The sequence below is a fragment of the Streptomyces griseus subsp. griseus genome, from assembly GCF_003610995.1.
Lineage (GTDB): Bacteria > Actinomycetota > Actinomycetes > Streptomycetales > Streptomycetaceae > Streptomyces.
In genome coordinates this window covers 5,036,304-5,093,974 of the sequence record NZ_CP032543.1, presented here as the reverse complement: position 1 = coordinate 5,093,974, position 57,671 = coordinate 5,036,304, and the positions used below count along the sequence as shown (strand labels likewise).

General features: G+C 72.5%; 45 protein-coding genes and 2 pseudogenes (2 of these 47 cut by a window edge). 16 read left to right on the top strand and 31 right to left on the bottom strand.

The features are described 5' to 3' along the window. Positions 1 to 2,946 carry the 5' portion of a UPF0182 family membrane protein gene (locus D6270_RS23100; RefSeq protein ID WP_109163705.1) on the bottom strand. It extends 15 nt beyond the left edge of the window, so the window shows 2,946 of its 2,961 coding nt (coding positions 1-2,946); its start codon is at positions 2,944 to 2,946; its stop codon lies beyond the left edge, outside the window. A gap of 136 nt (positions 2,947 to 3,082) precedes the next feature. Here D6270_RS23100 and D6270_RS23095 point away from each other — a divergent pair, with 136 nt between their 5' ends. Beyond that, on the top strand, positions 3,083 to 3,643 hold the full coding sequence (locus D6270_RS23095; protein ID WP_237491890.1) for a PPA1309 family protein: 561 nt from the start codon (positions 3,083 to 3,085) through the stop codon (positions 3,641 to 3,643). A 24-nt stretch (positions 3,644 to 3,667) separates the two neighbouring features. Here the strand turns inward: D6270_RS23095 and D6270_RS23090 are convergent, their stop codons facing one another. The 3 genes from D6270_RS23090 to D6270_RS23080 all read right to left on the bottom strand — a co-directional run bounded on the left by D6270_RS23090 (position 3,668) and on the right by D6270_RS23080 (position 6,905). After that, entirely contained in the window at positions 3,668 to 4,774 is a 1,107-nt protein-coding gene (locus D6270_RS23090; protein ID WP_109163707.1) for a YlbL family protein, read from the bottom strand. Between the two features lie 401 nt (positions 4,775 to 5,175). Then, complete coding sequence (locus D6270_RS23085; RefSeq protein WP_109163708.1) at positions 5,176 to 5,637, bottom strand: molybdenum cofactor biosynthesis protein MoaE; 462 nt, start codon at positions 5,635 to 5,637, stop codon at positions 5,176 to 5,178. A gap of 110 nt (positions 5,638 to 5,747) precedes the next feature. Beyond that, positions 5,748 to 6,905 (bottom strand): SDR family oxidoreductase, encoded by a 1,158-nt coding sequence (locus D6270_RS23080; RefSeq protein WP_109163709.1) that lies wholly within the window; start codon positions 6,903 to 6,905, stop codon positions 5,748 to 5,750. Between the two features lie 190 nt (positions 6,906 to 7,095). Between D6270_RS23080 and D6270_RS23075 the strand changes: the two genes are divergently transcribed. Further along, on the top strand, positions 7,096 to 8,535 hold the full coding sequence (locus D6270_RS23075; protein ID WP_109163710.1) for a zinc-dependent metalloprotease: 1,440 nt from the start codon (positions 7,096 to 7,098) through the stop codon (positions 8,533 to 8,535). Beyond that, positions 8,532 to 9,073: pseudogene (locus D6270_RS23070) on the top strand (NUDIX hydrolase). The gene D6270_RS23075 and the pseudogene D6270_RS23070 overlap by 4 nt, the downstream one beginning before the upstream one ends. A 61-nt stretch (positions 9,074 to 9,134) precedes the next feature. Here the strand turns inward: D6270_RS23070 and D6270_RS23065 are convergent. The 4 genes from D6270_RS23065 to D6270_RS23050 all read right to left on the bottom strand — a co-directional run bounded on the left by D6270_RS23065 (position 9,135) and on the right by D6270_RS23050 (position 12,946). Further along, complete coding sequence (locus D6270_RS23065) at positions 9,135 to 9,890, bottom strand: AIM24 family protein (protein WP_109163712.1); 756 nt, start codon at positions 9,888 to 9,890, stop codon at positions 9,135 to 9,137. 17 nt (positions 9,891 to 9,907) lie between these two features. Further along, entirely contained in the window at positions 9,908 to 10,588 is a 681-nt protein-coding gene (locus D6270_RS23060) for an AIM24 family protein (protein WP_109163713.1), read from the bottom strand. A 12-nt stretch (positions 10,589 to 10,600) separates the two neighbouring features. After that, on the bottom strand, positions 10,601 to 12,187 hold the full coding sequence (locus D6270_RS23055) for a TerD family protein (RefSeq protein ID WP_109163714.1): 1,587 nt from the start codon (positions 12,185 to 12,187) through the stop codon (positions 10,601 to 10,603). A 138-nt stretch (positions 12,188 to 12,325) separates the two neighbouring features. Further along, positions 12,326 to 12,946 carry a M48 metallopeptidase family protein gene (locus tag D6270_RS23050; RefSeq protein WP_109163715.1) on the bottom strand — a complete coding sequence of 207 codons (621 nt, stop codon included), beginning with the start codon at positions 12,944 to 12,946 and terminating at the stop codon, positions 12,326 to 12,328. A 224-nt stretch (positions 12,947 to 13,170) separates the two neighbouring features. On the opposite strand from D6270_RS23050, the gene D6270_RS23045 reads away from it, so the two are divergent. Both D6270_RS23045 and D6270_RS23040 read left to right on the top strand, forming a co-directional pair. Further along, positions 13,171 to 14,316, top strand: coding sequence for a ThiF family adenylyltransferase (locus D6270_RS23045; RefSeq protein WP_109167294.1), 1,146 nt, complete (start codon positions 13,171 to 13,173; stop codon positions 14,314 to 14,316). A 63-nt stretch (positions 14,317 to 14,379) separates the two neighbouring features. Then, complete coding sequence (locus tag D6270_RS23040) at positions 14,380 to 15,834, top strand: ABC1 kinase family protein (protein ID WP_109163716.1); 1,455 nt, start codon at positions 14,380 to 14,382, stop codon at positions 15,832 to 15,834. Between the two features lie 6 nt (positions 15,835 to 15,840). On the opposite strand, the gene D6270_RS23035 is transcribed toward D6270_RS23040, so the two are convergent. The 5 genes from D6270_RS23035 to D6270_RS23015 form a co-directional block, all read right to left on the bottom strand. Next, on the bottom strand, positions 15,841 to 16,044 hold the full coding sequence (locus D6270_RS23035; protein ID WP_109163717.1) for a hypothetical protein: 204 nt from the start codon (positions 16,042 to 16,044) through the stop codon (positions 15,841 to 15,843). Positions 16,045 to 16,252: 208 nt separating this feature from the next. After that, positions 16,253 to 16,612, bottom strand: coding sequence for a putative WhiB-interacting protein (locus tag D6270_RS23030; RefSeq protein ID WP_204117065.1), 360 nt, complete (start codon positions 16,610 to 16,612; stop codon positions 16,253 to 16,255). Further along, complete coding sequence (locus D6270_RS23025; protein ID WP_109163718.1) at positions 16,609 to 16,968, bottom strand: WhiB family transcriptional regulator; 360 nt, start codon at positions 16,966 to 16,968, stop codon at positions 16,609 to 16,611. Before D6270_RS23025 ends, D6270_RS23030 begins: the two co-directional genes overlap by 4 nt. A gap of 164 nt (positions 16,969 to 17,132) precedes the next feature. Beyond that, positions 17,133 to 17,462 (bottom strand): hypothetical protein, encoded by a 330-nt coding sequence (locus D6270_RS23020; protein ID WP_109163719.1) that lies wholly within the window; start codon positions 17,460 to 17,462, stop codon positions 17,133 to 17,135. A gap of 166 nt (positions 17,463 to 17,628) precedes the next feature. Further along, positions 17,629 to 19,848 (bottom strand): ATP-dependent DNA helicase UvrD2, encoded by a 2,220-nt coding sequence (locus D6270_RS23015; RefSeq protein WP_109163720.1) that lies wholly within the window; start codon positions 19,846 to 19,848, stop codon positions 17,629 to 17,631. A 237-nt stretch (positions 19,849 to 20,085) separates the two neighbouring features. On the opposite strand from D6270_RS23015, the gene D6270_RS23010 reads away from it, so the two are divergent. Further along, entirely contained in the window at positions 20,086 to 20,340 is a 255-nt protein-coding gene (locus D6270_RS23010) for a glutaredoxin domain-containing protein (protein ID WP_109163721.1), read from the top strand. A 97-nt stretch (positions 20,341 to 20,437) separates the two neighbouring features. Here D6270_RS23010 and nudC read toward each other — a convergent pair whose 3' ends face one another. The 5 genes from nudC to D6270_RS22985 all read right to left on the bottom strand — a co-directional run bounded on the left by nudC (position 20,438) and on the right by D6270_RS22985 (position 30,604). Then, a complete protein-coding gene (nudC, locus tag D6270_RS23005; protein WP_109163722.1) occupies positions 20,438 to 21,394 on the bottom strand; it encodes an NAD(+) diphosphatase in 957 nt (318 codons plus the stop codon). 67 nt (positions 21,395 to 21,461) lie between these two features. Further along, complete coding sequence (locus tag D6270_RS23000) at positions 21,462 to 22,859, bottom strand: dipeptidase (protein ID WP_109163723.1); 1,398 nt, start codon at positions 22,857 to 22,859, stop codon at positions 21,462 to 21,464. Between the two features lie 10 nt (positions 22,860 to 22,869). Then, a complete protein-coding gene (locus D6270_RS22995) occupies positions 22,870 to 26,454 on the bottom strand; it encodes an ATP-dependent helicase (RefSeq protein ID WP_109163724.1) in 3,585 nt (1,194 codons plus the stop codon). A gap of 50 nt (positions 26,455 to 26,504) precedes the next feature. After that, positions 26,505 to 29,972, bottom strand: a complete 3,468-nt coding sequence (locus tag D6270_RS22990) for an ATP-dependent helicase (protein WP_109163725.1) — start codon at positions 29,970 to 29,972, stop codon at positions 26,505 to 26,507. 224 nt (positions 29,973 to 30,196) lie between these two features. Then, positions 30,197 to 30,604 (bottom strand): MGMT family protein, encoded by a 408-nt coding sequence (locus tag D6270_RS22985; RefSeq protein WP_109167296.1) that lies wholly within the window; start codon positions 30,602 to 30,604, stop codon positions 30,197 to 30,199. A gap of 221 nt (positions 30,605 to 30,825) precedes the next feature. Between D6270_RS22985 and D6270_RS22980 the strand changes: the two genes are divergently transcribed. From D6270_RS22980 to D6270_RS22970, 3 genes are all read left to right on the top strand, one after another. Next, positions 30,826 to 33,819, top strand: a complete 2,994-nt coding sequence (locus D6270_RS22980) for a lysylphosphatidylglycerol synthase domain-containing protein (protein WP_204117066.1) — start codon at positions 30,826 to 30,828, stop codon at positions 33,817 to 33,819. Between the two features lie 99 nt (positions 33,820 to 33,918). Then, complete coding sequence (locus tag D6270_RS22975) at positions 33,919 to 35,520, top strand: alpha/beta hydrolase (protein WP_109163726.1); 1,602 nt, start codon at positions 33,919 to 33,921, stop codon at positions 35,518 to 35,520. A 118-nt stretch (positions 35,521 to 35,638) separates the two neighbouring features. Further along, positions 35,639 to 37,219 (top strand): alpha/beta hydrolase, encoded by a 1,581-nt coding sequence (locus D6270_RS22970; RefSeq protein ID WP_109163727.1) that lies wholly within the window; start codon positions 35,639 to 35,641, stop codon positions 37,217 to 37,219. Positions 37,220 to 37,314: 95 nt separating this feature from the next. On the opposite strand, the gene moeZ is transcribed toward D6270_RS22970, so the two are convergent. The 8 genes and pseudogenes from moeZ to D6270_RS22930 all read right to left on the bottom strand — a co-directional run bounded on the left by moeZ (position 37,315) and on the right by D6270_RS22930 (position 47,346). Further along, positions 37,315 to 38,493, bottom strand: a complete 1,179-nt coding sequence (gene moeZ, locus D6270_RS22965; protein WP_030561087.1) for an adenylyltransferase/sulfurtransferase MoeZ — start codon at positions 38,491 to 38,493, stop codon at positions 37,315 to 37,317. Positions 38,494 to 38,592: 99 nt separating this feature from the next. After that, a complete protein-coding gene (locus D6270_RS22960; protein ID WP_109163728.1) occupies positions 38,593 to 39,432 on the bottom strand; it encodes a spherulation-specific family 4 protein in 840 nt (279 codons plus the stop codon). Then, entirely contained in the window at positions 39,420 to 40,385 is a 966-nt protein-coding gene (locus D6270_RS22955; protein WP_109163729.1) for an NAD-dependent epimerase/dehydratase family protein, read from the bottom strand. The genes D6270_RS22960 and D6270_RS22955 overlap by 13 nt, the downstream gene beginning before the upstream one ends. Before the next feature lie 210 nt (positions 40,386 to 40,595). After that, positions 40,596 to 42,116, bottom strand: a complete 1,521-nt coding sequence (locus D6270_RS22950; protein WP_391039659.1) for a hypothetical protein — start codon at positions 42,114 to 42,116, stop codon at positions 40,596 to 40,598. Positions 42,117 to 42,294: 178 nt separating this feature from the next. Further along, positions 42,295 to 44,190 (bottom strand): DUF3492 domain-containing protein, encoded by a 1,896-nt coding sequence (locus tag D6270_RS22945; RefSeq protein ID WP_109163730.1) that lies wholly within the window; start codon positions 44,188 to 44,190, stop codon positions 42,295 to 42,297. Between the two features lie 190 nt (positions 44,191 to 44,380). Next, positions 44,381 to 44,901: pseudogene (locus tag D6270_RS22940) on the bottom strand (ATP-binding cassette domain-containing protein); the annotation flags it as partial. A gap of 79 nt (positions 44,902 to 44,980) precedes the next feature. Next, positions 44,981 to 46,372 (bottom strand): DUF3152 domain-containing protein, encoded by a 1,392-nt coding sequence (locus tag D6270_RS22935; protein WP_204117067.1) that lies wholly within the window; start codon positions 46,370 to 46,372, stop codon positions 44,981 to 44,983. 8 nt (positions 46,373 to 46,380) lie between these two features. Then, positions 46,381 to 47,346, bottom strand: coding sequence for an alpha/beta fold hydrolase (locus tag D6270_RS22930; protein WP_109163732.1), 966 nt, complete (start codon positions 47,344 to 47,346; stop codon positions 46,381 to 46,383). Between the two features lie 125 nt (positions 47,347 to 47,471). Between D6270_RS22930 and D6270_RS22925 the strand changes: the two genes are divergently transcribed. The 4 genes from D6270_RS22925 to D6270_RS22910 all read left to right on the top strand — a co-directional run bounded on the left by D6270_RS22925 (position 47,472) and on the right by D6270_RS22910 (position 49,396). Then, positions 47,472 to 47,687: an Rv3202a family protein gene (locus tag D6270_RS22925; protein ID WP_109163733.1), complete on the top strand. Its 216-nt coding sequence runs from the start codon at positions 47,472 to 47,474 to the stop codon at positions 47,685 to 47,687. A 167-nt stretch (positions 47,688 to 47,854) separates the two neighbouring features. After that, positions 47,855 to 48,496, top strand: a complete 642-nt coding sequence (locus D6270_RS22920; protein WP_093693230.1) for a TetR/AcrR family transcriptional regulator — start codon at positions 47,855 to 47,857, stop codon at positions 48,494 to 48,496. 208 nt (positions 48,497 to 48,704) lie between these two features. Beyond that, the gene (locus D6270_RS22915) at positions 48,705 to 48,932 is read left to right on the top strand and encodes a DUF3107 domain-containing protein (protein ID WP_093693231.1); all 228 of its coding nucleotides are present in this window, start codon (positions 48,705 to 48,707) and stop codon (positions 48,930 to 48,932) included. Between the two features lie 191 nt (positions 48,933 to 49,123). Next, positions 49,124 to 49,396: a hypothetical protein gene (locus D6270_RS22910; protein ID WP_073878600.1), complete on the top strand. Its 273-nt coding sequence runs from the start codon at positions 49,124 to 49,126 to the stop codon at positions 49,394 to 49,396. A gap of 14 nt (positions 49,397 to 49,410) precedes the next feature. Here D6270_RS22910 and D6270_RS22905 read toward each other — a convergent pair whose 3' ends face one another. Next, positions 49,411 to 50,157, bottom strand: coding sequence for a ferritin-like fold-containing protein (locus tag D6270_RS22905; RefSeq protein WP_109163734.1), 747 nt, complete (start codon positions 50,155 to 50,157; stop codon positions 49,411 to 49,413). Positions 50,158 to 50,608: 451 nt separating this feature from the next. Here D6270_RS22905 and D6270_RS22900 point away from each other — a divergent pair, with 451 nt between their 5' ends. Together D6270_RS22900 and D6270_RS22895 are read left to right on the top strand one after the other, a co-directional pair. After that, positions 50,609 to 52,801 carry a DEAD/DEAH box helicase gene (locus D6270_RS22900; RefSeq protein WP_109163735.1) on the top strand — a complete coding sequence of 731 codons (2,193 nt, stop codon included), beginning with the start codon at positions 50,609 to 50,611 and terminating at the stop codon, positions 52,799 to 52,801. A 343-nt stretch (positions 52,802 to 53,144) separates the two neighbouring features. Next, the gene (locus D6270_RS22895; RefSeq protein WP_109163736.1) at positions 53,145 to 53,999 is read left to right on the top strand and encodes an alpha/beta fold hydrolase; all 855 of its coding nucleotides are present in this window, start codon (positions 53,145 to 53,147) and stop codon (positions 53,997 to 53,999) included. 4 nt (positions 54,000 to 54,003) lie between these two features. Here the strand turns inward: D6270_RS22895 and D6270_RS22890 are convergent, their stop codons facing one another. Further along, the gene (locus tag D6270_RS22890; RefSeq protein ID WP_109163737.1) at positions 54,004 to 54,915 is read right to left on the bottom strand and encodes an NYN domain-containing protein; all 912 of its coding nucleotides are present in this window, start codon (positions 54,913 to 54,915) and stop codon (positions 54,004 to 54,006) included. Between the two features lie 219 nt (positions 54,916 to 55,134). Here D6270_RS22890 and D6270_RS33305 point away from each other — a divergent pair, with 219 nt between their 5' ends. Beyond that, positions 55,135 to 55,287, top strand: a complete 153-nt coding sequence (locus D6270_RS33305) for a DUF8834 family protein (protein WP_093692475.1) — start codon at positions 55,135 to 55,137, stop codon at positions 55,285 to 55,287. A gap of 118 nt (positions 55,288 to 55,405) precedes the next feature. Here the strand turns inward: D6270_RS33305 and D6270_RS22885 are convergent, their stop codons facing one another. The 3 genes from D6270_RS22885 to D6270_RS22875 form a co-directional block, all read right to left on the bottom strand. Beyond that, on the bottom strand, positions 55,406 to 56,011 hold the full coding sequence (locus D6270_RS22885; RefSeq protein WP_093692474.1) for a MarC family protein: 606 nt from the start codon (positions 56,009 to 56,011) through the stop codon (positions 55,406 to 55,408). Between the two features lie 129 nt (positions 56,012 to 56,140). Then, positions 56,141 to 57,007, bottom strand: coding sequence for a PHP domain-containing protein (locus tag D6270_RS22880; protein WP_109163738.1), 867 nt, complete (start codon positions 57,005 to 57,007; stop codon positions 56,141 to 56,143). A 99-nt stretch (positions 57,008 to 57,106) separates the two neighbouring features. Next, positions 57,107 to 57,671, bottom strand: partial view of a DUF6758 family protein gene (locus tag D6270_RS22875; protein WP_109163739.1) — the 3' portion only. It continues 113 nt past the right edge of the window; the window shows 565 of its 678 coding nt (coding positions 114-678); the start codon falls outside the window, past its right edge; the stop codon is at positions 57,107 to 57,109.

The window sequence follows — 57,671 nt, the reverse complement described above, 5'->3', positions numbered from 1 at the left end:
GCCCTCGTCGGGCTTCTCGTCGGGCTTCTTGGCCGGGTCGGCCGCGCCGTCCTTCTCAGGAGTGGCCGCCTTGTCGCCCTCGGCACCGCCCGTGGGCTGGGCCTTGGCCGCCCGCTCCAGAGCCTCCTGGAGCGCGTCCTGCGCCTTGCCGTAGGCAGGCCAGTCCTGCTCCTTCAGCGCCGTCTCACCGTCGGTGTACGCCTTCTGGGCGTCCGCGATGGCCTTCTTGAGCGCGTCGCTGCCGGTGGCCGGCGGCTTGGTGGTGTCTCCCGGCGGCTCACTCGGGTCCGGTGTGGTGTCCGAGTCGCCGTCGACCCCGAAGACCGCGTTGAGCGCGTCTCCCAGGTTGTTCTCGAAGACGATCTTCGAGCCGTACGAGGCGGCCACCTTGCGCAGCAGCGGATAGTTCTGGTTGCCACCGCGCGTGTAGACGGGCTCGATGTAGAGGAAGCCGCCTTCGAGCGGAACCGTCAGCAGGTTGCCGTAGTCGATGTCGGAGTCCGTGCCCTTGAGGTTCCGCACGAACTCGGCGACGTCGTCGTTACCGTTCAGCTCACTCTGTACCTGGCCCGGGCCCTTCACCGTGGAGGTGACCCGGAGCAGTCTCATCGTGCCGTAGTCCTTGCTGGCCGCGTCCGCGTTCACCGCCATGAAGGCGCCGAGGTTCGGCCGCCCCCTGGGGGTGAACGTGGTGGTCAGGGAGAACGCCTGCTGGTCCTGGCCCGGCATCTTCATGGACAGGTAGTAGGGCGGAACGGCGCCCGAATCCTTGGTGGTCGGGTCGGCCGGCACCTGCCACGCGTCGGAGCCGCTGTAGAACTGCGCGGGGTCCTGGACGTGGTAGCGGGTGAGCAGCTCGCGCTGGACCTTGAAGAGGTCCTGCGGGTAGCGCAGGTGGTCCATGAGCGTCTGCGAGATATCCGAACGGGCCTTCACCGTGCCCGGGAACGCCTTGCGCCAGGTCTTGAGGACCGGGTCCTTGGTGTCCCACTCGTAGAGCTTGACCTTGCCGTCGTACGCGTCGACGGTGGCCTTCACCGAGTTGCGGATGTAGTTGACCTGGTTCTGCTGGGCGACGACCGCGCGCTGGTTGGTGGTCAGCGAGTCGGCCGTGGTGTCGCCGAGCGTCGTCCGGGACGCGTACGGGTAGCCGTTCGTCGTGGTGTAGGCGTCGACGATCCACTGGATGCGGCCGTCGATGACCGCCGGGTAGGCGTCACCGTCGATGGTCAGCCACGGGGCGACCGCCTCGACGCGCTCCTTGGGCGTGCGGTTGTACAGGATGCGCGAGCCGTCACCGATGGCTCCCGAGTACATGATCTGCGGCTCGCTGAAGGCGACCGCGTACGCCGCGCGGTTGAAGGTGTTGGAGAGACTGACCCCGCTGTCACCCTTGTAGCTGGTGGTCTTCTCGCCGTCCTCCTCGTAGTCGAGCTCCTTCTGGGGCCCGCCGACGATGGAGTACTGCTCGGTCTTCTCGCCGTAGTAGATCCGCTGTTCGTACTTCCCGAACTCACCGGTGGACGGCAGACCCGACTCGGTGAAGTCCGGGGACCCCGTCGGGTTGGTGCCGGTGCTGGTACCGCGGGCGGCGATGGCGCCGTAGCCGTGGGTGTACGTGAAGTGGTCGTTGATCCAGTTCCGCTTGGGCAGGCCCTGGATGTTCAGCTCACGCAGACCGATGACCGTGTCCTGCTCCTTGCCGTCCTCGCCCTTGTAGCGGTCGACGTCGAGCGTCTTGGGGAACTGGTAGTAGTTCCTCCGCTGCTGGAGCTGCTGGAAGGCCGGGGAGACCACGTTGGGGTCCATCACGCGGTAGCTGGCGGCCGTGTTGGCGGCGGCACGCAGCTTGGTGTCGTCGGTCGTGGTGGCCTGGCCGGAGTAGTCCTCCATCACGGCGTCATCGATGTCGTACGCGTCGCGCGTCGCCTCGATGTTCTTCTGGATGAAGGGCGCTTCCTTGGCCTGCTCGTTCGGCTGGACCTGGAACTTCTGCACGATCGCCGGGTAGAGCCCGCCGATCAGGATCGCCGAGAGCACCATCAGACCGAAGCCGATGACCGGCAGCTGCCAGGTGCGGCGCCACAGCGTCGCGAAGAACAGCACGGCGCAGATCGCCGCGATGCAGAACAGGATGGTCTTCGCCGGGAGATAGGCGTTGGCGTCGACGTACCGCAGGCCCGTCCAGTTCTCCGCGGCCTTGAAGTCGCTGGACTTCACCGCGAGCCCGTAGCGGTCGAGCCAGTAGGCCACGGCCTTCAGGGAGACGAAGATGCCGAGCAGCACCGAGAGATGGCCGGTGGCCGCTCCGGTCGCGCGGGCGCCGGGGCTGGTGATGCGCAGCCCGCCGTACAGGTAGTGGGTCAGCGCGGCGGCGATCAGCGAGAGCACGGTCGCCGCGAAGCCGAAGCCCAGCAGGAAGCGGTAGAACGGCAGGTCGAAGGCGTAGAAGGAGACGTCCAGCTTGAACTGGGGGTCCTTCTGGCCGAACGGCACGCCGTTGATGTACATCAGCCACGTGCGCCACTGGCCGGAGGCGGAGGCTCCGGCGATCAGTCCGACGAGCGCGGTGACGGCGAGCAGCACCCACTTCTTGAAGGGGGCGACGCTCATCCGGTAGCGGTCCAGGCTCTGCTGCTCCAGCGACATCGCGCTCAGCGGCGGCCGGAGCCGGTGCGCGAGCCAGATGTTCACGCCGATGGCCAGGGCCATCAGCAGTCCGAAGACGAGGAACAGTCCGATCTTGGTCCACAGGGTGGTGGTGAATACGGAGGAGTACGCGACCGACCGGTACCAGAGCCAGTCCGTCCAGAACCCGGCGAACATGACGAAGACCATGGCGAGAACCGCCAGGACCCCCAAAGTCATGAGCAGGGTGCGGACCCGCCGGGACGGGCGGCCGACACTGATCCGTGGCCCGGTCGGGCCTCCGCCGCGGTCCGGCATCTGGAAAGCCAACGTGCGCACCTCGAAGTTCGCGGTCGTGTGGAACGGCCCCAGCGATCGTAGAGCCCACCTATGCAACTTACTGAAGCTTTACCTAGTTCCCGATACGGGGGCCGAAGGAGGCAGGATATTGCCCATGCCCAACGTTTCCCCCGCAGGACCCCCGATGGCCGCGAGCCCGCTCACCGTCGCCGTCCTCGAAATCGACGCCTACGCCTCCACCCTCGGCTGGGACCAGCCCGCCCGGCTGTTCGCCCTGGTCGACACCGCCCGGCTGCGGGTCCAGGAGCCCGCTCTCGCCTCGCAGCTCGGGCTGGACGACTCCGCTGCCACGACCGCTTCCCTCACCCCGATCGAGCAGGAGGAGCTGCCCGCCGGTACCGCCCTGGACGACTTCCTCGGCACCATCGCCTGGCCCGATGCCGTGGTCGGCTGTGCCATGACCGTGGAGCGGCTGATGCTGCCGCCGTCCGCCGAGGCCTCCGTACCGGAAGGGCTCAGCGACAAGAAGCTCACCCAGTGGGTGGCCAAGCACCCGGACCGGCAGGAGGTGCGGATGACGGTGGCCGTGCTGCGGGACGGGGCGCGCGAGTCCGCCGTACGGCTGCGCGAGAAGGACTCTCCCACCGAGGTGCTGACCGGGGCCGGCCTGGTCCCGGGGCTCGCCGAGGCCCTCGCGGCGACGTTCGAGTCCTGACACCGCCCGCTTCCCGACGCGCTGTCAGCCGGCCGAGCAGCTCGGCAGCGCGTCGGTCTTCCCCGCGCTGATCTTCTCCAGCGACTTCTTGGCGTCGTCGAGGGTCTTGACCCGGATCAGCGTCAGTCCGTCCGGCGTGTCGGCGGCGGCCGCGGCGCAGTTCTCGTCGGGCGTCAGGAAGTAGCGGGCGCCCGCGTCCCGGGCGCCGACCAGCTTCATCGTGATCCCGCCGATCGGGCCGACCTTGCCCGCGTCGTCGATGGTTCCGGTGCCCGCGATGAACTTGCCTCCGGTCAGATTGCCGGGGGTGAGCTTGTCGATGATGCCCAGGGAGAACATCAGCCCGGCGCTGGGGCCGCCGACGTCCGCGAGCTTGATGTCGATCTCGAACGGGAAGGTGTGGTCGATCCCGGCCTTGATGCCGACGATCGCCCGCTCCTTCCCGCCGCTCTCCTGCGAGGCCGGCGCAGCCTCGGTGGTGATGGTGACCTTCCGGCCGCCCTCGGGGGCCTGGCCGGCCTTCTCGGCGGCCGCCGCCTCCTTGGCCGGGATCACGGTGAACGTGACGTCCTCGCCGGGCTTGTGCTCGGTGACCAGCTCGGCCACGTCGCCCGGCTCCTTGACCTCGGTGCCGTCGACGGACCTGATCACATCGCCCGCGTGCAGCTTGCCCTCGGAGGGGCTGTCCTTGACCACGCTGGAGACGATGACCTGGGTGGCGACCGGGATGCCCAGCTCCTTCAGGGCGGCCACCTTGGCGCTCTCCTGGGACTGGCTGAACTCCTCGGCGTTCTCCTGGGTCGACTGCTCCTCGGTCTTGCCGTCCGGGTAGAGCGTGTCGTGCGGTACGACGATGCTGTCGTGCGCCAGCCAGCCGTAGACGGCCTGGCCCAGGTTCATCCGGTAGTCCGCTCCGGTGACCCGGACCGTGGTCATGTTGAGATTCCCGGTGGTCCCGTACGTCTTGCGGTCCACGATCCGCAGCACCGGCTCGCCGCGCGCCTCACCCAGGGTGTTCACCGTCGGTCCGGGAGACATCTCCGCATACGGCACTTTGATCAGCAGGCCTGCGCAGAGCAGCGCGATGAGGATGAGGGTGGAGGCGAGCATCGTCGCGGTGCGGCGTGGCATGGAACGACAGTACGGGAAAAGCCTGTCCGTCCACCGCCGGGGCCGGTCCGTACGAGGAGCGGCCAGGACGCGGCGGAAGGAGAGTCACGCGGCGTTCGGTGGCCTCAGAGAGCCTCGGAACCGGAGTGCGATTTCTCCATCGCGTCACGGAACCTGGCGTAGTCGGCGAGTTCGGTGACATCGCCGGTCGTGCGATTACGAGCAGCCCAGGATGCCCATATCGCACCGCCGACAGCAGCGAAAAGTGGAATCAACAGCCAAGCGAGAGCCGCCATCACGACCTCCCTACCCCGTGAGCGATCGAATGATCGATCTGCAGATTAACGATCCGGAAGACCAACGCTCACGGCAGGGGTGCGGTTACGCAAATCGGGGCTGATGCGCTCCGGTCCGGTTTGCGCTCAGCAGGCTCCGACCCACTCCTCCGTTCCGTCGGAGAAACGCTGGTGCTTCCAGATCGGAACCTCGTGCTTGAGGTCGTCGATGAGCTTGCGGCAGGCCGCGAAGGCCTCCGCGCGGTGCGGACAGGCGACGGCGACGACCACCGCCAGATCGCCCACCCGCAGTTCACCCACCCGGTGGACGGCGGCGAGGCCGCGGACCGGGAAGTCGGCGACGACCTTCTCCGCCACTCGGCGCAGCTCGTCCTCGGCGGAGGGGTGGCAGGAGTAGCCGAGCGCGCCGACGTCCTGTCCGCCGTCGTGGTTGCGCACGGTGCCGACGAAGAGGGCGATGCCGCCCGCGGCGTCGTCCCCGACGGCACGGAAGACCTCGTCGACGGAGAGTTCGCTGTCGCGGATCGCCAGCAGCCGGATGGGGTCCGAAGCCGCCTGCTCGCCGGGGTGGTCCTGAGTACGTGCCATGCCCCCATCGTGCCGTACGGCACCGACAACCCGGAATTGCCTGTTCGACCGGCGGACACCCGACCGCGTTGGAGCCTCCTACAGACGGCTGCCCGGACCCGGGGACGCGGTCAGATGCGGCGGCGGGCCTTGCGGGCGCGGCGGACGAGAGCGGCCGTACCCAGCAGGGCGACCGTGGCACCGGCGGCCGTGGCCGTCGCGGCGGTGGCGTCCTTGCGGCCGAGGCGGCGGCCGGCGAGCGTGTGGCGTCCCTCGACCTCTTCGAGGAGCGCTCCGAGGACCTCCTCGTTGGTCCACTTCGGCCGCCATCCCGCGTCGTGCAGCCGGCTCACGCTGACCACCCAGGGGTGCATCGTGTACGCCAGGTCGCCCGCCGGGGAGGGGGTGAGCCCGATGCGGTGCAGCCGGGCGGCGGCCCCCAGGGCGACGGCGGAGGGCAGCTCCATCCGGCGTACGCCGCTGAGCTCCTCGACCTCCTCCTGTTCGAGCCAGCCGTCGCAGCCGACCGCGAACTCCCCGTCGATCTTCTCCAGGGCGGCGTACTCCAGGGCGGTCACCAGGTCGTCCACGTGGCAGAACTGCCAGGTGGGCCGGGAACCGGCGACAACCAGGAGACGCGGTGACTCGAAGTAGCGGGTCAGCGCGGTGTCGGTGCCGCCGACCAGGACGGTGGGGCGTACGACGGTGACGTTGAGCCCGGGGTGGGCGCGGGGTGCCCGGCGGCCCAGCCGTTCGATCTCCAGGAGGTCGCCGACCCCGGTGGCCTCGGCGGTGGCCCGCAGCTCGGCGTCCTCGGAGAGCGGCACATCGTTGTCGGCGAGCGCCCCGTAGACCATCGCGGAGGTGCACAGCACGACCCGGTGGACCCCGGCGGCGGCCGCGGCGGTGAGCACGGTCTGGGTGCCCCGTACGTTGTACGCGGTGCGGGCGGCGGGGTCGGTCTCCAGGTCGAGGTCGAGGGCCAGGTGCACGACGACGTCCGCGCCGCGCAGCTTCTCGGCGATGGCCGGGTCCCGTACGTCCAGGATGTGCCAGGTCGCCTCGGAGACCTCTCCCCGGCGTTCGTCGATCGCGATGACCTGCTTGACCTCGTCGGATGCGGCGAGATGGGCGGTCAGCAGCTCACCGACCCCGGTCGCGGCACCGGTGACCGCGACCACGGGGCCCCGGTTCCTGGGGGTCCTGGGGCGTTTCTTCTCGGGTGTGCTCTCGGGCGGCGGGTCGGTCAGGTTTCGCGCTGCGCGAACCTGCGGATCTGGGGAACTCACCGGGCGTCTCCAGCGGTTGTCTTCAGTACGTACCCGAATGACGCGTACGTACCAGGTGGCGTCCATCCTGCCGCAGGCCGGGAGTCGGCGGAGCACTGAGGCCCGAAGCGGGCGTGGTGTCTACGCTGGATGGTGATGTCGGGCAGTCGCCGTCGGTTCGAGCCGGCGGCCCTACGAGCCGAGGAAACCCGTGAGTGACACCCCATTCGGATTCGGCCTTCCGCCGGAGGAGCCGGAGAACGGCGACGAGGGCAAGAAGAAGGACCCCACCGAGGGTGGGCAGAGCGCGGGCGGGCCGGGAAACCCGTTCGGATTCGGGCCGGGGGCGGGCGGGGACAACCCGTTCGCCGCGATGTTCGGCTCCATGAACCCGAACGATCTCGGTGCGGCCTTCCAGCAGCTCGGGCAGATGCTGAGCTACGAGGGCGGTCCCGTGAACTGGGACATGGCCAAGCAGATCGCCCGCCAGACCGTCTCGCAGGGGACGGCCGACGGCACCAAGGACGCGAGCGTGGGCCCCTCCGAGCGGACGGCGGTCGACGAGGCGCTGCGGCTGGCCGATCTCTGGCTGGACGGTGTGACGTCGATGCCCTCCGGTTCGGTCTCCACCGTGGCGTGGAGCCGTGCGGAGTGGGTCGAGGCGTCGCTGCCGGCCTGGCAGCAGCTGGTCGACCCGGTGGCCGCGCGGGTGGGCCTGGCGATGGGCGATGTGCTGCCCGAGGAGATGCAGGCCATGGCGGGCCCGCTGATCGGCATGATGCGGTCGATGGGCGGCGCCATGTTCGGCCAGCAGATCGGTCAGGCCGTGGGCACGCTGGCCGGCGAGGTGGTCGGTTCCACCGACATCGGGCTGCCGCTCGGTCCGGCGGGCAAGGCCGCGCTGCTCCCGTTGAACGTGGCACAGTTCGGCAAGGACCTCAGCGTCCCGCAGGACGAGGTGCGGCTCTATCTGGCCCTGCGCGAGACCGCCCACCAGCGGCTCTTCGCCCATGTGCCGTGGCTGCGCTCGCACCTGTTCGGCGCGGTCGAGTCGTACGCGCGCGGCATCAAGGTCGACACGAGCAAGTTGGAGGACGTCGTCGGCCAGTTCGACCCCTCCAACCCCGAGCAGTTGCAGGACGCCCTTCAGCAGGGCATGTTCCAGCCGGAGGACACACCCGGGCAGAAGGCCTCCCTGGCCCGTCTGGAGACGGCTCTGGCGCTCGTGGAGGGCTGGGTGGACGCGGTGGTCCATGAGGCCGCGAAGTCCCGGCTGACCTCCTCGGACGCGCTGCGCGAGACGATGCGCAGGCGCCGTGCCTCCGGTGGTCCGGCCGAGCAGACGTTCGCCACGCTCATCGGTCTCCAGCTGCGCCCGCGCCGGCTGCGGGACGCCTCGCGGCTGTGGGCCTCGCTCACCGACGCCCGGGGTCTTGAGGGCCGCGACGCACTGTGGGCACACCCGGACATGCTGCCGACCGCCCACGACCTGGACGACCCGGACGGCTTCGTCCACCACGAGCAGGCCGACTTCTCCGAGCTGGACAAGATGCTCGGCGAGGCCGCGCAGGGCCCGCGGAAGCCCTCCGTAAGCGATGAGGACAAGGGCGAGGACGGCAAGGAAGACGGCAAGGACGGCCGCGACCAGTGACCCTGCGCGACGACGCCACCCTCGTACTGAAGGGTTACGCCCCCGGGGGCGAGGAGGGCAGCGACCAGGCGGAGCTGCGCCGGGCCTACCTGGACCACCTGGCGGGCCACGACGACGCGATGTGGAAGGCGTGCGGGGCCGGGCATCTGACGGCCAGCGCCCTGGTGATCGATCCGGAGCGGAAGAAGGTGCTGCTCACCCTGCACCGCAAGCTCCGGATGTGGCTGCAGATGGGCGGGCACTGCGAGGAGCGGGACGCCACTCTGGAGGCGGCGGCGCTCCGGGAGGCGACGGAGGAGTCCGGAATCACGGGACTCACCCTGCTGCCCGGCGGCCCGGTCCGGCTGGACCGGCACCCCATCCCGGCCCCTGCAACTGGCACCTCGACGTGCAGTACGCGGCGCTGGCCCCGGCCGGAGCGGCGGAGCGGATCAGCGAGGAGTCGCTGGAGCTGCGCTGGTTCGGCTACGAGGACGTGGCCGAGGTGGCCGACGCCTCCGTCGTACGGCTGCTGAAGGCGACGCGCTCCCGGCTCTAGCGAGCAGCGCCCTGTGGGTAAGGGGCGGCCTCTGTGGAGGCCGCCCCTTACCGCTGACCGGTCAGTTCCAGGCGTTGTTCTGGTTCTGGCCGTAGGCACCCTGCTGGCCCATGCCGAACTGGGCACGGGCGCCCTGGCCGATCTGGGCGTTCTGCGGGGGCATGACCTCGCTCGGCTGGACCAGCGCGAAGCCCTGTCCGAGGAAGCTGAGCTCCCAGCCCTCGCCGGTGTTGCCCCGGCGCCTGAAGACACCGCTGGAGTGCGTCTGAGCCTGCATCTGGACCCGCAGGGCGCTGGACCAGGCGACGATGGCGTCGGCGTCCACATTGACGTACTTCTCGGGCGTGACCTGCATCATCAGGGGCTGGCCCGAGGTCATGAGGGCGACCTTGCCGGTGCCGGTGATGTTGAGCTGGTACTTGCCGCTGCCGGAGATCCCGTACTGGCTGTCCACCGCGATGACCTCGGTGTGCAGCGAGGAGTCGAGGGCGAGGACGTAGGCGCTGTCCACGGTCATCCCCTCGCGGTCGACGTCCACGACGTGGATGTGCTGGGCGAGGTTGGCGAAGAAGACCGTGCCCTGGCCGGACACCCGCATCAGGTCGAGGCCCTCACCGGTGTGTGCGCGGGCGCGCCGCTGGCCCTGCGACTGGTATTCGCCGTCGAAGTCCATCAAGCCCTGGTAGGCGACCATCGCGCCCTTGCGGGCGAGGATGTCGTCCTGTCCGGTCAGCGAGACCCGCAGGAGCTGCGGGTTCTGGATGGTGTACCGGTCCTGGGACTGCTGCTCGGTGTGGCTGAAAAGCGGACTCTGCATGGTGGGTTCCCCTCCCCTCAGTTCCGGATCCGCAGGCGGTCCGTACTGTCCTCGCTCGGCTGGACGACGACGATGCCCTCCCCGGAGAAGGCCATCTGGTACGCCTCCCCGCTGCCGCGGCCGATCAGCGCCCCGGCCTTGAAGCTGCGTTTGCCCTTCACCTTGAGGTTGGTGGACCAGGCGACCAGGGCGTCCGGGTCGACGTACGTCTCGTCGTCACCGCGTCCGCAGTCGACGACGATCGGGGTGCCCCGGGAGGTGATGGCGACCCATCCGGTGCCCTGGACGACGACGTTCCACAGCCCCTGTCCGGCGAACTTGGCCATCCCCTTGACCCTCTCGACGCTCCAGGTGAGGTGTGCGTCGTAGGCGAGGAGGTTGGTGCCGTTGACCGAGATGGACTCGTTGTTCAGGTTGATGACGACCACGTCGGCGCCGTAGTCGGCGAGGTAGAGCAGTCCGTCGCCGGAGCACTTCATGACGGGTGCGCCCTCGCCGGTGATCCACTGGGAGGCGATCTGCCGGACGGCGGGCGGGTTGGGCTCGTACTGGATGAACCCTTCGTACGCCACCATCGATCCGGTGCGCGCGTAGAGGTCCTGTCCGGAGGCCATGGCGACCTTGAGCATGGCCGAGCCGTGGTTCTCCATGCGGGCCGTGACGGCGGTCGGGGCGAAGCCCGCGAGTTGCTGGTTCATGACGGGCTCCCTCTAGACCTCGTAGGGCTGGACGACGATGAAGTTGCCGGGGGCTCCCCGGAACTGGAGGTTCACGGTCTCGCCGCTGTGTCCCGGGTACGCGTTGCGGCGCAGCCGGACCTGGCTGGAGACGATCACCTGGGAGGCGGCCGACCAGGCGACCACCGCGTTGCAGTCGGCGAACGTGGTGGGGGTGACGGGCAGGACGACCGGGGTGCCGTGGGTCTTGATGACCACGGTGCCGGTGCCCTGGAACTGCATGGTGAACAGGGCGCCGCCGGGGATGCCGTGCCCCTCGACCCGGCGGATCTCGTACTGGAGGGACTCGTCGAAGGCGAGGACGCTCTCCGCGGAGACACAGATGGCGTCGCCCTGGAGCTCGATCGGGTGGAGGTAGGAACCCTCCTCGGCGAGGAAGACCTGGCCGCGGCCGGTGCAGCGCATCAGCTGCATCTCCTGGCCGGTGGCGTTGCCGACGACCCGTCCGACGAACCCGGCGCCCTTGTAGCCGAAGTCGACCTTGCCCTGGTACATCACCATGCTGCCCTGGCGGGCCAGCACCCCGGCGCCGCCGATGGTCAGGTCGACCCGCATGAGCTGCTGGTTCTGCGGGGTCCAGCGCTGTCCGGTGGGGGTCTCCTTGTACATCTGGAGGGCCGCCTTGAGCCCGGCGCCGGCCGCCGGAACGCCCTGCGGCACACCGGAGGGCTGCTGCCCGAAGGGAGGCGGGGCGCTCTGCCCGTACGGTGCCGGGGCCGGCTGGCCGTAGGGCGCGGGCGGGACGCCCTGGCCGGGGATCTGGCCGAACTGCGGGGGCGGGGGCGGCGGGGGCTGGTGCCCGGGCCGGCCGTACGGGGACGGGGGCGCCTGCGGGGTGAGCGGCGCCGCGATCGTGGGCGCGGCGTGCATCGGCTGCTGCGGCGCGGGGGCGGGCGCCGGCGGGGCGCCGAAGGACGGGGCCGGCTGCGGGGCCTGGGGGGCGGGCGGGGCCGCGAAGGCCGGGGGTGCGGTGGCCTGGGCCGGCGGGGCGAACCCGGGGGCTGCCTGCGGGGCGGCCGGCGCCTCTTCCTCCTCGGCGACCTCGCCGCCGAAGTTCTTCAGGAGCGCTTCGAGACCGCCGTCGAAGCCCTGGCCGACGGCGGCGAAGCGCCAGACGTCCTTCAGGTAGAAGTCACCGAGCATCACCGCGCGCTCGGTGGTGAACTCCGAACCGGTGAAGGCGTATCTGACCACTTCTTCGCCGCCCGCGACGATCCGGATGTACCCGGGGCCGACCTGCGACATCTGGCCGGCACCGTCGAGGGTCGCGGTGAAGGAGAGCTTGTGGATGGTGGCCGGGATGCGGTCGAGTGTGACGCGGAAGGACTCGGTGTCGCCGGACTGCGGACCGAGGAGCTGAATGGCCTCCTCGGGCGATTTCGGCTGGTTGAAGAAGATGAAATACCGGTCGTCCGAGAGCTGTTCGTCGGCGTCCAGGCCGAAGCAGCTGATGTCGAAGGTCAGTCCAGGGGCGGCAATCTGCACACCTACGTACAGATCTGTCCCCGGTGTGAGATCACTGAGCTTGGCCTTGTGGCCTCGTTGGAATTCCCTGGCCATACGTAACGACCGTCCCCCATCCCGAAGGTGAATGCGTCGCGTCAGGCTAACCGCAAACCGCGACATCCGGCCAAGCCGGTACAGACCCGGTACAGAATCGCCGAACGCGGCTCATCGGGAGCGCCGCGTGCGGCGGCCTCACTCCTGCGCGCCGGGCGGAGGGGGCGACTGTTCCGCCGCCGCCACTCCCTCGAGGTAGCCACGGGCCCGCTCGGTACGGGGATACGCCTCCAGCAGCCGCCAGAACTCCGGTCCGTGGCCGGGGACGAGCAGATGGGCCAGCTCATGGAGGAATACGTAGTCGACGACGTACTCCGGCATGCCCTGGAGCCGGTGCGAGAGCCGGATGCTGCCTTCGGCGGGGGTGCACGAGCCCCAGCGGGTGTTCTGGTTGGTCACCCAGCGAACGGACGCCGGGCGGGCCCTGCCGTCGAAGAACTGGGCGGACAGCCGCTCGGCCCGCTCCGTGAGCTCGGTGTCCCCGAGGACCCGCTTGCTCTCCTGGGCCGCGAGCTTGTCCAGCATCACGCCCACCCAGCGCCGCTCCTCCGCCTCGGACATCCGGGCGGGGATGAGCACGATCGTGCGGCCGCCCTCCCGGTAGGCGGAGACCGATTTCCTGCGCCGGGTGCTCCTGCGGACCTCGACCGCGCTCGTCGCCGAGGCGCGGGGCGTACGGGCGGCCGGGCCGGGCTGCTGGCTCGCGGCGCTGCGCGCGGGGATCTCCCCGGCGACGCCGGGTGACGGGTCTGCGGGCACGCCTCGACGTTACCCGCTGTACGTGGGGGAAGTCCCGCCTCCGGATCCGTTCACCACCGATGAACGGCACTATTGAATGACTGATCCCCTTTCCTGTGGATAACTCCGAGCACGCTTCGCGGCGGGCGCGCATTCTGGCAATGCACCGACGCGGCCGGGAACCCTCCCGAGCACGCGGTCACGACAGCGATCGGGGGAAAGCCGTGCGTCTCGGGGGAGAAGTCCTGCATCCGATGTTGAAGCCCGCGCTGCGCCGGGCATGGCGCGGACGGGACACCGTCCAATTCGGGGTGACACCGGCGCACGCCGTGACGCTGGGCCCGGTGGACATCGCGACGGGGAGCTTTCTGGAGCTGCTCGACGGAACGCGCGGCCTGCCACTGCTGCGTGAGGAGGCGCGGGCACTGGATCTGTCGGAGCGTCATGTGGACGTGCTGGTGCGGCGGCTGGCGGAGGCGGGCCTGCTCGACGATCCGCGGTCCGCCGGCTCGCAGGGGGATCTCCTGCGCCACCGGGCCGAGGTGATGGAGCGTCAACGCCCTGACGTGGCCTCGCTCTCCGTCGTCCATCCCGGGCCGGGCGAGGGGCTGCGCCGGATGGCGGCCAGGCGGGGGATGCGGGTCCAGGTGCGGGGTGCGGGCCGGGTCGGCGCGTCGATCGCCGCGGTGCTGTCCGGCTCGGGGGTGGGCCATGTGGAGGTGCTGGACGGGGGCCGGGCCGAACCGGGGGACGTGGCGCCCGCCGGGCTGCCGCCGGCGGCCGTGGGGGAACGGCGCGATGTGGCGGCCCGCCGACTCGTCCGTGGGGCGGCTGCCGGTCCCACGCCCCGGTCGACGGGGGCGGAGCGGGGCGCTGACGGCGGGCAGCCCGGGCTTTCGCTCATCGTCGTCGCGCCCCGGGACGGTCTCTCCGTATACGCGCCGGTGCCGGACAGCGCGGCTTGCTGGATCGCTTCGGGCACCCCTCATCTCTATGCGGGGGTGATCGAGGCCACGGGGGTGGTGGGGCCGCTCGTGCTGCCGGGCGGCACCGGGTGTGCGGGGTGTCTGGAGCTGCACCGCGCGGACCGGGATTCACAGTGGCCGCGGATGCTGGCGCAGTGGCGTTCGGGGCGGCGGGGCGCGGTGCCCGCCTGCGATCTGGGGCTGGCCACCTCGGTCGCCGGGCTCGCCGCGGCACACGCCCTGTCCTTCCTGGACGGGGAGCTGCCGGCCAGTACCGGAACGCGCTGGGAGGCCGCGCTGCCCTTGCTGGACTGGCGGCGCGAGCGGATCGGCCCGCATGCCGACTGCTCCTGCGGAGCGGCCGAGCGCATGGAGGGGGCGGGGGCCTCCGGCTCCGTCGCGGCGCACGACACAATGGCTGGGTGACCGCCGCCGACGGGTGACACCGGAGGTCCGAGCGGCACGGCAGTCTGGGAACTGGAGGGGCACATGTCTGATCTTCCCCGGAAGGCGGTTACGCGTACGGCCAAGCTGGCCGCGCTCCCGCTCGGCTTCGCCGGCCGTGCCACCTGGGGTCTGGGCAAGCGGATCGGCGGCAGATCCGCCGAGCTGGTCGCCCGGGAGGTGCAGCAGCGCACGGCGGACCAGCTGTTCAAGACGCTGGGCGAGCTGAAGGGCGGGGCCATGAAGCTGGGCCAGGCCCTCTCCGTCTTCGAGTCGGCGCTGCCCGAGGAGGTCGCGGGCCCCTACCGGGCCGCGCTGACCAAGCTCCAGGAGGCCGCCCCGCCCTTGCCCGCCGCCACGGTCCACGCGGTGCTGGCCGAACGGATCGGCGAGGAGTGGCGCGAGTATTTCCTGGAGTTCGAGGACAGGCCGTCGGCCGCCGCCTCGATCGGGCAGGTGCACCGGGGGGTCTGGCACGACGGCCGGGAGGTCGCCGTGAAGGTGCAGTACCCCGGTGCGGGCGAGGCGCTGCTCTCGGATCTCACCCAGCTCAGCCGCTTCGCCCGGCTGCTGGGCCCCCTGGTCCCGGGGATGGACATCAAGCCGCTCATCAAGGAGATGCGCGACCGGGTGTCGGAGGAGCTGGACTACGAGCTGGAGGCACAGGCCCAGCAGGTCCACGCGGAGGAGTTCGCGGACGACCCCGATGTGGTGATCCCGGGAGTGGTGCACCAGTCCGACCAGGTGCTGGTCACGGAGTGGATGGACGGGATCCCGCTGGCGGACGTGATCGCCGCCGGTACGGCGGAGCAGCGGGACCGGGCCGGGCAGCTGCTGGCGCGCTTCCTCTTCTCCGGCCCGGCACGGACCGGCCTGCTCCACGCCGACCCGCATCCGGGCAACTTCCGGCTGCTGCCCCCGGAGGAAGGGGTTGCTGAGGCGGATGGGGCGGATGTCGTGGATGAGGCAGGCGGACCGGAGCCTGTGGCGTGGCGGCTGGGGGTGCTGGACTTCGGCACGGTGGACCGGCTTCCGGGCGGGCTGCCGGGGACCATCGGCGACTCCCTGCGGATGACGCTGGAGGGTGATGCGGCCGGGGTGTACGGGCGGCTGCGCGACGAGGGGTTCGTGAAGGAGTCGATCGACCTGGAGCCGGACGAGGTCCTCGACTACCTGCTCCCGATCATCGAACCGGCGCTGGTGGAGGAGTTCACCTTTTCCCGTGGCTGGCTGCGGGACCAGGCGGCCCGGATAGCCGACCCCCGCTCCCCCGCGCACCAGCTCGGCAGGCAGCTCAACCTCCCGCCGTCCTACCTCCTGATCCACCGGGTCACGCTCAGCACGATCGGGGTGCTGTGCCAGCTCGGCGCGGCGGTCCGGTTGCGGGACGAGCTCGAAGCGTGGCTGCCGGGGTTCGTCGCGGAGGGCGAGGAGGCCGAGGTCCCGGAGTTCACGGCGGAGAGCGGGGAGCCGGAGCTGGTCGCGGAGGACGACGCGTAGGGCGGGTCACCACCAGACGGAGTCGAGGCGGCTCTCGATCGCTCTGATGTGGAGGCGGGCGCAGGTCTCGCAGAAGTGCAGGCGGCGGCCGTCCTCCACGGAGGAGAGCCAGGTCAGCGGGGGCGTCCCGCCTTCGGCGGCGGTGCCGCAGCGGGCACAGACCACCGGTCCGGCGGCCGGTTCTTCGGGGGGATGCGTCTCCTCGTCCACCTCGTGACGATATCTTCGCCGCCGGGACCCGGCAGCTCAACGCACCGCGGGGCCGTCCTCCGTTCGGACGGCCCCGCGGTCGGGTGGCAGCTCCTCACCGGCCAGAGCGGTTGCCCGGTGAGGAGTGCTGGTGCTCCGGCCTCAAGGAGCGTCGGCTCCGGCAGTGGAGCACTGGTGCTCCGGCAGTGGAGCGGAGAGGTGGGGCCTCTCAGTGCATGACTGCCATGGCCAGCGCGCGGCGGGCGCGCAGCGAGGCGCGCTCCGCCCGGCGCTGCATCCGGCGGGCGGCGACGAGGCGCACCGCCTGGCGCTCCACCTCGACCTCCCGCAGGCGGTCGTGCATATGCGCACGAGCCAGGGCTTCTGGGATGAGTTGCATCTCGCGGGTCCTGTTCTGACGCGAGTCGTTCGCGCCGATGATGGTGACGTCGGGGGTCGCGGAGCCGACGGGCTCCTTCGTGGGGGTGATCATTGGTGCCTGATTCCGGGGGTCATGGGTCTGCGGACGGTCGATGGTTCCCAGGCGCAGCCACCGCGTGGGGGCGGGGGCGCCGCAGTCGGCGGTCACGCTGCGACCGGGTTCTTGCGCGGACGGCCACGCGGCCGCTTGCGGGCCACGACGACACCCTGGACGAAGAGCTCGCCACCCCAGACGCCCCACGGCTCGCGCCGCTCCTTGGCCCCGGCGAGGCAGGCCTCGACGAGCGGGCAGGTACGGCAGAGGGACTTGGCGTACTCGACGTCGGCCGGGGACTCGGCGAAGAAGACCTCCGGGTCGTACGAGCGGCAGGGGACGGGTACGCCGAGGTTCTCGATGGCGTCGTCGAGCGCGGTGAGGGGGAGCAAGGCGGAGTCCTCCGTGGAGCCGGGCGGGGAGATCGAGTCGGACTGCGGTACTGACGGGGCGTGCGCTTCGAGTTGCACGGTGGGTGTTGTCCTCGTCTGGTCGTGCCGGCCTGTTGGCCGATTGGCGGCTGGTACTGCTGGTCCGAGGCGCCTTCGGGGTGTCCCGTCCGTTCGGACAAAACAAAAGGGCCGCGGATCCCGAGTGGGGTTCCGCGGCCCTGAGGCGCCGGCCTGATGCTGGATCAGGCTGGATCGCTCCAGGGTTCAGGCCCACGGAAGGCCCACATCGTGTGGTGCTGCTGCGTCTGCTTCTTGGCTCCGGCACCGGCTGCCGCAAAGGCATAGGCCTGAGCCTGTGCATCCTTCGCTACTGCTGCCGCCGGTGCCTCGATCGGTCGCTCATTGCGCTCCCGCATCACGGGGACGTTCGCCAGGGACAGCGGGCTGACGGCGGAGATGCCGGACAGACCGGTGGCGCGGAGCGAAACAGCCGAGGAGCGGGCGAGGCCGAGCGAGCAGGCGGAGACGACCGAAAGACCGGTCATTTTCTGGGTTTCGATGATGCTGATCACTTCAATCGCCTCCTCTCGGCGTCTAGGGTGACCGGCCGGAGCCGGTCGCGCGTATTCGGATAAGTACAGCACGGATTCAGGGCTTCAGAGAAGTCGCTGTTCCCGTGGTTAAGAACCTATGGTGACGACTGGTGCGCGCGCAAACTATTTTCTGGACGAGTTTTCCTCAGTCCTCGCCGCCACCCTCCTCGGGCCCCTCACCGGCCGTCTCACCTGCGCAGATGGCCAGTACGTCGGCTCCGAAACGGGTCAGCTTCCGGTTCCCGACACCGGCGATGACGACCAGCTCGCCCTCGGTGGACGGCACGGCCTCGGCGATGGCCATCAGCGTCTTCTCGGTGAAGACGCAGTAGTCGGGCTGGCTCAGCCGGGCCGCCTGGCCGGCCCGCCACTCCAGCAGCCGGCCGTACAGCGCCTCGTCCATGTCGGACGGGCACTCCTCGCACCGCATCAGCTTCATCTCGCCCGCGTCGGTGAGGGGGCGGCGGCAGACCCGGCACCGCGCCGTCTGCCGGGGCCTGCTCTCGACGGCCTCGGCCCGCTCGGTCCGCGCGGCCCGGCCGGTGCCCCGATCGATCCCGCCGCCGCCTCCGGCCCCGCCCCGGGCGCCGAGCGCCGTGGAGCCCGGACGCAGCCCGTTCAGGAACCGGGTGGGCCTGCGGCTGGCCCGTCCGCCGGGGGAACGCGCCAGGGACCAGGAGAGCGAGAGGTGGAGCCGGGCGCGGGTGACGCCGACGTACAGCAGGCGCCGCTCCTCCTCGACCTGCTCGTCGGTCTTGGCGTAAGCGATCGGCATCATGCCCTCGGTGAGGCCGACCAGGAAGACCGCGTCCCACTCCAGGCCCTTCGCCGAGTGGAGGGAGGCCAGCGTGACGCCCTGGACCGTCGGGGCGTGCTGGGCGGCCGCCCGTTCGTCCAGCTCCCGGACCAGGTCGGACAGGGTCACGCCCGGCCTGGCCGCCTCGAAGTCCTCCGCCAGCCGCACCAGCGCGGCCAGCGACTCCCAGCGGTCGCGCACCGCCCCCGACCCGGCGGGCGGGCGGGTGGTCCAGCCCTTGGTGGAGAGCACCGCCCGCACCTGGGACGGCAGTCCTTCCGCCCCGTCCAGCAGGGAGTCGTTGCGTCCGGCGCGGGCGGCGCCGCGCAGGGCGGTGCCCGCCTCGCGGACCTCCGCCCGCTCGAAGAAGCGCTCGGCACCGCGCAGCTGGTAGGCGACCCCCGCGTCCGCGAGGGCCTGCTCGTAGACCTCGGACTGGGAGTTGACCCGGTAGAGCACGGCGATCTCCCCGGCCGGGACGCCCGCCGCGATCAGGTCGCGGATGCGCCGGGCGGTCGCCTCTGCCTCGTGGGGCTCGTCGGGATACTCCGCGTAGACCGGCTCGGGTCCTTTGTCCCGCTGCGAGACCAGCTCCAGGCGGTGGTCTGCCGCCCTGCCCCGGGCCTGGCTCAGCAGACCGTTGGCGAGGTGGACGACCTGGGGGGTGGAGCGGTAGTCCCGCACCAGCTTGACCACCGTCGCCCCGGGGTGGCGGGTGCGGAAGTTCAGCAGGTGGTCGGGGGTGGCCCCGGTGAAGGAGTAGATCGTCTGGCTGGCGTCGCCGACGACGCAGAGGTTGTCCCGGTCGCCGACCCACAGGTCCAGCAGGCGCTGCTGGAGCGGGCTCACGTCCTGGTACTCGTCGACCACGAAGTGCTGGTACTGGCCGCGCACATGGTCGGCGATGTCCTGCCGGTCCTGGAGGATGCCGACGGTGAGCAGCAGCACGTCCTCGAAGTCGATCACCGAGCGGTCGCGCTTGAGCTGTTCGTACGTGGAGTAGATCTGGGCGAGCACCGCCGGATCGCGGGGGGCGTCCCGCTGGGTCTTGGCGACGGCGGCCGGATAGTCGGCGGGGACGGTCTGGGTGACCTTGGCCCACTCGATCTCGCCGGTGACGTCCCGCAGCTCGTTGCGGTCGAGGCGGAGCTCGCAGCGGGCGGCGGCCTCGGCGACCAGCTGCACCTTCCGCTCCAGCAGCCGGGGCAGCTCGCCACCGACTGCCTTCGGCCAGAAATACTGGAGCTGGCGGAGCGCCGCGGAGTGGAAGGTCCGCGCCTGGACCCCGGTCGCGCCGAGCTGCCTGAGCCGGCCGCGCATCTCGCCCGCCGCCCGGTTGGTGAAGGTGACGGCGAGGATCGTGGAGGGCTGGAGAATGCCCGCCCGCACCCCGTACGCGATGCGGTGGGTGATCGCGCGGGTCTTGCCCGTACCCGCTCCGGCCAGCACGCACACCGGTCCGTGCAGGGCCAGGGCCACCTCGCGCTGCTCGGGGTCGAGACCGTCGAGAACGGCGTCCGGGGTCTCGGGGACCTGCGGGAAGAGGGTGGAGTGCGTTGCTGCTGTCACCCCGCCATGCTGCCAGGTCCCGTGGGGCGGATGCGGCGGTTGTCCACAGGGGTGAGGTATTCGTCGTACTGATGCGGGGCGACGGGTCCGGCGGGATGCCGGGCCCGCGGACCCGGTGTGGGAATGGTGGGCGCCTCCCGTACGTTCCACCCGGTGCGGGAGCGGCTCAGGCCGCCGACCGCAGGTGACGCTGCCGGCCGCGCAGCGGGACGGACGAGACAAGGGAGCGCCAGCGACATGGCGGGCACTGTGACGATGTACAGCACCACCTGGTGCGGCTACTGCCGTCGGCTCAAGGGCCAGATGGACCGCGAGGGCATCGCGTACAACGAGGTCAACATCGAGCACGACGCGGAGTCGGCGGCCTTCGTCGAGAAGGCGAACGGCGGAAACCAGACGGTCCCGACGCTTCTGGTCGTCTCCCCCTCCGGCACCGAATCGGTCATGACGAACCCGTCGCTGGCCCAGGTGAAGCAGGCTCTGGCCGCCTGACGCCCGCGCACCAAGCACCAAGCACCAGGCACCGAACTCCACCGCTGCCCCCGGCATCCGCCGGGGGCAGCGGTGTTTCCCGGTTCGTCTCCCCGGTTCAGTTCGTGCGGTTCAGGCTGCCCGGCCTCGGCAGCGGCTTCCCGTACCAGAGTTCGATCAGCCGGGCGGCGATCGAGATGCCGAACGGCGGCATGACCTCACCCGACTCGAAGGCGGCGGTCAGGTCCTCGCGGGAGAACCAGCGGGCCTCCTCGATCTCCTCGCCGTCGACGTTGATCTCCGAGGAGGTCGCCCGGGCCATGAAGCCCAGCATCAGGCTGGAGGGGAAGGGCCACGGCTGGCTGGCGACGTACTCGACCTCGCCGACCGTGACGCCCGCCTCCTCGTACACCTCGCGGACCACGGACTGCTCGATCGACTCCCCCGGCTCCACGAACCCGGCGAGCGTGGAGAAGCGGCCCTCGGGCCAGTGCACCTGTCGGCCCAGCAGCGCGCGGTCCTGGTCGTCGGTGACGAGCATGATGACCGCCGGGTCGGTGCGCGGGTAGTGCTCGGCGCCGCAGGCCTGGCAGCGGCGGATGTGCCCGGCCGCCGCGATGATCGTGCGCTCGCCGCAGCGGGAGCAGAAGCGGTGCAGGCGCTGCCAGTTCTCCAGGGCGACCGCGTGGACCATCAGCCCCGCGTCGCGGGGGCCGAGCAGCAGGCCCGCCTCGCGCAGTCCGGCCGGGCGGGCCGACTGGTCCATGCGGCCGGGCAGCGAGTCCTTCTGGAGCGCGAAGTAGCTGACGCCGTCCTCGTCGGTGCCGAGGAAGTACCGGTGGGTCTCGGTGACCGGGGCCTCGAAGGCGGGGGTCATCACGATCGAGGTGCCCCCCTCGGGGGTGTCATCGATCAGCACCTGCCCGCCGGAGACGACGAAGACGCGGGTCGTCGGGTGGCTCCACGCCACGGCCAGCCACGCCTCGTCGAGGCGGTGGTGCGCCGCGCGGTCGATGCCGCTGGGCGCGGTGAGGCCGATCGGGCGGTCTGAGGTGGCGTTGTCGAAGGTGCTCACAGGTGCTTCCTACTCCCCCTAGGTGGATCGGGTGTGCGGAGGTGGGGCGGGGTTCATCGGCCGGGGCTCACCGGCCGAGCGCCGTGGCCAGTTCGCCCCACAGGTACGCGGTCGTCTCCACGCCCTTCAGCAGCAGGTCCAGCTCCACCTTCTCGTCGGGGGCGTGCCAGCCGTCGGAGGGTACGGAGATGCCGAGGAAGAGGACGGGGGCGCCGAGCACGTCCCGGAGGTCGGCGGCCGGGCCCGAGCCGCCCTCGCGGGTGAAGAGGATCTTCTTGCCGAAGGCCCGGCCCATCGCGCGGGCCACGGCCTGGAGGGCCGGGTGGTCCAGCGGGGTCAGACAGGGGCGGGTGGCGGGCTGGAAGGTGGTCTTGTGGCGGACGCCCTCCGGGACACGGGACTCCACCCAGGCGCGGACGGCCTGCTGTACGCGGTCGGGGTCCTGGCCGTCGACCAGCCGGAAGCTGATCTTCACCAGGGCGGAGGACGGGATGATCGTCTTGCTGCCCGCGCCCTGGTAGCCGCCGCCGATGCCGTTGACCTCGGCGGTGGGGCGGGCCCAGACGCGCTCCAGCGTGGAGTACCCGGCTTCGCCGGAGGCCGCCTGCGACTTCGCCGTACGCAGCCAGGTGGCCTCGTCGAAGGGGAGCTGGGCGAAGAGGGCCCGTTCGGTGTCGGTGAGGTCGGTGACCCCGTCGTAGAACCCGGGGATCGCGACGCGGCCGTCCTCGTCGTGGAGGGCGGCGACCAGGCGGGCGATCTCCGTGGCGGGGTTGGGGACGGCTCCCCCGAACGATCCGGAGTGGATGTCCTGGGCGGGGCCGTACAACACGATCTCGCACTCCGCGAGGCCGCGCATGCCGGTGCAGACGGTCGGGGTCTCCTCGTCCCACATGCCGGTGTCGGAGATGATCACGGCGTCGGCGGCGAGGCGGTCCGCGTGCTGTTCGGCCAGGGCGCGGAAGTTCGGGGAGCCCGACTCCTCCTCGCCCTCGATCAGCAGCTTGAGGTGGACGGCCGGGGTGGTGCGGCCGGTGGCGGCGAGGTGGGCGCGGACGCCGAGGGTGTGGAAGAAGACCTGTCCCTTGTCGTCGGCCGCACCGCGTCCGTACATCCGGCCGTCCCGGATCACCGGCTCGAACGGGTCGGTGGCCCAGCCGTCCTCACGGGCGGCGGGCTGCACGTCGTGGTGGCCGTAGACCAGGACCGTCGGGGCGTCCGGGTCCTCGCTGGGCCACTCGGCGAAGACGGCCGGGGCGCCGGGGGTCTCCCAGATCTCGGTGACCGGGAAGCCGGCCTCCCCGAGCTTGGCGCTCAGCCACTCGGCGCTGCGCCGTACGTCACCGTCGTGCTCCGGCTGCGCGGAGACGGACGGGATGCGCAGCCACTCGGCGAGGTCGTCGAGGAAGGCCGCGCGGTGCTGTTCGGTGTACGTACGGACGGCGCTGTCCGGGGTCTCGCTCATGCTCTTGAGCCTATCCGTCCCGCGGAGCCGGATCGTCCAGCAGGATCCGCTCCAGCCCGGCCCGGCCCGGCAGCCCCCGGGGACGGACGGTCTCCCCCGTGCGTACGTAGAGGAAGGTGGCGGTGACCGCGTCGAGGGGCAGCTCGTGCAGCTCGGCCCAGGCCAGCCGGTAGACGGCGAGCTGGAGGGGGTCGGCGGTGCGGTGGCGGGTGGTCTTCCAGTCGACGATCTCGTAGGTGTCACCCGTGCGGTACACCGCGTCGATACGGCCCCGGATCACCCGGCCCGCGAGGGTGATCTGGAACGGGGTCTCCACCCGGTACGGCGTGCGCCGGGCGTACGCGGTGCGCTCGAACGCCTCCTTCAGCTCGGCGAGATCCCGCTCGTCGGCGATCTCCGCGTCGCTCTCGTCGCCCCCGGGCAGCTCGTCGGGGCCGAGCATGGGCAGCGGCAGCTCCTCGTACCGCGACTCCACCCAGGCGTGGAACCGGGTGCCCCGCCGGGCGGCGGGCTGCGGCGGCCGGGGCATGGGCCGGGCCAGCTCCTTGGCGAAGGCGTCGGGGTCCTCGGCCAGGCGCAGCAGCTGGGTGGCGGAGAGCGCGGCGGGGACGAGGACGTCGTGCACGGTGGCCCGGGCCCGGCGGAGCTCCCCGGCGAGGGCGTCGAGATCCCGGTCCCAGGAGGCGAGGGCGCGGCTCTCCTCGGGGGTGAGGCGGTCCGCCGGGTCTTCCTCGGGGGGGCGGGCGGCGGGGATGTGCGGGTGCGGGGGCGCCTCCGGGGCTGGTGCCGGTGCCGACTCCCGTACGGGCTCCGACGCCGGTGCCGGGGTGTCCGGTGCGTCCTGGGGGCGTCGGGTGGGGAGCGCGTCCCAGTCCCAGGCCTCGTCGGCGGGTGGCTCGTCGAGAGGGGGCTCGTCGTCCCACGGCTCGTACGCCGGTACGCCGTCGGGTCCAGGGCCGTACGCCGGTACGCCGTCGGGTTTGGGGGCGTACGCCGGTGGCTGCTCGTCGCCGTGGCGGGCCAGGCGCTCCAGGTGGGCCAGCACCGTGTCGCGGGCGGCGCGGCGGCGGGTGAGGGCCGTGGCGTCCAGCGGGAGCGGCCAGGCCAGGTCGGTGTCGGGCGCCGCGAGGGCCGGGTTCTCCTCGTCCTCGGCGGGCTCGTCCGCCCAGGCCTCGATCTCGCCGTGGCCCGCCGCGCAGTGCTCGTACAGCGCCTCCAGGAACGCCGACGGGCCGCGCGTCCGTTTCTGCGACGGGCCCCACCAGTGGCCGGAGCCGAGGAGGAGGGAACGGGGGCGGGTGAAGGTGACGTACCCCAGGCGCAGCTCCTCCGTGTGCTGGTGCTCCTTCATCTCCTCCTTGAACGCCTTCATCCCCCTGGCGTCGAACGTGTCCACTTCCGGGAGCGTCACCGCGTCGCCCCGCAGGGCGTGCGGGAGCACCTTGGCCTGGGCGGTCCAGGCGTCCCGGGACCGGCCGCTGGGGAACTGGCCGGTGACCAGGCCGGGCACGGCGACCACGTCCCACTCCAGGCCCTTGGACTTGTGCGCGGTGAGGACCTTGACCGTGTTCTCGCCGCCGGGCAGCGCGTTGTCGAGGCCCTTCTCGTACTGGGCGGCCGTCCGCAGGAAGCCGAGGAAGGCGAGGAGCGACGCCTCTCCGTCGAGGGAGGCGAAGGAGGCCGCTGTGTCGAGGAAGTTGGCGAGGGTCTCGCGGCGGCGGGCGGCCAGCGCCTGCGGGGAGGCGGACAACTCGACCTCCAGGCCTGTGGTGGCCAGGACCCGGTGCAGGACGTCCATCAGGGGGTCGGCGAGCGAGCGGCGCAGCTCGCGCAGCTCGCGGGCGAGACGGGCGAAGCGGATGCGGGCCTCCGCCGAGAACGGCAGCCCGTCGTCCGCCGCGTCCCCCCCGATCAGGAAGGTGTCCAGGGCGTCGGCGAGCGATATCACCTCGGCCGGGTCGGTGCCCTCGACGGCCTCCGCGAGCCGCCGGTCCGGGTCTCCACCGTCCCCGTGGGCGGCCCGGTGGACCAGGAGGCGGGCGCGGCGGCCGAGGAGGGCGAGGTCGCGGGGGCCGATGCGCCAGCGCGGGCCGGTGAGGAGGCGGACCAGCGATGCGTTGGCGCCCGGGTCCTGGAGGACCTCGCAGACCGCGACCAGGTCCGCCACCTCGGGCAGGTGCAGCAGCCCCGCGAGACCGACGACCTCGACCGGGATGTCCCGGGCGACCAGGGCCGCCTGGATCTGTCCGAAGTCCGCGGCGGTGCGGCACAGGACGGCGATCTCGCCGGGCGGGGTGCCGGTGCGCACGAGGTGGGCGAGGGAGTCCGCGAGCCAGTCGATCTCCTCGGTGTGGGTGGTGAGCAGGGCGCACCGGACCATGCCGTCGCGCTCGGCGCCGGGTGCGGGGCGCAGCGCCTCGACGCCTTCGTGCATCGCGCGCAGCGGCTCGGCGAGGCCGTTGGCGAGATGGAGGAGGCGGCCGCCGCTGCGCCGGTTCTCGCTGAGGCTGTAGCGGGTGGCGGGGGTGCCGTCGGCGTGCGGGAAGTGCTCGGGGAAGTCGTCCAGGTTGGCGACGGAGGCGCCGCGCCAGCCATAGATCGCCTGGCAGGGGTCGCCGACGGCGGTCACCGCGTGACCGGTGGGTGCCTGGCCGGCCGCGTCCGTCTCCGTACCACCGCCGCCGCTGCCGGTTCCACTGCCGCCGCCGGTTCCGCTTCCGCTTCCGCTGCCGAACAGTGCCGACAGCAGCAACCGCTGGGCCACCGACGTGTCCTGGTACTCGTCAAGCAGCACCACCCGGAACTCGTCCCGCAGGATCTCCCCCACCTCCGGCCGGGTCAGGGCCAGCTCGGCGGAGAGGGCGATCTGGTCGCCGAAGTCCAGGAGGTCACGGCTCCGCTTGGCGGACCGGTAGCGCTCGGTGAGGCCGAGGAGGGAGCGGCGGGCCTCGGCGGTCTCGGGGATCTTGCGCAGGTCGGCGTTGCTGAGCTTGGCCGTCTCCAGCTCGCGCAGCAGCTCGGTGTCGTACGCCTCCAGCTTCCCGGGCCGTACGAGGTGTTCGGACATCTCTCCGTCGAGGGCCAGGAGGTCGCTGACCAGGGTCGGGAAGGAGCGGGTGAGCGCCGGATACGGGCCCGGGGCCTCCCGCAGCACCTTTGCCGCCAGCTGGTAGCGCGTGGCGTCGGCGAGGAGGCGCGTGGACGGCTCCAGGCCGATGCGCAGGCCGTGCTCGGTGAGGAGGCGGCCGGCGAAGGCGTGGTACGTCGAGATGGTGGGCTCGCCCGGCGGGTTGTCCGGGTCGATGACCTCGGGGTCGGTGACCCCGGCGGCGATCAGCGCCCTGCGGACGCGCTCGGCCAGCTCGCCCGCCGCCTTGTTGGTGAAGGTGAGGCCGAGGACCTGCTCGGGCGCGACCTGGCCGGTGCCGACGAGCCAGACCACGCGGGCGGCCATCACGGTGGTCTTCCCCGACCCGGCTCCGGCCACGATCACCTGCGGGGCGGGCGGCGCGGTGATGCAGGCCGTCTGCTCCGGGGTGAAGGGAATCCCGAGAAGCTCCTTGAGCTGCTCGGGATCGGTGATGCGTGAGGACACGTGGGAAACGGTAACCGGAGCCACTGACAACCCGGTACGAACCGGATCCCTCACTCCACCACCTGCCGCCCTTCCGGCTGCGCGCTGCACGAGGCGCGGAAGGTGCAGTGGGCGCAGTGGGTGCCGGTGGTGGGCGTGAACCGTTCGTCCAGGACCTTTCCTGCGGCCGTCGCGAGCAGGTCGGAGACCCACTCTCCGCTCAGCGGTTCCTGCGCCTGGACCTTGGGGAACGCCTCGCCGCCCTCCTTCTTGGGGGCGGGCTGGCGGAGCTGGACCAGCTCGGCGCCGCCCGGCTCGGGGCGCTTGCCGTCGAAGACCTCGTCGACCGCGCCCTCGCGGACGGCCAGCTGGTAGACGGCGAGCTGGGGGTGGGCGGCCACCTCGTCCTTGGTGGGCGCGCTCTTGCCGGTCTTGAAGTCGACGACGTACGCCCTTCCTTCGGCGTCCTGTTCGACCCGGTCCATGGAGCCCCGGATGCGGACGGCGTACTCGCCCGCCTCCAGGGTCACGTCGAAGTCGTGCTCGCTGGTGGTGGGGGTCCGGCCGCCGCGGTCCAGGACGTGCCACTTCAGGAAGCGTTCCAGGGCGGCGCGGGCCTGGTCCTTCTCCTGCTCGGACTTCCAGGGGGCGTCGAAGGCGAGGCCGTTCCAGACGGAGTCCAGGCGCTCCATGAGGACGTCGAGATCGGCGGGCGTACGGCTGGAGGCGACCTCGTCGGCGAGGACGTGGACGACGTTGCCGAACCCCTGCGCGGCGGTGGCCGGGGCGTCGGCCTTCACCTCACGGCCCAGGAACCACTGGAGGGCGCAGGTGTTGGCGAGCTGTTCCAGAGCCGAAGGAGAGAGGGAAAGGGCCTGGTCGCGGTCGCGCAGGGGGACGGCGGAGCGGGTCGGTTCGTCCAGGCCCCACCAGCGGGACGGGTGGGCGGCGGGTACGAGCGGCTGGCCCTCGTCGTCGGTGAGCGCGGCGAGCCGGGCCAGGCGGTGGGCGGCGGCGTCCCGCAGGGCGTCGGACACGGCCGGGTCGACGGTGGTGGCCCGCAGCTCGGCGACGAGCGCGGCGACGGCGAGCGGGCGGCGCGGGCGGCCCGTGACATCGCGCGGTTCGACGCCCAGCTCGGTCAGGAAGCGGGAGGGCTGGTCGCCGTCGTCGGCGGGGGCCTTCACGGCGGTGACGACCAGGCGTTCGCGGGCGCGGGTGGCGGCGACGTAGAAGAGGCGGCGCTCCTCGGCGAGGAGGGCGCCGGGCGTGAGGGGTTCGGCGAGCCCGTCGCGGCCGATCCGGTCCGCCTCCAGGAGGGAGCCCCGGCGGCGCAGGTCCGGCCAGAGCCCTTCCTGGACGCCCGCGACGACGACGAGCCGCCACTCCAGGCCCTTGGAGCGGTGGGCGGTCATCAGGCGTACGGCGTCGGGGCGGGCGGTCCGCCGGGAGAGGGTGTCGGCGGCGATGTCCTGGGCGTCCACCTCCTCCAGGAAGTTGAGCGCCCCCCGCCCGCCGGTGCGCTCCTCGGCGCGCGCGGCGGTGTCGAACAGGGCGCACACCGCGTCGAGATCGCGGTCGGCGTTGCGTCCGCCCGCCCCGCCGCGCAGCGCGGCCCGCTCCAGCCTGCCCGGCCAGGGGGTGCCGCTCCACAGGGTCCACAGGGCCTCCTCGGCGGTGCCACCGCCTTCGAGGAGCTCGCGGGCCTTGCGCAGAAGCGCGCCGAGGCGCTGCGCGCCATGGGCGTACGCCGGATCGTGGGTGACCAGCCGTTCGGGCTCGGCGAGGGCGCGGGCGAGCAGCTCGTCGGAGGGGGCGGGGACCCGGATTCCGGCGGCCCGCTCCTCGTCGCGCAGGGCGCGGCCGAGGCGGCGGAGGTCGGCGGCGTCCATGGAGCCGAGGGGGGAGGTGAGGAGGGTGAGGGCGGTCTCGGTGGTGAGCCAGGGGGCGGTGACCGGGGCCGGCTCCTGTCCGCCCTCGCCCTGCCCCTCGTCGGCCGACTGCTCGTCGGCCCCCTGGTCGGCACGCGGCCCGTCCGCCTGCTCGCCGGCACGCGGCCCGTCCGCCTGCTCGCCGGCACGCGGCCCGTCCGCCTCTTCGTCGGCCCGGCCCGTGTGCAGCGCCGCCGTCGCCACCGTCCGCAGCGCCGTCAGCAGCGGGGCGACGGCCGGTTCATGGCGGAGCGGGAGGTCGTCGCCGTCGACCTCCAGAGGGACGCCCGCCGAGGTGAGGGCGCGGCGGACGGCGGGCAGCGAGCGGCCTCCGGCCCGTACGAGCACGGCCATCTCACGCCACGGGACCCCGTCCTCCAGGTGAGCGCGGCGCAGCAGGTCCGCGATGTTGTCCAGCTCCGTGGAGGCGGTCGGGTAGGTGTACGTCTCCACCCGGCCGCCCTCCCGGACGGCGTGCAGCTCGCGGTGGGCGCGGACGGTGTCGGCGGGCAGCCGGGTCAGCGGCATCCGGCGGGTGAGCAGCCGGGTCGCCGCGAGCAGCTCGGAGCCGGAGCGCCGCGAGGTGGTGAGGACGCCCACGGGGGCGGGGGCGCCGTCGGCCCGCCGGAAGGTGCCGGGGAATTCGAGGATGCCGTTCACATCGGCGCCCCGGAACGTGTAGATCGACTGGTCCGGGTCGCCGAAGGCCACCAGCGTCCGGCCGCCCCCGGCGTGCGCCCCGCGCCCCCGGTTCCCGGCCAGGGCGTGCAGCAGGCGCACCTGCGCCGGGTCGGTGTCCTGGTACTCGTCGACGTACACCGCGTCGTACGCCCCCGCCAGCTGTGCGGAGACCTCCGGGCGCTCGGCGAGCAGGACCGCGCGGTGGACCAGCTCCGCGTAGTCCAGGACGCCCTGGGCGTCGAGGATGTCCAGGTACTCCGCGAGGAACTGGGCCGCCGCGCTCCAGTCCGGGCGGCCCGTGCGGCGGGCGAAGGCGGCGAGCGCGTCCGGACCGAGGCCCAGTTCGCGGCTGCGCGCGAGCACGGCCCGCACCTCGTCGGCGAAGCCGCGGGTGGTCAGGCAGGCGCGCAGCTCGTCGGGCCAGCGGACATGGGCCAGGCCCTCCTTCTCCAGCTCCAGCTGGCCGGCGAGCAGCTCGCGGACGGTGACGTCCTGCTCGGGCCCGGAGAGCAGCCGCAGCGGGTCGGCGAAGAGATCGGCGTCCTGGTGGGCGCGGACCAGGGCGTAGCAGTACGAATGGAAGGTGGTGGCCTGCGGGCCGCGCGCCGCCCCGAGCCGGGCCGCCATCCGGTCGCGCAGTTCGACGGCCGCCTTGCGGCTGAAGGTGAGGACGAGGATGCGGGCGGGGTCGGCGCCCCGGTTCACCCGGGCGGCCACGGACTCCACGAGCGTGGTGGTCTTGCCGGTGCCGGGGCCGGCGAGGACGAGGAGCGGTCCCTCGGCGTGATCAACCACAGCGCGCTGGCCTGCGTCCAGAAGAGGAGGTTCCACCGAACCCGGCGGGGTGCGCACCAGGCGGTACGCGCCCGTGGTCCGCGGCCGTGGTTCACGGTGCGGACTGTGCCGGGTGGAAGAGGAGGAGCTCACGTGGATCGCCGGTCCTGGTGGGTTTACGGGGCCGTACAGGTCATACGGGTCGGACGAGTCGTGCGGGCCTTGCAGGTCTTGGGACAGGTACGAGGAGAAGGGGAGCGCGGGTGCGACGCGGTGACGACGCTACGCCGGTGGGGGCGCGGCAGACGGTGGGTGGGCTGCGTCCCTCGTCACGCCTCCGGCCGCGCCCTGCCGGACACGGGCGGTGGCGTCCGCCGTCAGATGTGAGTTTCCTCGCCCCGGCCGCCGAGGGGGCCGCCGTCACCTCCCCCGCCGCTCCCGTCCCAGCGCGCCCGGCGCATGTCCAGCCGCGGAAGGTGCCCGTCCGCCCGGCTCGACGCCTCACGCAGCGGCGTCCCCTCCGCTCGGTAGTGGTCCAGCGCCCGCAGCTCGTGGCCCGGGAGCAGTGCCCCGTCCGCCCGCACCACGCGCCACCACGGCACGGCGGAGCCGTACAGCGCCATGACCCGGCCGACCTGCCGGGGGCCGCCGTCGCCCAGCCACTCCGCGACATCGCCGTACGTCATGACCCGGCCCGGCGGGATCAGGTCGGCGACGTCGAGGACCCGCTCCGCGTACTCGGGCAGCTCGGCCGGCTGCTCGTCGCCCGTCTCGTCCTGGCTCATCCGCCCCATCCTGCCGTACGCCACCGACAGCGCGGCCGGAACCGTGTCGGTCCGGGCACCGAGCATGCGCGCGGGTGCAAAGGGGCGTATGTTGCGCATCCCGCGCCCGTGCGACGCACCCTGATGCCTCCCTCCGTCTCCGGGCCGTGCCACCATCATCCGGGCGGTGACCGGTGATACGAGATCACGAAGACGAACCAGAGGCGACGAAGGAGCAGGGCGTGCAGCCACCGAAGGCGGCGGACGCCTCCGATGCCGGAGAGCGCCCGCCGAGTGCGCCGGAGCCCGCCGGGGAGCGGGCGGAGAGTACGCCGGAGCCCACGAGCACACCGGACGCCTCGGGTGCCCCGACGGCCGCCCAGGCGCCTTCGAACGCTCCGGCGCGCGCCGGGAGGGCCGACGCCGAAGCGATCCCTTCCGAGACGGCCCCCTCCGAGACCGCCCGCCCCGAGGCAGTTCGCTCCGAAGCGGTTCGCTCCGAGGGGCCCAGCGCCGCCACCGCGTCCACCCGCGGCCATCTGACCGGCTCCACGCTCGCCTCCGCCGAGGCCGCCCTGACCGACCGGGTCTCCGGCGACGAGCCGCTGCTCCCCGCCCGGGTGCACCGCCCCTCCGACCTGATGCGGCTGCTCATCGGCATCGCCGCCATCGGCGTGCTGTTCGCGATCGCCGCGTTCGCCCAGGGCACCACCACCGGCCTTGAGGACGACATCTCCAAGGGCACCGAGCAGGCGCCCGATCTGCTGATCAAGATGGCCGGTCTGGTCTCCAGCATCGCCGTGCTGCTCGTCCCGGTCGCCTTCGCCATCGAGAGGCTGATCAAGCGGGACGGGCTGCGCATCGCCGACGGTGTCCTGGCCGCCGTGCTCGCCCACGGAGTGACCCTCGCCACCGACCTCTGGGTCTCGCGCTCCGCACCCGGCACCATCCAGGAGGCGCTGACCCAGCCGCAGCCGGGCGCCGGACTGACCGACCCGGTGCACGGCTACCTCGCCCCGGTGATCGCGTACATGACCGCCGTCGGGATGGCGAGACGGCCACGCTGGCGGGTCGTGCTCTGGGCGGTGCTGCTCCTCGACGCGTTCGCGATGCTCGTCGGCGGGTACACCACCCCGTTCTCGATCATCCTGACGGTCCTGATCGGCTGGACCGTGGCGTACGGCACGCTGTACGCGGTCGGCTCCCCCAACGTCCGCCCCACCGGCCAGCACCTGATGGCGGGGCTCCGGCACGTCGGCTTCCGGCCGGTCGCCGCGATGCGCACCGAGGACGCCCCCGACAACGACAACACCGACCCCACCGACCGGGGGCGGCGGTATCTGGTCACCCTGGAGGACGGGCCGCCGCTGGACGTGACGGTCGTCGACCGGGAACAGCAGGCCCAGGGATTCTTCTACCGGGCCTGGCGCCGGCTGACGCTGCGCACGCTCACCCAGCGCCGCTCCATCCAGTCGCTGCGGCAGGCGCTGGAGCAGGAGGCGCTCCTCGCGTACGCGGCGATCGCCGCCGGGGCGAACGCGCCGAAGCTGATCGCCACCTCCGAGCTGGGCCCGGACGCGGTGATGCTCGTCTACGAGCACATCGGCGGCCGGTCGCTGGACCAGATGGAGGACGAGGAGATCACCGACGACCTGGTGCGCAGCGCCTGGCGTCAGGTGAAGGCCCTCCAGTCGCGCCGGATCGCGCACCGCAGGCTGACCGGTGACGCACTGCTGGTGGATCGTTCCGGCAAGGCGTTCGTGACGGACCTGCGCGGCGGTGAGATCGCCGCCGGTGACCTGGTGCTGCGGATGGATGTGGCACAGCTGCTGACCACCCTGGGGCTGCGGGTGGGGGCCGAGCGTTCGGTCTCCGGGGCCTTGGCGGTGCTCGGCCCGGACGCCGTGGCGGACTGCCTGCCGCTGCTCCAGCCGATCGCACTGAGCCGCTCCACCCGGGCGACGCTGCGCCGGCTCGCGCGGGAGCGTTCGCAGCAGGAGCGCGATGCGGTGCTGGAGGCGTCGCGGGTGGCCAAGGAGGCGCGGGCGCAGGACGCTGCGGAGGCCTCGGACCGGTCCGCCGGGGAGCGTGCGCCGGAGCACGGCGAGGCGGAGCAGCGCAGCGCGCGGAAGAGCGGGCACAAGGCCGAGCGCAAGTCACTGCGGACCGAGAAGCAGGCCGAGAAGCGGGCCGTGGACGATGCGCTGGAGGAGGCCCGGGAGGGCGATCTGCTGGCCCAGATCCGTCAGCAGGTGCTGCTGATCCGGCCGCAGGCGCCGGTCGAGCCGGTCCGCCTGGAGCGGATCAAGCCGCGCACCCTGTTCAGCTTCATCGCCGGGGCCATCGCCGCGTACTTCCTCATCTCCCAGGTCACCCAGGCCGACTTCGGGGTGCTGGTGGAGGAGGCGGAGTGGGGCTGGGTGGCCGCCGCGCTCGGCTTCTCGGCGCTCAGTTACGTCGCGGCGGCGATGAGCCTGCTGGGCTTCGTCCCGGAGCGGGTGCCGTTCCTGAAGACGGTGCAGGCGCAGGTGGCGGGCTCGTTCGTGAAGATCGTCGCCCCGGCCGCCGTCGGCGGTGTGGCGCTGAACACCCGCTTCCTGCAACGCGCCGGAGTACGCCCCGGTCTGGCCGTGGCGAGCGTCGGGGCCTCGCAGCTCTTCGGGCTCGGCTGCCACATCCTGCTGCTGGCCCTCTTCGGCTATCTCACGGGGACCGAGAAGACCCCGGACTCGCTCACCCCCTCCCGTACGGTGATCGCCGGTCTGCTGACGGTCGCGGTGCTGGTGCTGGTGGTGACGGCCATCCCGTTCCTGCGGAAGTTCGTGGTGACCCGGGTGCGCTCGCTCTTCGCCGGGGTCGTGCCGCGCATGCTCGACGTGGTGCAGCGGCCGCAGAAGCTCGTCACGGGCATCGGCGGGATGTTGCTCCTGACCGGGCTGTTCGTGCTCTGCCTGGACGCGTCGATCCGGGCGTTCAGCGGCCCGGACGTCACCCAGCTGAGCTACGCGAGCATCGCGGTGGTCTTCCTCGCGGGCAACGCGCTCGGCTCCGCGGCGCCCACCCCGGGCGGGATGGGCGCGGTCGAGGGCGCCCTGACGCTGGGCCTGATCGCGGTCGGCCTGCCGATGGAGGTCGCGGCGCCGGCGGTGCTGCTGTACCGCGTGATGACGCTGTGGCTGCCGGTGCTGCCGGGGTGGATCGCCTTCAACCAGCTGACCCGGAAGGGCGAGCTGTAGGTCTCCGGAGGGGCGAGCGGAAGTGGTCCGGAGGGGCGCACCACCCGCATGGACCGCGCCCCAGCGCGCTCCCCGGCGCCTCGCCGCACGATGGAGCCCATGAGGACTTCCCCCGCTCTGCGTGCCGCCGCCCTCGCCGCCACCACCGCCGTGCTGCTTCCCCTGGCGGGCTGCTCGGACGGGGACGACGGGGGTGGAGAGGGCCGCTCCACGCCCACCGGGGCCTCGACCGCCTCCCCCACGGCCACCTCGAAGGAGCTGGCGTCCCAGGAGCTGGAGTGGTCGCCGTGTCCGGCGCCGAACGTGGCGCAGGGCGGTGGTGAGTCCCCCTCGCCCCTGCCCGGCGGCGCGGTCTGGGAGTGCTCCTTCATGAACGTACCGCTGGATTACGCGGAGCCGGACGGCCGGACGATCGAGTTGGCGCTGATCCGGGGGAAGGCCAAGGACCAGAAGCGGCGGATCGGGTCGCTCCTGTTCAACTTCGGCGGACCCGGCGCGTCCGGTGTCGCGACCCTGCCGGCCTTCGGCGCGGACTACGACAAGCTCCGCACCCGGTACGACCTGGTGAGCTTCGACCCGCGCGGGGTGGGGCGCAGCGAGGGCGTGGAGTGCGCGGACGACGCCCAGCTGGACGCCATGTACCAGGAGGACTCCACGCCGGACGACGCGGCGGAGGAGAAGGAGTTCGTCCAGGGCCAGAAGGACTTCATCGCCACCTGCAAGAAGAACTCGGGCCCCGAACTCCCCTATGTGGGCACGACGAACGCCGCCCGCGACATGGACCTGATGCGCACGGTCCTCGGCGACGACAAGCTGCACTACTTCGGCATCTCCTACGGCACCGAGCTCGGCGGCGTCTACGCCCACCTCTACCCGGACAAGGTCGGCCGGGCGGTCTTCGACGCGGTGGTCGACCCCACCAAGGACGCCGAGCAGTCCTCGCTCGGCCAGGCCCAGGGGTTCCAGCTCGCCTTCGACAACTTCACGAAGGACTGCGCGGACCGAGGCGACAAGTGCGCCCTGCCCGGCTCCACCGGTGCCGAGGTCGAGAAGTGGATCGCCGACCTCCTGGCGAAGCTGGAGAAGGAGCCGGTCGACGGGCTCGGCGACCGGGCGCTGACGCAGACGCTGGCCACCACCGGCATCGCCTCCGCGCTCTACTCCAAGGAGACCTGGCCGCTGCTGGAACAGGGCCTGGACGAGGCCGACGGCGGTTCCGGCGCCCTGCTGCTCGCGCTGGCCGACTCGCTGAACGGCCGCTCCGAGGACGGGCGGTACGACAACTCCAACGCGGCCAACATCGCGATCAACTGCGCCGACGACAAGCAGCGCTTCACCCTGGAGCAGACGAAGGCGGCCCTGCCCGCCTTCCGCAAGGCCTCCCCGCTGTTCGGCGAGTACCTGGGCTGGGGGCTGATGGGCTGCACCGGCTGGCCGGTCGCCGGCGCCTGGGAGACCCCGGACGTCAGCGCCCCCGGCTCCGCCCCGATCCTGGTCATCGGCAACACCGGCGACCCGGCGACCCCGTACGCGGGCGCGAAGGCCATGGTGGAGAAACTCGGCAAGGGAGTAGGCGTCGAGTTGACGTACAAGGGTGAGGGCCACGGCGCGTACAACAGTAAGAACACGTGTGTTCAGGGGGCCGTCGACGGCTATCTCCTGAACGGTACGGTGCCGAAGCCGGGCACCGTCTGCGAGTGATCCACGCCCAGGGCATCCTTGAGCATGACGGGACTTCAGCAGCCTTCGGCACGACGGAACATCACAAGCGCCCGACGCGTCACCACCTGCTTCGGGCCATGGGGAGGGGAGCCGGACCATGCGTGCGCACCGACGGGCCGTACAGGCCGGAGCGGGTCTGCTGGCGGCGGGACTGCTCGCCGGCTGCGGCCTGCTGACCGGGGAGGCGGAACCGTCAGGCACCACGGACGGCCGCCCCCGTGACACCGCCGCTCCCCCGTCGCCGGGCCTGGAGGAGACGCCGAGGACCCCGCCGCTGCCCGCCGCCCTCACCTCCCAGCGCCCCGACTGGAAGCGGTGCGAGGCCCCGCGCGGCGGCAGCGCGCCCGGCTCCGACTGGCGCTGTACGAGCGTCGAGGTGCCGCTGGACTACGCGAAGCCGACCGGCGGGACGATCTCCATCGCGCTGATCCGCAAGCAGGCCCGCGACGAGGACCGCCGGATCGGGTCGATGCTGTTCAACTTCGGCGGGCCGGGCGGTTCGGGCGTGGAGATACTGCCGCGCGCGGCCTCCTCGTACGGGAAGCTCAACTCCCGCTACGACCTGGTGGGGTTCGATCCGCGCGGGGTCGCGGCCAGCTCGGGGGTGAGCTGCCGCACCGACGAGGAGCAGGAGCAGGCCTTCCGGAGCGTGGACCTGACCCCGGACACGGCGGCCGAGGAGGCGGCGTTCATGGAGGACGGCGCGGACTTCGGCGCGGGCTGCCTGCGCCGCTCGGGCAAGGTCCTCCCGCACGTCGGCACGTCCAACGCGGCCCGTGACCTGGACCTGATCCGCCAGGTCCTCGGCGACGACAAGCTGTCGTACTTCGGTTTCTCCTACGGTACGGAGCTGGGCGGGACGTACGCGCACCTCTTCCCGCGGAACGTGGGGCGCACGGTGCTGGACGCGGTCGTCGACCCGACGGCCGACGGCATCGGGCACGCCCGCAACCAGGCGACGGGCTTCCAGCGCGCCCTGGAGAACTACCTCAAGGACCGCGGCGAGAACCCCGGGGGGGCCTCGGAGCTCATCGCCCGGCTGCTGGCCCGGATCGACCGTAAGCCGCTGCCGACCGCGTCCGGCCGCGAGCTGACCGAGTCCCTGGCGATCACCGGCATCGTCACCCCGCTCTACTCGCACGCCAACTGGCCCGCGCTGACGGCCGCCCTGGACGAGGCGGAGAACGAGGGCACGGGCAACGGTCTGCTCCGGCTGGCCGACTCGTACAACGGCCGGGACGAGAACGGCCGTTACGACACCCAGGCGCACTCCCAGCGGGCCATCTCCTGCGCCGACTCCAAGGCCCGCCCCACGGTGGACGAGGCCCGGGCGCTGCTGCCGGAGTTCCGCAGGCTCTCACCGGTGTTCGGGCCGTTCCTGGCCTGGGACACGGCGGGCTGGTGCGCGCAGTGGCCGGTCGACGGGGAGCACGAGACGCCCGAGACCAGCGCGCCGGGCGCGGGCCCGATCCTGGTCATCGGCACGACCGGCGACCCGGCCACGCCGTACGAAGGAGCGCAGCGGATGGCGGACGAGCTGGGCAAGGGCGTCGGCATCATGCTCACCAACAAGGGTGAGGGACACGGGGCTTACGGCGAGAGCGACTGTGTGACCCGGGCCGTGGACGACTACTTCCTGGAGGGGAGGGTTCCGCGGGACGGCACGACCTGTGGGTGACGCGCACGGGAGAAGGGGCCGGACCGCACGAGGTGGTCCGGCCCCTTCTCTCAGGTGCTGCGTGACGTTCCAGCAGACGGGTCCCGCGTGGCGCTCTAGTAGATCGGCTTCTCGGGCTCGATCTGGTTGACCCAGCCGATCACACCGCCGCCGACGTGCACCGAGTCGGCGAAGCCCGCCGACTTGAGGACCGCGAGGACCTCGGCGCTGCGGACACCCGTCTTGCAGTGCAGGACGATACGGCGGTCCTGCGGGAGGTCCTGGAGGGCGTTGCCCATGAGGAACTCGTTCTTGGGGATCAGCTTGGCGCCGGGGATCGAGACGATCTCGTACTCGTTCGGCTCGCGGACATCGATGATCTCGATCTTCTCGTCGCCGTCGATCCACTCCTTGAGCTGCTTGGGAGTGATCGTGGAGCCGGCCGCCGCCTCCTGGGCCTCCTCGGAGACGACGCCGCAGAAGGCCTCGTAGTCGATGAGCTCGGTGACGGTCGGGTTCTCGCCGCAGACCGCGCAGTCGGGGTCCTTGCGGACCTTGACCTGGCGGTACTGCATCTCCAGGGCGTCGTAGATCATCAGACGGCCGACCAGCGGGTCACCGATGCCGGCGAGCAGCTTGATCGCCTCGGTCACCTGGATGGAGCCGACCGACGCGCACAGGACACCCAGCACGCCGCCCTCGGCGCAGGAGGGGACCATGCCCGGCGGCGGGGGCTCCGGGTAGAGGCAGCGGTAGCAGGGGCCGTGCTCGGACCAGAACACGGAGGCCTGGCCGTCGAAGCGGTAGATCGATCCCCATACGTACGGCTTGTTGAGCAGCACCGCCGCGTCGTTGACCAGATAGCGGGTGGCGAAGTTGTCCGTGCCGTCCACGATCAGGTCGTACTGGGCGAAGATCTCCTTCACGTTCTCGGCTTCGAGCCGCTCCTCGTGAAGGACCACGTTGACGTACGGGTTGATACCCAGCACGGAGTCCTTGGCGGACTGCGCCTTGGACCGGCCGATGTCGGCCTGGCTGTGGATGATCTGGCGCTGCAGGTTCGACTCGTCGACCTCGTCGAACTCCACGATGCCCAGCGTGCCGACACCGGCCGCGGCCAGGTACATCAGGGCCGGCGAGCCGAGCCCGCCGGCGCCCACACAGAGCACCTTGGCGTTCTTCAGGCGCTTCTGTCCGTCCATCCCGACATCCGGGATGATCAGGTGGCGGGAGTACCTGCGGACCTCGTCGACGGTGAGCTCAGCGGCTGGCTCGACCAGGGGTGGCAGCGACACAGGAACCTCAACAATGCAGGTGGTCGGATTTACGTACGTCGACTGCGCGTACATCGACTACGTACGGTTGTTCTCCCGGTAACACTGCCACGCCCCTTCTCATTCCGAGATACCAGGTCCGATCCGCGAGACGATTTCGTCCCAGTACCTGGGCAGCGCCGCGAATGGATCGTTCTGTCCGCTCCGTCCGTCGCCGCTCCGCCCGCACCGGTCGGTGAAGAAGATCGTCCCGGCGCCCTGCCAGCGGGCGATGCGCATCGCCTCGTCGAGATGGGTGCGGGGCACCCCGTGGACGAAGTGCGCGAACCGCTCGGGCGGGTAGTCCGCCGTCCACTCGGCCACCTGTGACCAGCGGTAATCGGTCCACGGGCCCTGGAAGGTGACCAGTTGGTCGGCCGCCTCCGCGTAACCCGGGTACGGGTGGGTGGCGTGGCCCAGGACCAGCCGTCCGCCGTCGTCCGCGCTGTCGCTCTCCGAGAGCAGGGCGTGCAGCGTTCCGGTGAGACGGCGTACGCCGGGGAGGCCGGCCCGCTCGACGGGGCAGCGGGCGAGGTAGAACCCGCCGACCCGGTACCAGTCGATGAAGGACCGGGCGTCCGCGATCAGCTCGTCGAAGGGCCGGTTGCCGTGGGCCAGGTCGAGGTGGCCGAGCAGCCGGCCGCCGCAGGCGCGTACGGAGTCGTCCGGGGCCTCGCCGTGCAGGGCGCGTTCCCTGGCGGTACGGAGCTTCCCGGCCACCTCCAGGCAGTGCGGGTCGGGCCGGGTGCCGGGGCCCTCCGCGATGTTGAGGACGGCCCAGTGCAGCGGAGTGCCGGGGCGGACCAGCTCGGCCCACTCGGCGGGGGCGAGCAGCGGGTGGGCGTAGCCGGGGACGCCGAAGCCGAACTGTTCGCCGCCGGCGGTCCTGCGGGCGTCGGCCGGGGCGGTCAGATGCGGCATGCCGCCTCCATCCAGATGTCCGCGAGCGACTCCTCCAGGTTGATCCGGGGGCGCCAGCCGAGCCGGTCCCGCGCGGTGCGGACGTCGGCCTGCTGCCAGGCGCCGCAGCCGTCCGGGTACGGGGACGGGGTCGCCGAGAGGTGCTCCATGACTGACTCGGCGGAGGTGCGCGGGGCGCCGATGGGCAGGCGTGGGGGCGGGGAGTCCAGCTCGTGGAGTGCGCCCGCGTATCCGGCGACCCTCGCCAGTACGGCGGCGGCGTCGCGGAGGCGGACGGCCCGCCCGGTGCCGATGTTGACGACGCCCTGGGCGGCGGAGAGCGAGGCGGCGTGGACGGCCCGCGCCACATCCCGTACGTCGACGAAGTCCCGCTGCACACCGAGGCCGCTGAGCTTGAGCTCGCCGTCGCCGGACTGCATGGCCCGGCGCATCGCCTCGGCCAGCCGGCCGAGCGGGGAGCCGGCGGGGGTGCCGGGGCCGACCGGTGAGAAGACCCGGAGGACGACGGCGTCGAGGTCCGAGCCGAGAACCAGTTCGGTGGCGGCGAGCTTGCTGACGCCGTACGGGCCACCGGGGCGCGGGATGGCGTCCTCGGCGGTGGAGGAGCCGGGCTGGGACGGGCCGTACTCGGAGGCACAGCCGACCTGGACGAGCCGGGCCCCGCAGCCGCTGCGGCGCAGGGCCTCGCAGACGGTGGCGACGGCGACGGTGTTGTGGCGGGTGAGATCGCGGGCGCCGCCCCGGGTGGCGCCGGCGCAGTTGACGACGACTCCGGGGTGGACGGCGTCCAGGAAGCGGGTGAGCGCTCCCGGGCTGCCGCCGGCGAGGTCGAACCGGACGTCGGCGTCGTCGCCGCGGCCGAGGGCCGTGAGGTGGACAGCGGGGTCGGCGAGCAGCCGGTCGGCGACGAAGCGGCCGAGGAATCCGTTGGCTCCGAGCAGCAGCACCCTCATCGCGCACCGCCTCGGTGCCGACGGCGGGCTGCCGGTGCGGGGGATTGGGGGGTCATGGCGGGTTACTCCTTGGTGGGTCAGTTCGCTCGTTGGCGCGGGTGTCGGACAGGACCCGCGGCGTCGGCTCCGCGGGGGTGGTGCGGTGATGCGGTGGTGCGGTGGTGAGGTGGTGCGGTTCGGGGGGTGGGGTTCTGGGGGTACGGAGGTCGGTCACGCCCTGGCGTGGGCGGAGGCCCGGGAGAGGGCCGCGGAGGCATGGAGCAGCAGCCCGAGGGCGGCCGCGCCACAGGCGAGGGCGGGTACGGCTCCCGGGCCGCCCGCCGCGACGAGGGCGTGGACGGGCCGGGCCAGGGGTTCGAGACCGGGCAGCCGTCCGGCGAGGAGGAGGGCGGGGGCGGCGGCCTCCATGGCACAGGCGGCGGCCAGCGCGACGGTGCCCGGCTCGGGCAGTCCGTGCGCGGCGAGCAGCCGGGCCAGGAAGAACAGGACCCCGAGGGCAGCGGCCGCGATGGGCGGCCCCGTGGAGCCGAGCCCCAGGCCCGCCAGGAACAGCAGAGGCAACAGGGCGCAGATGAAGAGGACGACGGCCGCCAGGAGCAGGGGGCGCACTCCGGCGCCGAACTCCTCCAGTGCGCGGCTGCCGGTGAGTTTGCGGTGGGCCCGCACGGTGAAGAGGTGCGCGCACCAGGCCGCCGGGGCGACGGCGGCGGTGAGCCCGAGCAGCGGGGCGGGGTCGGCCCCCCACGGGCCGTCCGGCCCGCCGCTGACGACCTGGGCGACCAGCCCGTCCCCGTACACCGCGAAGCTCAGCAGCCAGCAGGCGTACATCCCGGCGCGGCCCGCTCCCTCGGGAGCGCGCAGGGGCCCCCGGCGCAGGCAGAGCCGGAGCGCCAGGCAGGCCAGGAGTGCGCCGGTGACGATCACGGCGAACCGCGCTCCCCCACCGAGCACCCCTTCGGTGACCCGGAGCAGCCCGGCGGTGCCGAGGCAGGCGGCCCCGGGAAGCAACGCGAGCAGCGTCCACCCGGCGCGGGCCTCGGAGTCGGAGTGCGGGGCCGCGCCCACCGGGGGCGGAGGCTCGGCGGGCCGGGCCGGGGTACGGGCGTACAACTCCTCGGCGAGCGCGAACACGTCCCGGTGGCGGTAGCGGGCGGCGGTACGGTCGGTGAGCCCGTGGGCCTCAAGACCGGCGGCGATCTCCAGCGGGCTCACGGCCCGTTCGCACAGGTCACGGTGGTGGTGCATCAGGGACTTCACGGGGTCGGCGGGGCCGCGGCGCGCGGGAGCGACGGCGGGCCTGCGCCGCCCGGGACGCGCGGGGATCTCGGCGGGGCGCGACGGGGGCTCGGTGGGGTGGTTGGCGGTGGTGGCTCGGGGGGCGGTGGGCGCGGCGGATGCGGATGCGGATGCCGTGGGCGCGGCGGATGCGGGTGCTGCGGACGCGGCGGCTCCGAGCGCCGTCGGCGTGGCGGCTCCGGGCGCGGCGGGGCGGTCAGTTCCGACCGCCGTGGGCGTGGCGGCTCCGAGCGGCGTGGGCGCGGCGGCTCCGGGCACGGCGGGGCGGTCGGTTCCGGCGGGCGCGACAGCTCCGGGTACTCCGGACTCGGCGGCCCCGGGCGCCGTGGCCCCCGCGACAAGCTCGCCGGACGGCCCCGCAGGGGCATCGGCAGGCGCGGGAGCTTCCGGGCGGGCGGCCACCGGCTCGCCGGTCTCGCCGGTCTCGGCAGGCACAGCGGCGTCTTCCGGGCGGGGAATCGGGAGGTCATCTCGGTGGCCGGGTCGCCCCTGGTGCTCCCCGCCGTCGGGCCCCGCCAGGCGGTCTTCCCCGCCGTCGGGCCCCACCAGGCGGACTTCCCCGCCGTCGGAGCGCGCCAGGCGGTCTTCCGTCTGGTCACCGCGGATCGGCTGGTCACGCATCGCCGACCCCCGGCCCGCCGGTGGCCGCGCAGACGCACACCGGCTCGGAGGCCGACCCGGGCTGCCGGGCAGCCGCTACCTCCGGCCGCGCGGAGTGCTCCGGTGCGGGCCGGAGCGAACGAGCCGGGCTCCCGACTACCACCGGCTCCCCGGTGCGCGGCTCCTCCGGCCGCCCCCCGGCGGCCCGGACCGGCACCCGGGCCCCGGTCGCCGGGGGGTGCGGCTGGGTCCAGTGGCCGAGGAGGCGGGCCTCCGGTGGGGTGGCGAAGAGGAGCGGGTCGCCGTCGGCGTCCGTCGTGTCGGCCTCCCGGCGTACCGGGGCGTGCGAGATCAGCTCCAGGTAAATGCCGCGAAATGCCGCGAGGTTCTGTTCGACGGTGAAGAGTTCGAGCGCGCGGGCCCGCGCCGCCGCGCCCAGCCGCGCCCGGCGCTCGGGGTCGCGCAGCAGCGCGATACAGGCGTCCGCGAGCGCCCGGGGGTTGCGCGGGGGCACCACCAGGCCGGTGCCCCCGATGACTTCGACGACCGCTCCGACGTCCGTGGAGACCGTGGCCCGGCCGCAGAACATCGACTCGACGAGGCTGATCGGGAAGCCCTCGACCACGCTGGAGAGCACGACGACACCGCCCGCCGCGTACGCCTCGGCGAGGTCGGGGACCTCGGGGCCCCCGATCTCCTCGAAGGTGACCGGGCTGACGCCCTCGACGTGGGCGCCGGTGGCCTCGTCCGGGAAGAGCTGGGCGGCCAGCGCCCGGCAGTGCGCGAGGTACGCGGTGGCCTCGTCACCCTCGGCCGGGGCCCCGAAGATCCGCAGCCGGGCGTCCGGTTCGGCGCGGCGGACCTCGGCGAAGGCGTGGAGCAGGGCGATCAGGTCCTTGGCGGGCTCGATCCGGCCGATCCAGACCAGGGTGTCCGGGCCGCCGCCGTCCTCGTCCTCGCCGACCGGCGAGAAGCGTTCGGCGGCCATGCCCGGGTAGACCGTGCGCTGCCTGGCCGGGTCGGCGCCGCACCGCTGCTGCCACCGGCGGACGTGGGTGTTGCCGGGGGTGATGAGCGCGGCCTGGCGGTAGACCTCGGCGGCCAGCTGTCCATGGAAGTTGGCGAGGACGGCGCGTACGGGGGCGCCGAAGGGCGCGTCCGGCGCGGAGAGGTAGTGCGCGCGGAGCTGTACGCCGTGCTCGGTGACCAGCAGCGGCACCCCGAAGAAGCGTTTGGCCAGCAGCCCCGGAATGGCGGCCGCCCCACCGGAGGCAGCGTGGCAGAGGTCGACCGCGCCGAGGCTCTCGGGGTCGTACCAGTCGAGGGAGAGCGGGCGCAGGACGCGCTCCAGCTCGGCGGCGGTGGCGAGGTGGTCCAGGACGGTGGCGCTCTGCACGGTCCGTCCGGTGCCCCGGGCCCGGGAGGCGGCCTCCAGGATCCGTACGGTGGTCTCGGAGCGGAGGGCGAGGTGGAGTCCGCCGCGCTCCCGGGCCAGCTCGGCGAGCCCGTAGAAGCCCTCGGTGAAGAGCCCCCCGTCGGTGGCGGGTTCGGTGCCGGCGTCCTCGGTGGCGCAGATCGCGGTGGCCAGCGCGGTGAGGTGGGCGGCGAAGCGCTTGCGGTCGCGCCGCCCGTAGGAGACGCCGCCGCCGGTCACCAGCCGGGCCAGCAGGCCGCGTTCGCCGCTGCCGCGCAGGGTGCCGTCCTCCGGCGTCCAGAGCGGCGCGGTGCGCACCCGGCTGACGTGGTGCGGCAGTCCGACCCAGCCCTGGTCCTCCTGATGGGCGGAGCGGCTCAGCGCGAAGAGGTCGAACTCGTGCTGCGGCAGTCCGCGCACCAGTCGGTCGCACCAGAGTCTGGACTCACCGGTCGCATACGGATAACCACCGTCGGTGAGCAGTCCGATCCGCACGAGTACACCCCCGATCTCCCTTGTGGGCAGCCGCCGTTGGAACGGCGACTCGCAGCGGGACGACCGTAAGCGGATACGCCGGGGGTGCGACGGACGGTTGTCCGTCGCACCACCGAAAGGGGTGAACCGTCGTAACTTTCCCGCCCCGATCGCGTTCCGTCGCGATACGGCGGTCGGTCGTCACGCAGGGTCAGGCTGCGGCCAGCTCCTTGCGGGCCGCCAGGCGGGTGGCCGCGAGGCCCGGGGCGAGGGCCGGAACGGCTGCCAGGAGCTGCTTCGTGTACGGGTCCTGCGGGTCTCCGTACACCTCGTCGGCGCCGCCCTGTTCGACGATCAGGCCGCCGCGCATGACCGCGACCCGGTCGCTGACCTGCCGGACCACGGCGAGGTCGTGGGCGATGAAGACCAGGCCGATATCCAGCTCACACTGGAGTTCGGCGAGCAGCGCGACGACCTGGGCCTGGTGGTGACGTCCAGCGCGGAGACCGGTTCGTCGCAGACGATGACCTTCGGCTCGGCGGCCAGGGCGCGGGCGATCCCGATGCGCTGGCGCTGTCCGCCGCTGAACTCGTGCGGGTAGCGCTCGAAGTGCGCCGGGTCGAGTCCGACGCGCTCCAGGAGTGCGCCCACCCGGCCCCGCACGCGCCCCTCGTCGCGCTCCCCGGCGGCCCGCAGCGGGTCGGCCACGGACTCGCCGACCCAGCGGCGCGGGCACCCGCACCACCCGGCGGGTCTCCACCCTCGGCACCGCCGCCAGAGGACTGACGTCTCGCTATGCGGACACGCCTCGTCAACTACCGGGGTGCACCCAGGGGTTGGGTTTGCACTTGATCCCGTCGATGTCCAGGGATTTGGTCTGCTGCTGCATCACCGGAGCAAGGGCGCCCGGCGTGCGGCAGCTCACATGGTTGTATCCGAGCCGGTGGCCGACCTCGTGGTTGATGAGCATCTGACGGTAGGGCAACAGCAGCTTCGGGCCGAATGTGGCGGAACCCTGCGCCCAGCGATAGGCATTGATCATCACGCGGTCGGTGGCCGCGGAATCGCACGAGACATTGTCGATCGTCGTGTCCAGACCGGATTTCGCACACCATTCACCGGTCGTTCCGGGACTGGCGAGCGTGATCACGAAGTCCGGGCTGCCGGAGGAGATCCGCTCGAAGGTCATCGCTCCGTTGTGCGCCCAACTCCGGTCGTCGTTCAGCGTCTTCTGGACGGCTTCGGCGAAAAGGCCGGCGTCGAGGGAGAGGCCCTTCTCGACATCGATCCGGTAGCGGTACTTCTGCCCCTTTCCGGGCGCCTTCGCCAGTCCGGGAACGGCCTCGAACTTCCCGGTGGCCTTCAGGTCGGCGGCGATCGGATAGGGCTGCGCCATCTTCTCCCCGTACGACAGGGGCTTGACCTCGGGGGCCCGCGTCACCGCGTGCTCGGGGGTCGGGCGGGCGTCCGAACGCGAGGCGCCCTCGCTCCCGTCCCGGTCCACACCGGCCGCACGCGCCACCGCGCCCCGGCCGGCGGAGTCCTCGGCGACCTGTCCGGCCACCACGACCGCGAGCACGGTCGTCACGGCGGCAGCGGCGATCCCGGTGAAGGTACGCCCCTTGCCGCCCTTGGCCTCCCGGCGTTCGGCGGGCTCCCCGTCCGGCGCCTCCTCCGGCTCCACGGGCGGTCCGGCGGCTCCCGCGCCCGAGCGGGCTTCAGGGGTGCCGACCGGGGTTGGCGGATCGGCGTCGAAGGCGTCGACGAACTCCCGGCGCGGGCCCGGCATCGCCCCGGGGTCCGCGGCCGGCTGACGGGCCGTCCGCCCGTCGGCGGCGTGCTGGGCGGCCTGCTGGACGGACACCTGGCGCGCCACGGCCTGCTCACGTGCGGCGTCCTGGTCCGGTCGGTCCGGTGCGCCGGGGGCCGATCCGTAGGCGTACGACCGCTGCTGCCCGCCCGTGGTCTCGTGGCGCGGCTGGGGTCCGGTGCCCCAGCCGCCGCCCGGTTCGCGCTGCTCGGGGTGGCCGCCGCGCACCTGGGGGGCGTCCTGGAAGGGTGTGTACCCGTCGGCGGGGGGCACGGGGCCCTGGCGCCTGCGCCGGCCGCCGGAGGGCCGGGGCACGTCGGGCCGGCCGGCCGGATCCGCCGCTGCGGCGTCCGGGCGGATGGCCTCGGCGCCCTTTCGGCTGTGTCGTCCCACGCCCCGGATCAGCTCCCGCCGCAATCGTCCAGCAGCTCCCGGAACGCCTGGGCGACCGTCTCCGGGTACTCCATCATCGCCACGTGCCCCGCGTCGGGCAGGGTCAGCAGCCGGGCGTCGCGGAAGGCCGCGGACGCCCTGCGTGCCATCCGGTACGAGACGAGCTGGTCCCGTCCGCCGTACACGAGCTGGGTCGGTGCGAGCACCCGCTCGGCCTGGCGCCACAGTCCGTGCTGGCCGCCCAGGGTGTACGCATCCACGATGCCCCGGGCCGAACGCGTCATCGCGTCCCAGAAGTACGGCAGTTCCAGCCGGCGCTCCATCTCGGCCACCGCGTTGCGGAAGGCTTCGTCGGAGACCCGTGCCGGATCGCCGTAACAGAGTGCCATGACTCCGCGCGTCCGCTGCTCCGCCGTCCAGCCCTTCGTGAGCCGGGCGAACAGCGGGGCGACCCCCGGAACCGCCAGGAGGCCGGTCGGTACGGCGGGGCGCTGCACCCGCCACTCGGGAAGTGCGGGCGAGATCAGGGTGAGGGTACGCACCAGGTCGGGGCGGACGGCCGCCACCCGTACGGCGACGGCGCCGCCCAGCGAGTTGCCGAACAGATGGACGGGACCGCGTCCGCCCGCGTCCAGCAGCCGGATCACCGCACGCGCGTGCCCGGTGATGGAGTAGTTGCCGTCGTCCGGCGGCGGCGAGTCACCGAATCCGGGCAGGTCGACGGCGTCGGGGTCGACCACGTCCGCCAGCAGCGGCATCAGCGCCGACCAGTTCTGCGAGGAGCCGCCGAGCCCGTGCACGAAGAGCGCGGGCGGCAGCCCCGTCCGGTCGGCGGGCCGCGAACGGACGGTCAGCGTCAGCCCCGGCAGGGCCACCGACCGCAGCCGCTCGCCCTCGGCGACCCGGACGGCGCTGACCGTGGGAGCCACCGCGGCGGCGATGGCTCGGGTACCGGGCAGCTCGGTCGAAGACATGCGGCAATGTTACGAGACGATCACGCCCCCGTTCATGTGTTCGCGGTCACAGGTCGCATCGCGGGGTAGGTGTGTTGCTCCTACGCTTCGAAGGAAGCGGCCAAAGGGGAAGAAAAGGAGTCACCATGACGGTCGACCCGAGCGACCCGGACACCTTCGAGACCACCGAGCCGGAAGCACCGGGCCCGGAGGCCCCGGAGGCGGACGCCGCCGAGCAGCGGACGGACGTCCGGCCGGAGGAGGACGAGCCGGCGGAGAGCGTCGACCCGGCCACCGCCAACGAGGCCGATGCGGTGGAGCAGCGCAGGGTGATCGCGCTGGACGAGGACGATTATCGGTAGAACGCCCCGCTTTGCCCCCGACCTCGCAGAACTGTGGCTTCCGCAGCCGTCCGGTCCGTGAAATTCTGCGTCCGCGCCGCGCGCACCGGGGTTACCCGAAAGTACGATGGCTGTACAGCGCAGCGTGTACGGATCGGCTGTGCTGGAACACACATTTGGGAGGCGGCGTGAGCGCCATCGAGCAGACAGAGGCAGCGCGCCCGCGGGGCACACGCCTTCCCCGCCGCGCCCGACGCAATCAGCTGCTGGGCGCCGCGCAGGAGGTCTTCGTCGCACAGGGCTACCACTCCGCCGCGATGGACGACATCGCCGAGCGGGCCGGAGTGAGCAAGCCGGTGCTCTATCAGCACTTCCCCGGCAAGCTGGAGCTCTACCTGGCCCTCCTGGACCAGCACTGCGAGTCGCTGCTCCAGGCCGTGGTGACGGCCCTGGCGTCGACGACGGACAACAAGCTGCGCGTCGAGGCGACGATGGACGCCTACTTCGCGTACGTCGAGGACGAGGGCGGGGCCTTCCGGCTGGTCTTCGAGTCCGACCTGACCAACGAGCCGGCCGTGCGCGAGCGGGTCGACCGGGTCTCCCTCCAGTGCGCCGAGGCGATCTCCGACGTGATCGCCGGGGACACGGGCCTGTCCAAGGACGAGTCCATGCTCCTCGCGGTCGGCCTCGGCGGCGTGTCGCAGGTGGTGGCGCGCTACTGGCTCTCCAGCGGCTCCAGCATCCCGCGCGACACGGCGGTGCAGCTGCTCACCTCGCTGGCCTGGCGGGGCATCGCGGGCTTCCCGCTGCACGGCGCCGAGCAGCACTGACGCCCCGTTCCGGCCGGGGCGGAGCGGCCCCTGACCCGCCGTTCCGGCCGGGCGCCGGACGGTACGGGCCCCCTGTCGTGGCCGGGTCCCCTGCCCTGTTCGCTGCGGGCGTTGCCGGTCGGGCCGTGAGGCGTGCTCCCACCGGGCTAATGTGGCTGCGTACGGCGCGGTTCGCCGCGCAGGGACTGACCGTCGGAGGGACATAGCCGTGGAGGTCAAGATCGGGGTGCAGCACACGCCCCGCGAGATCGTTCTGGAGAGCGGGCTTTCCGCCGAGGACGTCGAGAGCGCGGTCGCCGCCGCACTGGGCGGCAAGGCGGAGCTGCTGAGCCTCACGGACGACAAGGGCCGCAAGGTCCTGGTGCCGGCCGACCGGATCGCGTATGTGGAGATCGGTGAGCCGACCGCACGGCGTGTGGGGTTCGGCGCGCTGTAGTCCACAGGACGCGGTGAGCACGGGAGCGGCCCGGCGGGATCTTCCCGCCGGGCCGCTCCCGTACGCCCCGGGGCGCGGAGCCGTACCCGTAAGGGTTTCCCCAGCTCGGCGGAGGGTTGTACGGCGTGGGCCAGGGGTAGTACCGCCTACGACCGATTTGCCCGCCCCGCACACCCCCGCGAGGTGACTTAGTGATCTGGGAATCCTTCGGCGCCGCCGTGCTCGGACTCGCCCTGTCCTGGGCGGCGGTCCGCTCACTGGCCGACCGGCTCCCCTCCGCCCGTGCCGTTTATCTCACCGGTGCGCTGGGAGCGCTGTTCGGAGCGTTCCTCACCCATTCCGCGCTGGGCCCGGGCCACGGGGTGGCCACCCTGATCGGCGCCGTCTCCGTCGGGGCGGTGACGCTTTCCCTGCTGATCCGCCCGCGTGGCCGCCGCCTCACGAGGTCGGCGGCGGCCCAGTAGCCCGCAGCCAGGTGTTACGCGGCCAGCCCCAGCGCGGCCATGCGCTTGGTGTGGGCCTCGGTGATCCGGGAGAACATCCGGCCCACCTCCGCCAGGTCGAAGCCGTCCGCGACGCCGCCCACCAGCATCGTCGAGAGCGCGTCGCGGTCGGCGACCACCCGCTGGGCCTGCGACAGCGCCTCACCCATCAGCCGGCGGGCCCAGAGCGCGAGCCGCCCGCCGAGCCGGGGGTCGGCCTCGATCGCGGCGCGCACCTTCTCCACGGCGAAGTTCCCGTGTCCGGTGTCGTCGAGGACGGCGAGGACCAGGGAGCGGGTGTCGGTGTCCAGGCGGGCCGCGACCTCCCGGTAGAAGTCACTGGCGATCGAGTCGCCGACATACGCCTTGACCAGGCCTTCCAGCCAGTCGGACGGCGCCGTCTGGCGGTGGAAGTCGTCCAGCGCCTTGGCGAACGGCTCCATCGCGGCGGTCGGGTTCTCGTCCACGGCGGCGAGCCGGTGGGACAGCTGCTCGAAGTGGTGGAACTCGGCGGCGGCCATCTTCGCCAGCTCCGCCTTGTCCCCGAGTGTCGGCGCGAGTTTCGCGTCCTCGGCGAGGCGCTCGAAGGCCGCCAGCTCGCCGTAGGCGAGGGCGCCCAGCAGGTCCACGACCGCGGCGCGGTACTGCGGCTCCGCAGAGGCGGTAGCCCAGTCCTGGGCGGCGATTCCGGTCGCTGCGGGCGCTTCTTCGGGGTGATCAGTGGCGTTGTCAGGCGTCTCCATGAACCGCACAATAGCCCGCCCGACGAGGGGTGGAAGGGCCCGGCGAGGAGCGGACATCACACCGTTCCGATGAATTCGCCCAACACACATGCGCGAATCCGGGGTACAGTGGTATTGCGCTTACTGAGCATTTTCCTGTGCCAGGGGCGCGTCCCTTGAATGAGGATGCCCGGTCGGTGGCCCGATCGGCTCCGACCCGACAGCCCTCCACGCGGTGCGTACGCCACGTACGACTGCAGATGAGGGGCCCCCTCAGCGGCACGAGCGCTCGAGCGACGGCAGTGGTCCCGCGCCACCCGGCCCATCCACGGCCGGATGACCAACCCCGGCACGGTACGACCCCCAGCGTTCGCCTCGGACCGCGTCTCACAGAAGAGGCAGCACCCTGACTACGTTCCGTGACCTCGGCATTCTTTCCGAGACGGCCGAAGCCCTTGAGGCAGTCGGCATCATGTCCCCCTTCCCCATCCAGGAGCTGACGCTCCCCGTAGCGCTCTCCGGCTCCGACGTCATCGGCCAGGCCAAGACCGGCACCGGCAAGACGCTCGGCTTCGGACTCCCCCTCCTGGAGCGCGTGACCGTCCCCGCCGACGTCGAGGCGGGGCGTGCCACGCCCGGACAGCTGACCGACGCGCCGCAGGCGCTCGTCGTCGTCCCCACCCGTGAGCTGTGCCAGCAGGTCACCAACGACCTGCTGACCGCCGGCAAGGTCCGCAACGTCCGCGTTCTCGCGATCTACGGCGGCCGGGCGTACGAGCCCCAGGTCGAGGCCCTCAAGAAGGGCGTCGACGTGATCGTCGGCACCCCGGGCCGTCTCCTCGACCTGGCGGGCCAGCGCAAGCTGGACCTCTCCCACATCCGCGGGCTCGTCCTCGACGAGGCCGACGAGATGCTGGACCTGGGCTTCCTGCCCGATGTGGAGCGCATCATCACGATGCTGCCGCCCAAGCGCCAGACGATGCTGTTCTCGGCCACCATGCCCGGTGCCGTCATCAGCCTCGCCCGCCGCTACATGTCGCAGCCGACCCACATCAACGCCACCTCGCCCGACGACGAGGGCACGACCGTGAAGAACACGGTCCAGCACGTCTACCGCGCGCACAACATGGACAAGCCGGAGATGCTCGCCCGCATCCTCCAGGCCGAGGGCCGCGGGCTCGCGATGATCTTCTGCCGTACGAAGCGGACGGCCGCCGACATCGCCGAGCAGCTGGAGAAGCGCGGCTTCGCCTCCGGCGCGGTCCACGGCGACCTCGGCCAGGGCGCCCGCGAGCAGGCGCTGCGCGCCTTCCGCAACGGAAAGGTCGATGTCCTCGTCTGCACCGATGTCGCCGCGCGCGGCATCGACGTCGAGGGGGTGACCCACGTCGTCAACTACCAGTCGCCCGAGGACGAGAAGACCTATCTCCACCGCATCGGCCGTACCGGCCGCGCGGGGGCGAAGGGCATCGCGATCACGCTGGTCGACTGGGACGACATCCCGCGCTGGCAGCTGATCAACAAGGCGCTGGACCTGAAGTTCCCGGACCCCCCGGAGACGTACTCCACCTCGCCGCACCTCTTCGAGGAGCTCGGTATCCCGGCGGGCACCAAGGGTGTGCTGCCGCGTGGCGAGCGGACCCGTGCCGGTCTGCGCGCGGAGGAGGTCGAGGACCTCGGCGAGACCGGTGGCCGCGGCCGCAAGTCCGCCGCCCCGGCTCCCGCCCGTGAGGAGCGCGAGCCCCGGACGCGTACGCCGCGTCAGCGCCGCCGCACCCGTGGCGGGTCCACCGCGGAGGAGGGCGCCACGACGGTGCCCGCCCCCGCCAAGGAGGCCACGCCGGTCGCCCCGGCCGGTGACGAGGCCCCCGAGGCTCCCCGTACACCGCGCCGCCGTCGCCGTACGCGGGTCAGCGCCGCCGAGACCGTGACCGAGGCGGCCGTGGCGGTCGCCGAGACTCCGGCCGCCGCTCCGGTGGCTCCCGCCGCCGAGACCGTGGCCGCCGCCGCGGCCGAGCCGGTCGCCGAGACCAAGCCGCGCCGTCGTCGCAGCCGCGCCACCGCCGCCAAGCCGGTGGCCGAGGCCGTGGCGCAGGTTCCCGCGGCCGCCGCGCCGGTGGAGGCCGGGTTCCAGACCGTGGCCGTCGCCGCGGGCATCGCGGAGCCGGTCGCCGAGCCCGTCGCGACCAAGCCGCGCCGCCGCACCCGGATCGTGAAGCCCGCCGACGAGGTGGACTTCCAGATCGCCCCGGCCTCCGAGCCGGAGCCCGAGTCGAAGACCCGCCGCCGCCCGGCCCGCACCACGAGCCGGCCGAAGACGGAGTCGAAGCCGAAGGCCGAGTCGGCGCCCAAGGCCGCCAAGGCGGCGAAGGCCTCCACTGCCGAAGCCGGTACGGAGACCGAGTCGAAGCCGAAGAGGGCGTCGCGGGCGAAGGCCGCGGCCCCCGCAGAGGCCGCCGCGCCGGAGGCCCCGGCCGCCGTCGAGGCCGAGGCCAAGCCGCGCCGCCGCCGGGCGACCCGGAGCGTCACCTCGACCGCGACCCAGGAGGCCGCCGTGGTCTCCGAGGCCGAGGCCGTGGTGAGCGAGGCCGCCGCCGAGGCGAAGCCCCGCCGCCGCCGCGCCACCCGCGCCGCGGGCAAGGCCACGGCGACGACCGAGAGCTGACGGTCCCGCGAAACCCTTCGGGCCCCGGCCCCCGCAGATGCGGGGGCCGGGGCCTTCTCGCTGCCCGCGTGGCGTACGGGCCTGGCACGACGGCCCGGCAGGCCCCAAGGGTCCCGAGGCGCGCGCACAGGGCCTGGCATCCCCGGCAGCGGTCCGGTGCGATGGCCCCGGGGCGCCGCCGGGGGCGCCACGTACGAGGGCCCGGGCCCGCCAGGCGGCAACCCGGGCAACGAGCCCGGTGCTCCCGGGAGCACCCCGCGCGGAGCCCGGCAGACCCGGGCCCCCGGCAGCCGCCCGGCCCGCCCGGTGATGCCCCCGTCCCGCCCGGCGATAGCCTCGGGCCATGAGCCGCCCGCCCACCTTCACGCCGCCCGCCTGTGCCACCTCCCGTGTCCTGCGTACCGAGCGCGGCGACTTCGCCGTCCTGGACGCCGTACCCGCAAAGGCACGCGCCACCGCCCTCCTGCTGCCCGGGTACACCGGCAGCAAGGAGGACTTCGTCGCGCTGCTGGAACCGCTGTGCGCGGCCGGGTACCGGGTCGTCGCCGTCGACGGTCGCGGGCAGTACGAGTCCGAGGGGACGGACCAGCAGGAGTCTTACGCACAGGGGGAGTTGGCCCGTGATGTGCTCGCCCAGGCGGCGGCCCTCACCGGGGGCGAGGGGACGCTGCACCTGCTCGGGCACTCGCTCGGCGGTCAGATCTCCCGGGCCGCCGTCCTGCTGGACCCCGCCCCGTTCCGCTCACTGACGCTGATGTCCTCCGGCCCCGCCGAGGTCGTCGCCGCCCAGCAGGAGAAGGTGAAGATGCTGAGCGACGCGCTCTCCGTGCTCACCATGGAGGAGGTGTGGGAGGCGATGCGGGCCATGGACCCGCCGCAGGAGGCGGACACCGGGGACGGCGAGGACCTGCGGCGGCGCTGGCTGCGCCACCATCCGGCGCAGCTGATCGCCACCGGTGCCCAGCTCGCCGCCGAACCGGACCGGGTGGACGAGCTGGCCGCCCTCGGGCTGCCCGTCCATGTCCTGTCCGGCGAGCGGGACGACGTGTGGCCGGTGGAGCGGTTCGACGCGATGGCCCGGCGGCTCGGCGCCCACCGCACCACGATCGCCGGGGCCGAGCACTCCCCCAACACCGCCCGCCCGCGCGAGACGGCCGAGGCGCTCGCGGCGTTCTGGGACCGCGTGGACGGGGCCTGACCGGTCAGTACTGCGACTGGAGGTGCTGCCAGAACCCGTCCCGCAGCGCCCGGCGCAGGTGCGCGTGGCCGCGCAGCGAGTGCTGGAGCAGGCGTTCGGCCTCCACCAGCAGGTCCTGGTCGACCGAGCCGGGCAGATAGGGGTGGCCGGGCAGCAGGTCGGCGAGGGATTCGCGGCCGCGGGCGGCGAGCCAGGCGGCGGCGATCTGGGCGCCGACGAAGCGGACGTCGTCCCGTGAGGGGGCCGGGGTGTCGTCCTCGTACGTCGTGACCGGGCGCCGGGTGACGTAGGGGCGGCAGAAGTCCAGGTCGAAGGTGCGCTGGCTGTCGACCTCCCAGAGCAGCGGTTCGGCCTGGTTGCGGCCCTCCCCGGCCTCGATGCCCCAGAGGTGGACGCGGGCGCCGTAGCCCTGGGCCGCCTCGACCGCCGAGACCAGGTCCTCGTCGCCGCCGATGAGGGCCGCGTCGCTGATGGCGCGGTGCCGGGCGAGCGATTCGAGGTCGGTGCGGATGAGGGAGTCGACGCCCTTCTGCTGGTTGTTGGCGTTCAGGTTGCCCAGCCGCACCTTGACGTCGGGGAGTTCGGCGATGGCCTGCTGTTCGGTGGTGTGGATGCGACGCCTGGCCCCGTCGTACCAGTACACGCGCAGCAGCCGGCTGTCGGCGAAGATCGTGCGGGCCTTGTCGATGAAGGCCTCGATCAGCCCTTCGGCGTCGAGGTCGAAGGAGCGGCGGTCCTCGGTGCCGGTGACGAGCAGTCCGGCCGCGGCGTACACATAGCCCGCGTCCACGAAGATCGCGTGCGTGGAAGGGGTCTTGGAGACCTCTCCGAGCACGCGCTGGAGCAGTTCGTTGGTGCGGTCCAGGCGCTCGGCGATGTCGTACGGGCGGGGAGGCTGCGGGTCAGCCGTGCTCATGCGGACCTCACGGTCTGCGGACAGGTCCGTGTACAGGTGACTACCGGCGGGTACTTAGACATCCAAAAAATTTCCTTAGCGTAGGGAATGTTTGTACCGGGCAAGCCGTTGTAACACTCGTGGAACGCGAGGGAATCCTCGCGTTCCTATCCTCGCGGGTAGGCGACATCACCCGCGCCAGTAGTTCTCCAGCAGGAGGATCAGACGAAGGGAAGCCTTATGCGCTTCGAGATCATGCGACTCGACGACGTCGACGGTACCGCCGTGGACTCCACCGTCGTGGACGCCGCCTCCGTCAACCGGATCGTGCAGCAGGCGGCCGCCATAGGCCAGCGCATCTACATCCGGCCGGCCGACAGCTCGGCTTCGTAACGCTTCATGGGTCATGGGCTTCTGACATCCGACGCCTGATCACGCATTGCGCCGCTAAAGACGAAGCGCCCCCGCACGGAAGGACCGTGCGGGGGCGCTGTGGTGTCCAGGAGGGGTCTCAGGAGTTCTGGATGACCTGGGTGACGCCGTTGATGATCTGCTGCACGGCGATGGCGGAGAGCATCATTCCGGCGAGCCGGGTCACCAGGACCACCCCGCCGTCCTTGATGATCCGGATGATCACCAGGGAGTAGCGCATCGTCAGCCAGAGCACCACGTGCATGGCCGCGATCGCCGACCAGACGGAGAGCTGGCCGCCGATCCCGTCGGCGTGCTGCACGGCCAGGATGACCGAGACGATCGCACCCGGACCCGCCAGCAGCGGCATGCCCAGCGGTACGAGCGCCACGTTGACGTCCTTGGTCTGGGTCGGCTCGTCCGTCTTCCCGGTGAGCAGGTCCAGCGCGATGAGCAGCAGCAGGAGGCCGCCCGCGATCATCAGGGCGGGCACGGAGACATGCAGATAGTCGAGGATCTGCTGGCCGAGCAGACCGAAGACCGCGATCACGCCGAAGGCGACCGCGACGGCCTGGAGGGCCATCCTGCGCTGCACCTTGGCAGGGCGGCCCGCGGTGAGGGCCAGGAAGATCGGGGTGATCCCGGGCGGATCCATAATCACGAAAAGGGTGAGAAAAAGGGATCCGAAGACAGCGACGTCGAACACAGTGAGCCTTGCGAGAGATGAGCGGGCGGTACGGGGCGCGCGGGCCCGGCCGACGGCCGACGGCTTAGGACGGCGGGGGTGAGGGGCGCGCGAGGGGTGGGACGGCGAGGCGGTGGGAGGTGAGGGGTCCTACGGGCGGCCGGTTCCGCCCGCGCCCGGCACCGGGAAGGCTCCCGTGGCGCGCCGGGTGATCTCGCCGTAGATCTCGGGGTCGGTGGTGTACGCACCGAGCCCGACGGTTTTCCGGCTGCCGTGGTAGTCGCTGGAGCCGGTGGGCAGGAGCCCCAGCTCCCGGGCGAGGCCGCGCAGCCGGGCCCGGGTGGGCTCGTCGTGGTCCATGTGGTCGACCTCGATGCCGTCCAGACCCGCGGCGGCGAGCGCGGCGATCGTGGTCTCGGGGACCGTCTCACCGCGCTTCGATGCGCCCGGGTGGGCGAAGACGGTGACACCGCCCGCCGCCTTGACGAGCCGGACCGCCTCGAAGGGGTCGAACTCGTGCTTCTCGGCGTAGGCGCGGCCGCCGTTGCCCAGCCAGTCGGGCGTGAAGGCGTCGGAGACCGTGGGTACGACGCCCAGCTCGACGAGGGCGGCGGCGACGTGCGGCCGGCCGACCGAACCGTCCCCGGCGATGCGGGCGACCCGCTCCCAGGTGATCGGCACATCGAAGGCCCGGAGCTTGCGGACCATCTCCTGGGCACGGGGCACCCGGTCGTCGCGGACCAATTCCCGGGCGCGCTCGAACTCGGCGTCGGCGGGGTCGAAGAGGTACGCCAGCATGTGCATGCTCACGCCGTCGACCCGGCAGGAGAGTTCGGCGCCGGTGACGAGGGTGAGCCCCTCGGGCAGCGCGTCGATGGCCTGCTTGTGGCCGCCGACGGTGTCGTGGTCGGTGAGCGCGACGACGTCCAGGCCCGCGGCGGCGGCGTTGGCGACCAGCTCGGCGGGGGTGTCCGTACCGTCCGAAGCGGTGGAGTGGGTGTGCAGGTCGATACGCACGACGGCTGACTCCGGGGCTCGCGGGCGGACGGGGGACCGCTCAAGGATAACCGCCGCGCACCAGGCCCCCGGCCGTGATCGCGCCCGGTCCGGCGTGATCTAGCGCTCGCCGTTCCCCTGCCGGGGCGGCGCCTCCGGGACGGTGAGCAGGCGCGGGGTGAGTGCGCCGCAGGGGACGAGGTCCACCTCTCCCCCGGCGTCGCGCAGGTCGGTGAGGACCAGCTCGTCGTACATCAGCAGCCCCGACTGCTCGGGCCACAGGATCGCCCAGAGCCAGAGCCCGCGCGCCTCGCCCGCGAAGACCGCCCGGTCCTCCGGGGCGTTGCGGACGTGCCAGAGCGGCGTGGGGCGGCCGGCGGCGTGCACCTTGGCGTCGGGGGCGGAGTCCACGTTCAGGTGGTGGCCGGGGTCGGGGCCGTCGATCCCGGCGTACCGGGCACCGAGTCCGACGCCCAGCTCCTCGGCGACGAGCAGCAGCTCGCCCATACCGCCCAGCGGTCCGGGTCCCGAGCAGGCGACGACGGTCGCGCGGCCGCCGCTGCGGTCGTCACCCGCGCTGGCCACACCGGTGAAGAGCCAGCCCACCGGGAGCGGCCACGGCATCCAGACGGGCACCTGGGAGCGGTGCACCACGACGCCGAGCGCCTCGACGCTCGGCGGGACG

Excerpts from the sequence above, each read along its gene's own strand:
- D6270_RS23065 (WP_109163712.1), bottom strand. The coding sequence starts at position 9,890 with ATGCAGAGTCCGCTTTTCAGCCACACCGAGCAGCAGTCCCAGGACCGG.
- D6270_RS22900 (WP_109163735.1), top strand. The coding sequence starts at position 50,609 with ATGTCCCCCTTCCCCATCCAGGAGCTGACGCTCCCCGTAGCGCTCTCC.
- D6270_RS33305 (WP_093692475.1), top strand. The coding sequence starts at position 55,135 with ATGCGCTTCGAGATCATGCGACTCGACGACGTCGACGGTACCGCCGTG.
- D6270_RS22890 (WP_109163737.1), bottom strand. The coding sequence starts at position 54,915 with ATGAGCACGGCTGACCCGCAGCCTCCCCGCCCGTACGACATCGCCGAG.
- D6270_RS22895 (WP_109163736.1), top strand. The coding sequence starts at position 53,145 with ATGAGCCGCCCGCCCACCTTCACGCCGCCCGCCTGTGCCACCTCCCGT.
- D6270_RS22905 (WP_109163734.1), bottom strand. The coding sequence starts at position 50,157 with ATGGAGACGCCTGACAACGCCACTGATCACCCCGAAGAAGCGCCCGCA.
- D6270_RS22955 (WP_109163729.1), bottom strand. The coding sequence starts at position 40,385 with ATGAGGGTGCTGCTGCTCGGAGCCAACGGATTCCTCGGCCGCTTCGTC.
- D6270_RS22925 (WP_109163733.1), top strand. The coding sequence starts at position 47,472 with ATGACGGTCGACCCGAGCGACCCGGACACCTTCGAGACCACCGAGCCG.
- D6270_RS23060 (WP_109163713.1), bottom strand. The coding sequence starts at position 10,588 with ATGAACCAGCAACTCGCGGGCTTCGCCCCGACCGCCGTCACGGCCCGC.
- D6270_RS22975 (WP_109163726.1), top strand. The coding sequence starts at position 33,919 with ATGAGGACTTCCCCCGCTCTGCGTGCCGCCGCCCTCGCCGCCACCACC.
- D6270_RS23000 (WP_109163723.1), bottom strand. The coding sequence starts at position 22,859 with ATGAGCGAGACCCCGGACAGCGCCGTCCGTACGTACACCGAACAGCAC.
- D6270_RS23010 (WP_109163721.1), top strand. The coding sequence starts at position 20,086 with ATGGCGGGCACTGTGACGATGTACAGCACCACCTGGTGCGGCTACTGC.
- D6270_RS23090 (WP_109163707.1), bottom strand. The coding sequence starts at position 4,774 with ATGCCACGCCGCACCGCGACGATGCTCGCCTCCACCCTCATCCTCATC.
- D6270_RS22930 (WP_109163732.1), bottom strand. The coding sequence starts at position 47,346 with ATGTCTTCGACCGAGCTGCCCGGTACCCGAGCCATCGCCGCCGCGGTG.
- D6270_RS23085 (WP_109163708.1), bottom strand. The coding sequence starts at position 5,637 with ATGGCACGTACTCAGGACCACCCCGGCGAGCAGGCGGCTTCGGACCCC.
- D6270_RS23040 (WP_109163716.1), top strand. The coding sequence starts at position 14,380 with ATGTCTGATCTTCCCCGGAAGGCGGTTACGCGTACGGCCAAGCTGGCC.
- D6270_RS22960 (WP_109163728.1), bottom strand. The coding sequence starts at position 39,432 with ATGCCGCATCTGACCGCCCCGGCCGACGCCCGCAGGACCGCCGGCGGC.
- D6270_RS23095 (WP_237491890.1), top strand. The coding sequence starts at position 3,083 with ATGCCCAACGTTTCCCCCGCAGGACCCCCGATGGCCGCGAGCCCGCTC.
- D6270_RS22985 (WP_109167296.1), bottom strand. The coding sequence starts at position 30,604 with ATGAGCCAGGACGAGACGGGCGACGAGCAGCCGGCCGAGCTGCCCGAG.
- D6270_RS23055 (WP_109163714.1), bottom strand. The coding sequence starts at position 12,187 with ATGGCCAGGGAATTCCAACGAGGCCACAAGGCCAAGCTCAGTGATCTC.
- D6270_RS22970 (WP_109163727.1), top strand. The coding sequence starts at position 35,639 with ATGCGTGCGCACCGACGGGCCGTACAGGCCGGAGCGGGTCTGCTGGCG.